Raw genomic sequence first — 56037 nt, forward strand, 5'->3', positions numbered from 1 at the left:
GCTCCGGCGGCAACATGAAGTCCAAGGCGTGGCGCGACATCTGGGGCTCGGGCCAGGGTATCGGCCAGATCGCAGACGCGCCGCCGGTCGCCGAGCTCGTCGACCGGATGAAACAGGAATTCGATCAGGCGCGACAGGATTTCCTGATGCGCGCCAGCGCCTGACGGCTCGAACCGACAATAAAACGGGAGGACACCATGAAGCTGGCAGCCGCACTGATCGGCATGTCGTTGCTGACGCTCGCTGGCGGCAGCGCCTATGCCGAAGGCAGCGACGAGATTCGCATTGGGCAGACCCTGCCCTACAGCGGTCCGGCCTCCGGCTTCGGCGCGATCGGACGGACGCAGGAAGCGTTCTTCGAGAAGGTCAATGCCGAAGGCGGCATCAACGGCCGCAAGGTCAAGCTCATCACGCTGGACGACGCCTACTCGCCGCCGAAGACCGTCGAGCAGACCCGCAAACTGGTGGAGCAAGACGAGGTGTTGATGATGTTCGGCTCACTCGGCACCGCCACCAACAGCGCCGTGCAGCGCTATCTCAACGCCAAGAAAGTGCCGCAGCTATTCGTGCTCTCCGGCGCCACCAAATGGGCCGAACCACAGAAGAACCCGTGGACGATGCCGGGCATGGCGGCCTACGAATCCGAAGGCGTGGTCTATGCCAAATACATTTTGCAGGCCAAGCCCGACGCCAGGATTGCGATCCTGTCGCAGAACGATGATTTCGGCCGCGATTATGTGGCGGGGTTCAAGCGTGCGCTCGGGACCAAGGCGGCCGGCATGATCGTCGCGGAAGCAAGCTACGAGACCAGCGCGCCGACGATTAGCTCGCAACTCTCGACGCTGAAGGCGTCAGGCGCCAACGTGCTGTTCGGCGTCGTGCTCGGCAAGTTCACCTCGCAGATGGTCAAGGGCGTGGCCGAGATCGGCTGGAAACCGGAGCTGTTCTTCGTGCCGACCTCCGCGTCGTCGATCTCTTTCCTGGAACCGGCAGGGCTCGACAACGCGGTCGGCCTGATCTCGTCGAGCAACCAGAAGGACACGATGGACCCGCAATGGGCCGACGATCCCGGCGTGAAGGAATATTTCGCCTTTATGAAGCGTTACATGCCGACCGCGGACCTCTCCAACTCCAACTACGCCGCGGGCTATCACTATGCCACGCTGCTGATGACGGTGCTGAAGGCGTGCAAGGATGATATCAGCCGCGACAACATCATGCGCCAGGCGGCCTCGCTGAAGGATGTGAAGCTGCCGCTGCTGCTGCCGGGAATGGCGGTTACGACCGGCCCCGACGACTATCTGCCGTTCCAGCAGCTTCAGCTCCGGCGTTTCAACGGCAAGAGCTGGGTCGGCTTCGGCGACGTGCTGGATGACCGCTAGACGAGCGGGATGAGGAGACGCCATGATCATCAGCGGCGAACGCCAGATCAGCTATGACGACCTCCGGGCCCGGATCAGGCGGGCGATGAGCGGCTTCCGCGCCCTCGGGCTTGCCGAGGCCGCGCCGGTCGCGATGATGCTGCGCAACGATTTCGCCCTGTTCGAGGTGGTTGCGGCCTCGGCCGCGCTGGGAAGTCCGGTGGTGCCGATCAACTGGCATTTGAAAGCCGAGGAGGTCCGTTACATCCTGGCCGACAGCGGGGCGAAGATCCTGGTCTGCCATGCCGATTTGCTGCCGCAGATCCGCGACGGCATACCGGCGGATGTTCTTCTCCTGGTCGTTGCGACGCCGCCCGAACTCGCGGCGACCTTCTCGATCCCTCGGGAGCTGACCGAGATCCCTGTGGGACTGACCGATTGGGACCGCTGGCGCGACGACCATCCGCAAGCGCAGGAGCCACCGCGCCGGGCGGCAGCGATGATCTACACATCAGGGACTACGGGCATGCCGAAGGGCGTACGGCGTATGCCGATGCAGCCCGAACAGGCGGCCGCCTCGGAACGCGTGGGCGGGATCGCCTATGGCATCAAGCCGCGGGAAGACCAAATCGTGCTGATCAACGGCCCGATGTATCACTCGGCGCCGCATTCCTACGGCATGCTGGCGTTCCGCAGCGCTTGCACCATCATCCTCCAGGCGCGGTTCGATGCCGAGGAGCTGCTTGCGCTGATCGAGCGCCACCGCGTCACGCACATTCACATGGTACCGACCATGTTCGTCCGGCTGCTGCGGTTGCCCGAAGCGGTCAGACAGCGTTACGACCTGTCGTCGCTGCGTTTCGTCGTGCACGGCGCTGCGCCCTGCCCGCCGGACGTCAAGCGCGCCATGATCGACTGGTGGGGACCGGTCATCAACGAATATTTCGGCTCCACGGAGACCGGGATCCCGGTGTGGCACTCGGCCGAGGAAGCACTGAAGAAGCCCGGGACGGTCGGCCGCGCCATCGAAGGCGGCATCGTCAGGATCTTCCGCGACGATGGCAGCCCGTGCGGTGCCAACGAAGTCGGCGAAATCTACATGCGCCAGACGGCGGTGCCCGATTTCGACTATCACGGCAGGTCGCAGGCAAGGGCCGAGGCCGGACGTGACGGGTTGGTCAGCGTCGGCGACGTCGGTTACCTCGACGCGGACGGCTATCTGTTCCTGTGCGACCGCAAGCGCGACATGGTGATCTCCGGCGGCGTCAACATCTATCCCGCCGAGATTGAGAACGCGCTGATCGGAATGCCCGGCGTGCGCGACTGTGCCGTGTTCGGGATCCCGGACGCGGAATTCGGCGAACGGCTGTGCGCCTTTGTCGAGCCTGAATCGGACTCCGAGCTCTCGGCCGACGCTGTTCGATCGTTCCTGCGCGAGCGGCTTGCCAATTTCAAGGTGCCAAAGGACGTCGAATTCCGCGACGCGCTGCCGCGCGAGGCGATCGGAAAGATCTTCAAGCGCAAGCTGCGGGAGCCCTATTGGGCGACGTGAGCCGGGAGCTCACTTTCAGCTCACGACAAGAGCCAGTCTTCTCGGGCGAAGTGCAGACTGCATAAACGGGAAAGAGCGGCAATCGTTCCTGGATTCTTGAGAATTCTAGAACGTTGAAGCCACGCGCTTCGATTTCCGAGCTGCCGCAACCAATTCGAATCTCGTCTGTTGTCGACGGGCACAATCACTGCCGGAGGATAAACTATGTCACGTCTCATTTCGCTCGCTGCGGCTGTCCTGCTGCTCGGATCAATGCCCGTAAGCGCACAGTCGCAAAAGGCACAAAGCGGCCCGGGCAACAACGCCGTCAACAGCTCTGATCACAACAACTCCAACGCACCGGTTGCAGGCCGCAACAGCTTCACCGAGGGACAGGCGAAGTCGAAGATCGAGGGCGCGGGCTATTCCAATGTTTCTGGCCTGCAAAAGGACGACAACGGCGTCTGGCGCGGCAAGGCCGACAAGGCTGGGACCAAGGCGGACGTGAGCGTCGATTTCCAGGGCAACGTGAACCCCGCCAAGTAAGGAGGATAAAACATGACCACCACCATTTCTCGACTTTATGACACCTATTCGGATGCGGAACGTGCGGTCAGGCGTCTGGAGGCCGCGGGCGTGCCGCACTCCGACATCAGCATCGTCGCGAACAACTCCGATAATTGGTACGGCTCCTCCACCGGCAAGGTCGACCGCGACCGCGACGGCGTCGACGATCGCGCCGAAGGTGCCGGCACGGGCGCCGGCATCGGCGCAGGCCTCGGAAGCGCGGCGGGCCTGCTTGCAGGACTTGGCTTGTTAGCTATTCCGGGACTCGGCCCGGTGGTTGCTGCCGGATGGCTGGCTTCGACCGCAGTTGGTGCCGCAGCCGGCGCCGCGACAGGCGGCATCGTCGGCGCGCTGACCGAAGCCGGCGTCTCCAACGACGATGCGTCGCGCTACGCGGAGGGCGTCCGGCGCGGCGGAACGCTGGTATCGGCGCGGGTACCCGACCAGGACCGCACGCGTCTCGATGCCCTTCTGCACGAGAAGGCCGTGAACCTGCAGGAACGGAGCGCCGCCTGGCAAAAGTCCGGCTGGAACGGCTTCGATGCCGCAAGTCCGCCGTTGTCGCCCGACGATGTCGGCCGTGAGCGTGAGTTGTACGGCGCCGGCACGCGGGTGAGATAGGGATGTTCCGCTCGCCCCACGCGAGCGGCTGTGAAACCTAAGCGCGAGGGAGGCTCCACCAAGGTGGAGCCTTTTTCGTGTGCCCCTCCTCGAACACCACGAGGGTGCCGCAGGTCTCTCTCAGGGCGCATTCCGCTGAAGCAGGGGCACATGTTCTTACTGCTCGGGTAATCGGCTATTGGCCGTCTGCGAAACAGTATAGCTTTCGACCCTAGAGGAAACGCCGCGAAGACGGCACGAGGTCGCGCATGCTGGACAGGACGAAGGATATTGCGGCATCCGCGCAAGCCTGGCTCGACGAATTTGAGCGCACGCTTGACGCACCCCATGACGCTGGACTGGATCGTCTGCTCCTCGCCGACAGCTATTGGCGCGACGCGCTGGCACTCAGCTGGAACCTGCAAACCATCGCCGGCGGCGACTCGATCAAGCGGGAGCTGACAACGCTCGCGGCAAAGGTCGCGCCGGGCAGCTTCAAGATCGCGCCGAACCGAGCGCCACCGCGCTGGGTGACGCGTGCCGGGACCAACACGATCGAAGCGATCTTCCATTTCGAAACCGCACTGGGGCGCGGCAGCGGCATCGTCCGGCTTGTGCCCGACGCCACCGACGGCGACCGCCTGAAAGCGTGGACGCTCCTCACCGCGCTCGACGAGCTTAAGGGCTTCGAGGAGCAGCTCGGCACCTCGCGGCCGCGCGGCCAGGCCTATTCGCGCGACTTCCGTGGACCGAACTGGCTCGACCTGCGCAACGCCGCGCGCGACTACGCCGATCGCGATCCCGCCGTGCTGGTCGTCGGCGGCGGCCAGGCCGGGCTCGCGATTGCGGCGCGGCTGAAGCAGTTGAACATCGACACCCTGATCGTCGATCGCGAGGCCCGGATCGGGGACAATTGGCGCAAGCGCTATCACGCGCTGACCCTGCACAACCAGGTGCAGGTCAATCATTTGCCCTACATGCCGTTTCCGCCGAGCTGGCCGACCTATATCCCCAAGGACAAGCTCGCCAACTGGTTCGAAGCTTACGTCGACGCGATGGAGCTGAACTTCTGGACCGGCACCGAATTCGAAGGCGGCGCCTACGACCATGCCAAGGGCAATTGGACCGTCACGTTGCGACGCGCCGACGGCAGCAAACGGACCGTGCACCCGCGCCATGTGGTGATGGCAACCGGCGTCAGCGGCATCGCCAATGTGCCTGTCATTCCGACCCTCGATAACTTCAAGGGCACGCTGCTGCATTCGAGCCGCTACGAGGACGGCGAGACCTGGACAGGCAAACGCGCCATCGTCATCGGCACCGGCAACAGCGGCCACGACATCGCGCAGGATCTTCACTCCAGCGGCGCCGAAGTGACGCTGGTGCAGCGTTCACCCACGCTCGTCACCAATATCGAGCCGTCGGCCCAACTCGCTTATGCCACCTACAACGAGGGCACGCTCGAGGACAATGATCTGATCGCCACCTCGATGCCGACGCCGCTGGCGAAGAAGACCCATGTGATGCTGACGGAGCAGTCGAAGCAGCTTGATAAGGAGCTGCTTGACGGCCTCTCCAGCGTCGGCTTCAAGCTCGATTTCGGCGAGGCCGGCACCGGTTGGCAGTTCAAATACCTCACCCGCGGCGGCGGCTATTATTTCAACGTCGGCTGCTCCAACCTCATCGTGGAGGGCGCGATCAAGCTCAGGCAGTTTTCTGAGATCGAGGGCTTCGTCGCCGAGGGCGTCCGGATGAAGGGCACGACCGTTCCGGCTGACCTGATCGTGCTTTCGACCGGTTACAAGACGCAGGAATATCTGGTGCGGAAACTGTTCGGCGAGGCCGTCGCCGACCGGGTCGGCCCGATCTGGGGCTTTGGCGACGGCCTCGAACTGCGCAACATGTATGTGCGCACTGGGCAGCCCGGCCTCTGGTTCATCGCCGGCAGCCTCGCGCAATGCCGGATCAACTCGAAATATCTAGCGCTGCAGATCAAGGCGATCGAGGAAGGGATTTTTGGGGCGTGAGGCGGGCGCAATTTGAGCCTCCTCGTCATTGCGAGCGCAGCAAAGCAATCCAGTGTCTTTCCGCGGAGACAGCCTGGATTGCTTCGCTGCGCTCGCAATGACAGTGTGGAGACGATCGCGCATCGCCGACACGAATAGGAGGAGAACACCCATGCCAGCCATTCTCGGCACCGGCGAGCATTGCTACCGCGTCGTTGAAAACTTCGCAAAGCTGCCGGACGGATGGCAGCTCACCGATGTCGCTTCGGTCGCGGTCGACAGCAAGGACCGCGTCTACGTCTTCAACCGCGGGGCCCATCCGATGGTCGTGCTGGACCGCGAGGGCAATTTTCTCCGGAGTTGGGGCGAAGGCCTGTTCTCGCGCGCCCACGGCCTGCACATCGATTGCGACGACAATCTCTATTGCACCGATGACGGCGACCACACCGTGCGCAAGTGCACCACCGACGGCAAGGTGCTGTTGACGATCGGCATCCCCGAGAAACCGTCGTCATTCATGAGCGGCGATCCCTTCCACCGCTGTACCCACACCGCGTTGTCGCCGAAGGGCGAAATCTACGTCTCCGACGGCTATGGCAATGCGCGCGTGCACAAGTTCACGCCGGACGGCAAGCTCCTCAAGAGCTGGGGCGAGCCCGGCACCGATCCCGGCCAGTTCAACATCGTGCACAACATCGCCACCGACGCTGACGGCTTTGTTTATGTCGCCGACCGCGAGAACCACCGCGTGCAAGTGTTCGACGGCAACGGGAAGTACGAGACGCAGTGGAACAATCTGCACCGCCCCTGTGCGCTGTGCTGTTGCGGTGGCGGCAAAAGCCCGACCTTCATTATCGGGGAACTCGGCCCCGGCCTCGCGGTCAACCGCAAGGTGCCCAATCTCGGCCCCCGGCTGTCGATTGTGGATGCAAAAGGCAACCGCATCGCGCGGCTCGGCGGCGAGGCAGGCCCGGGCGTTGCGAGCGGAAAATTCCTGGCGCCGCACGGCATCGCGCTGGATTCCAGGGGCGACATCTATGTCGGCGAGGTCGGCGTCACCGACTGGAAGACCAGCTTTCCGGACGAGGAGATGCCGGCCGCGGTGCGCGCGACGCGATGTTTGCAGAAGCTGGAGCGGGTGCGGGAGTAGCTGCCTCGGCACACTCCACGTCGCGCTGTCGGGATGACGCCGCCTCCACCGCCTCAGACCTGGAAATGACGGCGTTTTGCGCGCTTTGCCACCCCCCGGGCCGCATCGCTTGGGCCGGAATAAGTCGCTCAACGGGCTTCACAATCCCGTCACGCTGCATGTAGTATGTCAGTTACGTGCTGCTTCGCAGCGTACATTGGAGGCCAGGAGCGTTACTTGAACGCACATGTCTCGCAAGGCCATTGGCCGGTGTTGGTGCTGAATGCGGACTTCCGGCCGCTGAGTTACTACCCACTGTCTTTGTGGTCGTGGCAGGACGCGATCAAGGCGGTATTCCTCGACCGCGTCAACATCGTCGCGCATTACGATCAGGCGGTCCACAGCCCCACGCTGCAAATGCAGCTGCCGAGCGTCGTCTCGCTCAAATCCTTCGTCAAGCCGACCACGCACCCTGCCTTCACCCGATTCAACGTCTTCTTGCGCGATCGTTTCGCCTGCCAATATTGCGGCTCGCCCGAAGACCTTACCTTCGACCACATCATCCCGCGCAGCAAAGGCGGCCAGACCACCTGGGAGAATGTGGTTGCGGCCTGCTCGCCCTGCAATCTGCGCAAGGGCAATCTGACGCCCGTGCAGGCCAAGATGTTTCCACGTCAGCACGCGTTCGCGCCGACCGTGCACCAGCTCCACCGCAATGGCCGCCTGTTCCCACCGAACTATCTGCACGACAGCTGGCTGGATTATCTCTACTGGGATACGGAGCTGGATCCGTAGCGGCGCGAACTGCGCGCCAACTTCACCGCCTCTGCTCCGCCCATCCCGCCTCAGCCGCGGAATCGCGCCGCTACCCTGCTCAACTGAACGCCGTCACCGAGAACCAGAGAGAGCTGAACGTTCTGTCGCGTCGTGCCCATCCATGGGTAGCGCTTAGCGGGCCGGCGTCGGCCGCTCCACCCAGCCTGACGCAGGCGGGACATCACAAGCGGCGGAACCTGAAGTGACGGCGTCCGTTTGCAGAGAAGGCCGCATGTCGCGGGCCCGCCGACTGTCCCGCGAGAGACAGTCCACCAAGCACACAGGAGAGACTTGCGATGCCCCCAGCCGAGCACGATCACGTCTACAAGATCCTGGAACTGGTCGGATCGTCCGAGACCTCGATCGAGGATGCGATCAAGAACGCGGTCAGCCGGGCTGCCAAGACCGTTCGCGAGATGAAATGGTTCGAGGTGGTGCAAACGCGCGGCCATATCGAGAACGGTGCCGTGCGCCACTACCAGGTGACGCTCCGCGTCGGCTTCACGCTGGATGAGTAAGGCAGAAAACGCCGCGCGAAGCCGAGGCCCGAGGCCAGCCTGGTTAGCTCGACAATAGCCCGTCAATTGTCGAGGACTGTTCCGACCGGAAGCGCACAATCCGCGCGGATGTTGCAACAGCCCGTTAAGTCCAAAGTGAGAGGTTTGCGCCGAAATGGAGCAAGCCTGATGACCACAGGCCGCGAACTCGGAAAGACGCGCCTTCCGCTCTGGGCAGCGGGTTTCGTCATCCTGACCTGCTTCGCCATCCTCGGCCTGAGCGCCTGGCGCGAATGGGAAACACGCAATGCCGATCTCAAGAACGCCGAGATCGACGTCGCCAATCTGGCGCATTCGCTGATCCAGCACGCGGACGACACGTTCGAACTCGTTGATACGATCCTTGTAGGCCTGGTCCATCGGCTCGAACTCGACGGGACGGGTCCGGACACGATTACAAAGCTTCAGGCCTATCTGCCGACACGGAAATCATCGAACCGGATCCGCGGCATCTTCGTTTATGACGCGACCGGACAGTGGCTTGCCACGACCGAGCGACTCGACTTCTCCAAGCTCAACAACAGCGACCGCGAATATTTCCAGCGTCATCGCGACTCGCCGAAGATGGGCACGTTGATCGGATCGCCCGTGAAGAGTCGAGCCGGGGGCCAATGGGTCGTCACCGCGTCCCGCCGGATCAACGATGCCGACGGCGGCTTCGCCGGCGTTGCCCTGCTCACGATCGACGTCAGCTATTTCGTCAAGTTCTACGAGCGGTTTGACATCGGTACGAACGGCTCGGCATCGCTGCTCAACGATAGCGGCATCATGCTGGCGCGCAGCCGCGATGACAGCGGCGCCTTTGTCGGACGCGACCTGTCCAATGCGCCCCTGTTCAAGGGATGGGAAAGTCGTCCCGCCGCAGCAGTCTACTATTTCAAGTCGCCGCTCGATGGCATCCAGCGGCTGAGCTACTACCAACGTAGCAGCCGCTATCCCCTGATGGTACTGGCGAGCAAGTCGCGGGACGACGTGCTGGCGCCCTGGCGGCAAGCCGCGGCTGCGCGCACCACCTTCGTCCTCGGCCTCGTGCTGCTAATCGCGGTGATCGGGTTCTACCTGGTCCGTCAGCTCGTGCAGCGGCAGCGCATGGCCCAGGCCCTCGTCGTCAACGAAGCAAACTTCCGCCTGTTAGCCGAGCAATCCAGCGACATGGTGACCCGGATCGGGCTGGACAACCGGCTGCTCTACGTTTCTCCCTCGTGCGTGCGCATCACGGGCTGGTCCTCCAACGAACTGCTGGCCACCTCGGCCCTGGCCGGCATTCACGCCGACGACATCGAGCGGGTCGAGCAGGCTATCGCCGCGCTGAGGAATGGCGAGGCCGAGGAGGCGCGATTCGTCTATCGCCAGCGTCATCGCGACAAGGGCGAGATCTGGGCGGAGGCGGCGTTGCACGTGACCCTGGCATCGGACAGCGGCGAGATCGACGGCGTCGTCGCGGTGGTGCGGGACATGACGGAGCAGAAGGATCTTCAGGACAAGCTCGCCTCGCTTGCAACAACCGACGGCCTCACCGGCCTCGCCAACCGGCGCGCATTCGACGAGCGTCTCGCCGACGAATGGGCCCGCGCCCGGCGCGACGGCTCGCAGCTCTCGCTCCTGCTGATCGATGTCGATCATTTCAAGAAATTCAACGACCATTACGGCCATCCGGCGGGCGACGGGTGCCTGCGCGCGCTGGGCCGGATGCTATCAGCCCACACCAAGCGCCCGGCCGACCTCGCGGCGCGGTACGGTGGCGAAGAATTCGCCGTGCTGTTGCCGAACACCGGTCCCGAGGGCTGCGCCGAGGTCGGCGAAGGGATTCGCAAGGGGCTGCACGATCTCGCGATTCTGCATGCGCAAAGTCCCCCCCCCGCTTGGTGACTGCAAGCGTTGGCGGCGCGACGAGTCTGCCGTCCCAAACCACGGCGGACTGCGGCACGCTGGTCGCCGCCGCCGACCGCGCGCTCTACGCCGCCAAGGACAACGGCCGTGACCGGCTTGTGATGTCGGGACAGGTCGTTCCCTGGCCCGCCAGGAGCGCGTGACGGGATCGACCGTTGCCCCGGATTTGTCGCCTGCGCTTCAGCGCGGTATGGCTTGGTCACGGCCGGATGTTCGGCCAATCCGAGAGTGCTGCTGTGACTGATCAAATCAAACTCGTCCTCTTCGACATGGACAATGTCCTCTGCGACTACGACAGGGCAAAGCGTGTCGCATGGCTGGCGAAGCTTGCGGGGACGACGAGCGAATCCGTCCACAAGGCGATCTGGGACAGCGGCTTCGAGCTGCTCGGCGATTCCGGCACTCTCGATGCCGCGGACTATTTGCGCGGTTTCGGCGAGCGCATCGGCTATCCGCTGTCACTGAACGAGTGGATCGAGGCGCGACGCCGTTCAATGCAGGCCGATCGTGCGATGCTGGAGATTGCCGGCAGCTTGCGTCAAACCATCGACATTGCCGTCCTGACCAACAACACCACGCTGGTCGCCGACCATATCGCCGCGCTGCTGCCGGAACTGCCGCAGCTGTTCGGCGCGCGAATCTACGCCTCGGCCCGGTTCAAGACGGCGAAGCCGGACCCGCGCTGCTACCGTCTCTGTCTGTCGGAGCTCGACGTCAGACCGGAGAGCGTCCTGTTCGTCGACGATCTCATGGCCAATGTCGCCGGCGCGCGAGAGGCGGGCCTCTTCGCGCATCACCACACCTCGGTTGAGGCTTTCAGGCGGGCCCTTTCGGAGCACGGCCTGCTCCACGCATGAATGCGCGCTCCGCTTTTCCCGGCGTCAGGCGAGATGGCACGCCACAAAGTGCCCGCCCGCGCCCTCCTTCAGCTCCGGTGCGCTTTCGGCGCAACGCGGCTGGGCGATAGGACAGCGGGTGTGGAAGTGGCAGCCCGACGGCGGCTTCATCGGGCTCGGAACGTCGCCCTTGAGGCGGATGCGCTCGCGCTTGAGCTTGGGATCGGGCACCGGCACCGCCGATAACAGCGCCCTCGTGTAGGGATGCTGCGGATTGCGGTAGAGGTCGCTGGCCTTGGCGAGTTCGACGATACGGCCAAGATACATCACCGCAACGCGGTCGGAGATGTGCTCGACCACCGACAAATCGTGCGCGACGAAGAGATAGGTGAGGTTCAGTTCGGCCTGGAGATCCTCCAGCAGGTTGATGACCTGCGCCTGGATCGAGACGTCGAGCGCGGACACAGGTTCGTCGCAGACGATCAGTTTCGGCTCGACCGCGAGCGCGCGCGCGATCACGATGCGCTGGCGCTGGCCGCCGGAAAACTCATGCGGATAGCGGCGCATGTGCTCGGCCTTGAGCCCGACCTTCACCAGCAGGCTCGCGACGCGATCCTCGCGCTCCTTGGCGGATGAGCCGAGCTTATGGATGACGAGGGCTTCGCCGAGGATGGCGCCGACCGTCATGCGCGGATTGAGGGAGGCGAACGGGTCCTGGAACACGAGCTGCATGTTCCGCCGCATCGCGCGCAAATCGGTGCCGCTGAGCTGGCCGACATCCTGACCGTCGAACACGACCTCGCCGTCGGTCGGCTCGATCAGGCGCAGCACGCAGCGTCCCGTCGTCGACTTCCCGCAGCCGGATTCGCCGACGAGGCCGAGCGTCTCGCCGCGGTTGACCGAGAACGAGACCCCGTCGACCGCATAAACGCTGCCGACCTGGCGCGACAGCAGGCCGCCATGCACGGGGAAATATTTCTTCAGGCCGCTGACGCGGAGCAAGGGCTCGGTCATGCTGCGCCTCCCAACTGCGTATCTCCCAGATGACAGGCCATGCGGTGGCCGGGCGCGATCTCGCGCAGCAGCGGCTCCCTCTCGGTGCAAACGCTCATGGCGTGGCGGCAGCGCGGAGCGAAGCGGCAGCCGACCGGCGGACTGATCAGGATCGGCACCGAGCCGCCGATCGCCTCCAGCCGCACCTTGTGCTCGCTGGCAAGATCGATGCGCGGGATCGAGCGGATCAGTCCCTGGGTATAGGGATGGCCGGGATTGCCGAAGAGTTCGTCGACAGACGCCTCCTCCACCACCTTGCCGGCATACATCACGACGACGCGCTGCGCGGTCTCGGCGACGACGCCCATGGCATGGGTGATCAGCATCACCGCCATGCCGAAACGTTCTTTCATGTCCTGGAGCAAGTCGAGGATCTGCGCTTGAATGGTAACATCGAGGGCCGTGGTGGGCTCGTCCGCGATAATCAGCTTCGGCTTGCAGGCGAGCGCCATCGCGATCATCACGCGCTGGCGCATGCCGCCGGAGAACTGATGCGGATAGTTGTGCACCCGGCCTTCGGCGTTCGGTATCTGCACCAGCTTGAGCATTTCGATAGTGCGCTCGAGCGCCTGTTTCCTGGTGACGTTCTCATGGCGGCGCAGGCTTTCGGCGATCTGCTCGCCGATGGTCAGCACCGGATTGAGCGAGGTCATCGGCTCCTGGAAGATGAAGCCGATCTCCTTGGCGCGGATCTCGTCGAGCTGACTGCTCGTCAGCGGCACCAGATCGCGGCCCTCGAAGATGATCTCGCCTGCCGCGATGCGGCCCGGCGGCATCGCGATCAGCTTCAGGATCGACATCGCGGTGACGGTCTTGCCGCAGCCGGATTCGCCGACGACGCAGAGCGTCTCGCCGCGGTTGATGGAGATGTCGACACCGTCGACGGCCTGAAGGATGCCGTCGTCGGTGGAGAAGTGGGTTTTCAGTCCCTTGATCTCGAGCAGCGGCGCCATCAGATCACCCGCCGCGCATCGAGCGCGTCACGCAGGCCATCGCCGATGAAGTTGATGGCGACCACCGCGATGAAGATCGCGCCGCCCGGAAACAGCGCCCAGTGCGGGCCGATGTCGAGAAAGTCCTTGGCATCATAGAGCAGCCGGCCCCAGGTCGGCGTATCCGGAGGGAAGCCGAGGCCGAGGAAGGACAGCGTCGATTCCGCGATGATGGCTGCGGCCACGTCGATGGTACCGGCGATGATCACCGGACCCAGCGCATTGGGCAGGATATGGCGCACCACCTGCCGCACCGGGCTTGCCCCGAGCGCGCGCGCGGCTTCGACGAATTCCTTCTCGCGGATCGACAGGAACTGGGCGCGAACGAGGCGGGCGACGGGCATCCAGCGCAAGCCGCCGATCACGAGCACTATCAGGATGAAAATGCCGCCCTCGGGACCGAAAGCGGCCTTCAGCCCGTCGCGGAAGAGATAGATCAGCAGCAGCAGCAGGGGCAATTGCGGCAGCGACAAAAAGAGATCGGTGAGCCACATCAGCCCATGACCGAGCGCACCGCGCGACATGCCGGCGAGCGCGCCGATCAGCACCCCGACAAAGACCGAGACCAGCATCGCGGCGAGGCCGACCGCGAGCGAGATGCGCCCGCCATAGATCATGCGGGCGAGGATATCCTGCCCGAGATCGTCGGTGCCGAAGGGATGAGCCAGCGACGGCCCCTGCATGCCCGCCACGATATCGATGTCGTCGATCTTGACCCGCCAGACGAAGGGGCCGACCACCACCGCCAAGATCAGAACGAGGAGCAGGAACGCACTGACCACGGCAAGCTTGTGCCGGCTATAGCGACGCCACGTCTCGCGCCAGGGCGAGTAGACGCGCCGCTCAGCGGAGGGAGATGCGAGGGTCAAGCCAGCCATAAAGAACGTCCGCGATGAGATTGAACAGCACGACCAGGCACGCAAAGACGAAGGTGACGGCCATCACCACCGGCGTGTCGTTGGAAAGGATGGAGGAGATCAGCAGCGAGCCGATGCCGGGGATGCGGAAAATCTGCTCGGTGACGATGGCGCCGCCGAACACCGCCGGGATTTGCAACGCAATCAGCGTGACGACCGGGATCATCGCGTTGCGCATCACGTGCTTGATGATCACCCGCCGCTGGCCGATGCCCTTGGCGCGCGCGGTGGTGACGTAGTCCAGCCGGATGACGTCGAGCATCGCCGAGCGCACGAAACGCGTCATCGACGCAGCCTGGAACAGGCCGAGCACCGCCACCGGCATGATCGCCTGACGGATCATCTCCAGCACCCAGTGAATACCCGTGCCCTTGATGTCGGTCGTGTAGACGAAAGGCAGCCAGTCCAGCGTGACCGAGAAGATCAGGATGAACAGGATGCCGGTGAAGAAGGTCGGCAGCGAGAAGCCGACAAAGGCGAGCGTGTTGGCGACCTGGTCGAACAGCGAATAAGGTTTCGTCGCGGCATAGACCCCGACCGGGATCGCGATCAGGAGCGCCAGAATCTGCGCCGAGCCGATCACGTAGAGCGTCGTCGGCAGTCGTTGGAGAATGAGCGTGTCGACGTTCATCCGGCTGACGAAGGAGAAGCCCCAGTCGCCGTGCAGCATGGCGTTGAGCCAGTGCAGGTAACGAAGGTAGATCGGATCGTCGAGGCCGAACTTCGCCCGAAGCGCGAGAGCGACTTCGGGCGGCACGTTCGGATTGGTCGCCAGCTCCGAGAAGGGATCGCCCGGGGCGAGTGCGAGCACGACGAACAGCACGAGCGAAATTCCGAGCAGGCTCGGAATCGCGATCAGGAGGCGACGCAGGACATACTGGCTCATGAAGAAGGACCGCTCTAGGCGTGCGTGATCATTCTTCGCGGTACCAGTCGAACAAATTGTCGGTCTCGTTGGCCCAGCCGGAAACGACCGGGCGCAGATTGTTGGCGGCCGCCTCGACCTTCAGGCGGTGCTGCACCGGGATGAACACGATGTCCTGGTACATGAGGTCATTGGCCTTGATGTAGAGCGCCGCGCGCTTGACCGGATCCATCTCGCCGTCCGCGGCCAGGATGGTCGCGTCGTACTCCTTGTTGACCCAGCGCGGGAAGTTGGTGCCCTGCCACTTGTTCTCCTTGGTGGCGACGAGGTTCGAAAGGTAGCGACGCATGTGCTGCGACGGATCGGGCTGGCTCAGCGGGATCTGGAACATCTCCATGTCGGCGTAGAACTTGGAATAGGTGTCGGGATTGCCGACGTCGGACGAGAAGAACACGGAGGCCACGACCGATTTCAGCTCGACGTCGATGCCCGCCTTCTGGCAGGCCTGCTTGACGATAGCCTGCGTCTTCTGGCGCGGCCCGTTGATCGCGGTCTGGTAGAGCAGCTTCAGCTTCTTGCCGTCCTTCTCGCGGATGCCGTCGGCGCCCGGCTTCCAGCCGGCGTCGTCGAGAATCTTGGAGGCCTTCTCGACGCTGAACTCCCACGAGGTGTTCTTGGACACGAATTTTTCGGGCCCGTTGAGGAAGTTGGCGGTGGTGCGGCCGGCGCGGCCGTAGATCGCCTTCTTGACTGACTCGCGATCGATCAGCAGCGACAGCGCCTTGCGCACCGCCGGATCAGAAAACAGCGGGTGCTTGGTCTTCATCGAGGAGCGTTCGCCATCGACCTCGGTGTTGGGATCGGTGAAGTTCAGCGCGATGAATTCGGTGTCGCCGCCGACGGCGTAGACGGTCTTTCCCTTGCCGCCCTTCTCCAGGCGCAGCAGCACGTCGTCCTCGACCTGAATGTTCCAGCCGAAATCATATTCGCCGGTCTGGATCACCGCGCGCGCGGCAGAGACGGCGTCGCCGCCGCCCTTCATCTCGATCGAATCGAAATAGGGCCGGTTCGCCATGTGATAATCGGGATTGATCACGCCGCGGACGAGATCGCCCGGCTTGAACTCGACGAACTTGTAGGGGCCGGTGCCAACCGGCGAGAGGTTGGTCGGCGCCTCCCGCGACTTGGACCCCATGTAGTCCTTAAACAGATGTTTCGGGATGATGGTATTGGGAGCCCCGACAAAAGCGTCGGCCCAGAACGGCGTTGGCTTGTTGAACAGGATTCGGACCGTGAGGTCGTCCACCTTCTCGACCGTGATGTCGCGGAGCGTCGCGATGGTCAGTGCGGAGGTCGCCGGATCCTTGGCATATTCCCAGTTGAAGACGACGTCGTCGGCCGTGAACGGCGTGCCGTCATGCCATTTGACGCCGGGCTTGAGCTTCCAGGTCACCGACTTGCCGTCGGCGGCGAGGCCGCCGTTCTGGATCGAGGGAATTTCGGCGGCCAGAACCAGCTTCATGTTGCCGTCGGGATCCCAACAGGCGAGCGGCTCGTAAAACAGGCGAGCGCCGTCCTGGTCCTTGGTGCCGGTGGCGAAATGCGGATTGAGCAGGGTCGGGCCCTGCCACCACAGCAGCTTGAGCGCACCACCACCGCCGCGCTTGGTCGGCTTGTAGGTCGAGGCGCCCTCAGCCATGGCGACCCCGCCAAGGGCGAGGATCTGATTGGCCAAAGGCGCGGTGAGACCCACGGCAGCAAGGCGCTGAATGAAGCCGCGGCGATCCATCCGCCCGTCCTTCACGTCACCGATCATCGAACGCAGTTCTTTATCCAGCATGGTTGTCCCCGTCTGGTTCCCGAATGGATGCAGGCGGTCGCGCGAGGCGACCACCGGGCTTGGCTGGCGGTAGATGGCACACCGAATGGGGTGCGCGTCAACTGCGACCGTGTGTATGCAAACGGTCTTCTGACTGTCTGTTGGGCAAAACCATATTCCGCAGCCCATCCCTTCGGCAATCCAGCATCAAAACACGCTGAATTCCGCGCTGCACTGCAGAAAATTTGATCGCCGCATCAGACGAAGTATCGAGGCGAAATTCTACGCCACGGACATGTCGAGCGGCGGCGCGACATGGTCCGGCAGCGGACAGACGTAAGGCGTCTTGGCCGTCCGCTTCTCAAGGTCAGCCTTGGCAGCCTTGATCAGCTCCGGGTCCGTCAGCGCCTTGATGCCGATGCCGGCCATCGCCTTGGCGGCCTGCACCATGGCCTTGTGCGCATGGGCGCTCTTGCCCTGCGCGACCACCTGCCAGGTGTGGAAGGGTGTGCCGATTGCAACCGTGGGTGCGTGGACCTGCACGGTCGGCACCACCCAGCTCACGTCGCCGACGTCGGTCGAGCCGACCAGCGGATTGCGCTTCGCATCGAGTGGCACCAGGAAGTCAGCCAGCGGCCGGTCGGTCGGCTCCATGCCGATCGCGTAATAGACCGACTCGATGTCCTTGTCGCTCAGCGTCGCGCGGATCTCCGTGGCAAAGCCCTTGTCCGCGTCGTCGAAATGCGGCGGGCCGAGCTCTTCCATGACCCGGTGCAGCGCCTGCTCCAGCGGCGTGTTCGGCAGGATATTGGAGACCGCGGAGATGATCTTCATCTCGACCTTGGTCTCGGTCATCAGCGCCGCGCCCTCCGCGATCTTGCTCACGCGTCCGACCAGCTCGTTCATGCCGGGCAGATCACGGGCGCGGATCGAATAGCGCACGCGCGCATGCGCCTGCACCACGTTCGGGGCGATGCCGCCGGTGTCGAGCAGCGCGTAGTGCACGCGCGCGTCGCTCGGCATGTGCTCGCGCATATAGTTCACGCCGACATTCATCAGCTCCACGGCGTCGAGCGCGGAACGGCCGAGATGGGGCGAGGCCGCCGCATGCGAGGTGCGGCCGGTGAAGATGAAATCGGCGCGGGTGTTGGCGAGTGACGGCGTCACCGCCACTTCCCAGAAGCTGTGTGGATGCCAGGTGATGGCGATGTCGGCGTCTTCGAATGCGCCGGAGCGCACCATGAAGGCTTTCGCCGCGCCGCCCTCCTCCGCGGGGCAGCCGTAGTAGCGCACGCGGCCCGGCACCTTGTTCTCGGCAAGCCAGTCCTTCACCGCCGTCGCGGCGAGGAGAGCTGCGGAACCGAGCAGATTGTGACCGCAGCCATGGCCGTGGCCGCCGGTCTCGACCGGACGATGCTCCGCGACGCCCGCCTCCTGGCTGAGGCCCGGCAGCGCATCATATTCCCCCATGAAGGCAATGACCGGTCCGCCCTCGCCCCATTCGCCCATCACCGCGGTCGGAATGCCCGCGACCTGCTCGGTGATGCGAAAACCCTGATGACGCAACTCGGCGAGATGTTCTGCGGCGGACCGCGCCTCGGTGTAGCAGACTTCGGGCATGCCCCAGACCTTGTCACTGAGGTCGATGAAACGTGCCTTGATCGTGTCGATGCCACGCCAGATGTCGCTGCGGTTGTCCATGCTTCGGTCCGTGATCCCTGGGTCAAACGAAGCGGCAATGGTTAGCAGCTTCATTGTACGGCGCCTAGCACCTCGCCGGACAGCAGCCATGCGGTCAATGCCGGAGAGCCGCCCGACCGACCGTGCATAACCGGTCCTGTGCCTTTCAAAGATTTCACACGGCGTTCTCTGGAATAGTTAGGAACGAGGCTTTCAAGACGGCCTCCTCCGGCCTAAATTATGCGTGCTTCGTGCGTCGTTCCGCTAGCCACGGCGGAGCGATGCTCTCAGCCAGGAGAACTCCATGCCCGCCCTGACCGAATGGAGAGTGCCGCCGGCCAATCAGCCGCGTGCGAGCGATTACGCTTTCGATCTCGACCACGCGCTCGCCTCCGTCGTCGGCCTGCACGCCATCATCCCGCCGGACGCCTTCAGTGCCGAGACACTGGGCACCGAACGCGCCGGCAACGGCGTTGTGATCGACGACGGGCTGGTGCTCACCATCGGTTACCTCATCACCGAAGCGGAGTCCGTGTGGCTGCATGTCGGAGACGGGCGCGTGGTGGAGGGACATGTGCTCGGCTTCGATGCCGTTACTGGCTTTGGCCTGGTGCAGGCGCTCGGCCAGCTCGACGTCGCCCCCTTGCCGCTCGGTGTCTCGGCCGAGACCCGGCTCGGCGACCGCGTCGTGGTCGGCGGCGCCGGGGGACGCACGCGTTCGGTCGCGAGCCAGATCGTGGCCAAGCAGGAATTCGCCGGCTACTGGGAATATCTGCTGGACGAGGCCATCTTCACCCATCCCGCGCACCCGAATTGGGGCGGCACGGCGCTCCTCAACGAGCGTGGCGAGCTGATCGGCATCGGCTCGCTCCAGCTCGAACGCGAGCGCGACGGCAAGGCCGAGCACGTCAACATGATCGTGCCGATCGACCTGTTGAAGCCGATCCTCGACGATCTGCGCAAGTTCGGCCGCGTCAACAAGCCGGCACGGCCATGGCTCGGACTCTTTTCGACCGAGATCGACAACCGCGTGGTGGTGATCGGAATCTCCGCCAATGGTCCCGCCGCCCGCGCCGAGCTCAAGACCGGCGACGTCATCCTCGCGGTCGACGGCGAGAAGGTCACAAGCCAGACCGGCTTCTACAAGAAGCTGTGGGGCCTCGGCGCCGCCGGCGTCGACGTACCGCTGACGGTACATCATGAAGGCGTCACCTTCGACGTCACGGTGACCTCGACCGATCGCTTCAAGCTCTTGAAGGCGCCGAAGCTGCACTGACAAGGCGAACTGACGCAGGGAAACGACGATGAGCGAGGCCGTCGTTGACGACATCGTGGCCGTGATGCCGCCGCTGCTCAATGCGCTGGAAGCGCTCGCCTTCTTTCAGCGCAACCTGCACCCGCCGGCCTTCGGCTCCGTGATGAACGCGATCGGCGCTCCCGACGAGGCGCTGCAAACGGCGCGCGCGGCAATCGGAGAATGGCCGGAGCAGTTCACCGGACTGCGCGAGCGGCTCGATCGTGCCTGCGACGAAACGCTCGCCGCCTTTGCCAGCCTGCGCGAGGTCGAGCGTGGCAATGGCGACCTCGTCGCGGTCTTCCGCGCGCTACGTCATGTGCCGCGCGCGCAGGAGGCGCTCTATCCGCTGGCCGTGCAGTTTCCGCCGGTCAGCAGCTTCTTCCTCAACGCCGCCATGCGCGAGAATGCCGACCTGTTGTCGCGGCTCGAAGTCGGCGCGGACGCGCACACCGGCATCATCCACGATCACAACGAGCCCGGCAGCCGCGGCGGCTTTTCGGTCTACGTGCCCGAATATCATACGCCCGATCGCGCCATGCCGCTGGTGGTGGCGCTGCATGGCGGCAGCGGCAACGGCCGCGGTTTTCTGTGGAGCTGGCTACGCGACGCCCGCAGTCTTGGTGCGATCTTGGTGGCGCCGACCGCGACCGGCCCGACCTGGGCCCTGATGGGTGACGATTCCGACACGCCCAATCTCATGCGCATTCTCGAAACCGTGCGCAGCCGCTGGACCATCGACGCCTCGCGCATGCTGCTGACAGGCATGAGCGACGGCGGCACCTTCTGCTATGTCACCGGGCTCGACGGCGCCTCGCCATTCACGCATCTCGCGCCGGTCTCGGCGACCTTCCATCCGCTGATGGCAGAGATGGCCGACGCCACGCGCCTGCAGGGCCTGCCGATCTTCGTCACGCACGGCAAGCTCGACTGGATGTTTCCGGTGCAGACCGCGCGGCAGACGCAGGCAGCCCTCGCCGCCGCCGGCGCGAATGTCACCTATCGCGAGATCGACGACCTCAGCCACACCTATCCGCGCGAGATCAACGCGGAGCTGGTGCAGTGGCTGAATGGAGAATGAACAACCTCTCCTTACCTGCGCCGCACTGTCGCGGAACAATCGATCCGGGTCGACGTTATCGCCCGTCATTGGAGGTTTCGCGATGCGGATGTTTCTTGGAATGATTTTGGGCGCGCTGCTGCTCGGCTGCGGCGTGTATGTCTATGACTCCATGCAGACGTCGTCGGTTGCTAATGGCGAGGTCGCGACGACCAATCGCACCATCGTGAACTGGGATGTCGCGAAAGCCGACTGGGACGCGCTGCGCGATCGCGCGCACAAGGACTGGGTCCGCATCTCCTCGAAGTAACGACGTGGTATCATGAATGAAATGAGGCGCCGTCGCGGGTCCGCGGCGGCGCCTTCGTATTGCGCGGTGAATATCGCTCGGCTCAGTTCATCTTGGCCTTGCGGGCGTCGGCGATGACCTGCTCGAACTCGTTCATGCTGAGCACGCCCGGCACGCGGTACTTGCCGACGATGAAGGACGGCGTGCCGCGGAAACCGAAGGCTTCGGCCTGCTCGTTGTTGCGCTTGAGCAGGGCGTCGATGTCCTTGGCGTGGTCGGCGAGATCGCGCTTCAACCGATCCATGTCGACGCCGGCGGCCGCGAGCAACTCGTTGATGCGTGGCTCGGTCAGGCGCGAGCTGACGCCCATCATGGCGTCATGGGCCTGGTGGTACTTGTCCTGGAATTTCGCCGCGAGCGCGGTCCGCGCCGCCGTGACTGAGACCGGCCCGAGTATCGGCCAGTCCTTCATCACCAGCCTGACCTTGCCGTCGTCCTGGACGACCTGACGCAACTCGGGCTCGAGCTTGCGGCAATAGGGGCAGTTATAGTCGGACCATTCGATAATACTGATATTCCCGTCGGGATTACCGGCGACGGGAATATCCGGGTCGCGCAGCACCTTGGCTTCGGTCAGCACTTCGTCATCGTCGGCCGCCGCGCGCGCCGCGGTGATCCCACCCGCGACAAGGGCGCCCGCTCCAATCAGCGTCAGCGCCGCGCGCCGCGTCGGCACAAGGGCTTTATTCCTGAATCCAGCCATATCTCGTTCCATTTCGGTCCCATCTCCGTCGATACGGTTCGAGAATGGGAATTGCTACAGCTCATATAGAGTGTCGCGGCGCCGATGTCATCGCACCAGCAGCGTGACCGCCAAGGGTACCAGGAAGGAGGTCACCAAGGCGTTCAGGCTCATGGCGATCCCGGAGAAGACGCCGGCGATCTCGTCGACCTGGAACGCTCGCGCGGTACCGATCCCGTGCGCGGCAAGGCCGGCGGCAAAGCCGCGGGCGCGGAAATCGCTGATGCCGGTGCGGTTCATCAGCGGCGTCACGATGATCGCGCCCATAATGCCCGTAAGGATGACCGCAACCGCAGCCAGCGAGGGATCGGCGTGCAGCGATTCGGCGATGCCCATGGCAACGCCGGCCGTGACGGATTTCGGCGCGAGCGACAAAACCACTTCGCGCGGCAGACTGGCAAGCTGGGCCAACAACACCACGGACACCACGGCCGTGACCGATCCCGCGACCAGCGCCACCAGCATCGGCACGATCGAGGCGACGACGCGCTTGCGGTTCTCGTAGAGGGGAACAGCCAGCGCGACCGTCGCGGGCCCCAAAAGGAAATGCACGAACTGCGCGCCGGCGAAATAGGTCGTGTAGGAGGTGCCGGTTAGCAGCAGGAACGCGCCGACGATCCACATCGCATGCAGCACGGGATTGGCGAGAGGATGACGCCGCGTCGCCAGCGACACCGCGTCCGTGCTCGCATAGACCAGCAGCGTCACCGTCAGCCAAAGCAATGGCGACTGCGAGAGATAGACCCAGAGCGAGAACGGATTGTCCTTCATCGCGCGTCCTGTTGCCTCAACAGGCGGCTGACCAGGCGGAAGGTGAGTACGGTTGCGAGCAGGGTGACGACCACCGACAGCGCGAGCACGAGGATGATGGCGATGCCGTGGGACGCGAGCAGATCGAGCTTCTGCACGACACCGACCCCGGCCGGCACGAACAGCAGCGACAGATGCGCCAACAGACCCTTGCTCGCCGTCTCGACGCCATCATCACACAGCGGCCCGCGCGCGAGAAGCGCAAAGCGGTCGCGCGCGAGCAGCAGGATGAGGAGCAGCAAGAGGCCAAGCACCGGGCCCGGCATCGGCAGGCTGAGGCTGCGCACGACGGCTTCGCCGATCAACTGGCAGAGAAGAATTAGACCAAGGCTTGCAAGCATGACCGGAGTATCAGGGGATGCGTCGGCGGTCTTGTCAATCGCCGCTATGCAGCGCTCGTGCGCGGCTCCTGCGCAGCCGCAACGCGCGGCAGCATCGCCATCATCGTTCCGGTCATCGTGGCGATCAAGGTGACCTTGCCCTCGTGCTCGGCAAACGCCCTGGCCTCGCAAAAGGTCAGCGTGCGGCCGGGCTTGACCACTCGGGCCTTGAAGACGAAACGCTCGCCCCGTGCCGGCGCGAGCAGCGTGGTCTTGAACTCGACGGTGAGGATATCGGCCTCGCGGGGCATCAGGGTGAAGGCGGCGACACCACAGGCATTGTCGAGGCCCGCGGTAATGATGCCGGCGTGGACAAAGCCGTTCTGCTGTGTGAGGGCCGGCGAATGCAGCATGGCCAGTTCAGCCTCGCCCGGCGCAAGGCGGACGATCACGATGCCGAGCGTGTGCATTGCCGGCTGGCGATCGAACATGGCGACGGCAGCCGCGCGATAGCCCGGGTTCTTCGGCTCGTATGCGGCCATGACTCAGGCCTCCGCCGGCTCGGCGAGATGCCTCAAGGCGATCTCGCGAATGGCATCCGTGAACGGCACCGATTTGCGCTGGCTACGGTCCATGTGCACGCCCGTGATCTCGCAGAACGCGGCGATCTCGCCGGTCTCAGCATTGGTCATGTCGTGCCGGAAGCGGATCGATTTGTCGCGGATCTCGAGCAGGCGACTGCGGATCTCGACGATGTCGCCGGCGAGCAGCTCGCGCTTGTAGGTGATGTTCTGCTGCACGGCGGCCATGCCGCAGCCGGAGCCGCGCAGATAGCTCGGCGTCAGCCCGAGGCGGGCGAACAGATTCCAGTTGGCCTCGTCGAATTTGCCGACATACCACATGATGTTCATGTGACCGACGTGATCGCACTGCCACGGATAGACAGTGCCGCGATAGGTCGCCTCCTGCTCCATCGCAATTCTCCCTGGCCTTTTCTGGCTTTGATTGCTGATACGGTAGCGTATCAACCTCCTCCCGCGTTAGCAATACGGCACCGTATCAACAATCGGCGAGGCTGCCTGCATGAGTGACGGCAAAGGCGATGTCTGGGTCGAGGCGGGGTTCACCGAGCTCGCCCGATCGGGGGTCGAGGGGGTGCGGGTCGAGGTGCTCGCCAAGAATTTGGGCGTCACCAAGGGCGGGTTCTACCGCCGCTTCGCCGACCGTGCCGCGCTGCTCGGTGCCATGCTGGAACGCTGGCGCGAGGGGCGCTCAACGGCGATCGCACAGCAGACGAGTCTCGATGGCCAAGAGCCCCGTGAACGGCTGAGGGCAGTGATCCAGCTCTATTCGGAGCGGCTCAATCCGGACGGGATGGCAATCGAGCTTGCGATCCGGCAATGGGCCCGCTCGGACGATGGCGCCGCGGCAGCGGTGGCGAACGTGGACGCGGCGCGGTTGAAGCACGTCGCCGAACTCTATCGCGCGACCGGCCTCGAGACCGAGGCAGCCGAAGCGCAGGCCTTCCTGTTCTACTGCTTCATCTTCGGCCAGAGCCTGCTGTTCGTCGAGCGCGGCCCGCGCAAGCGATCGCAGCTCGTGGCGAAATCGGCCGAGAAGCTACTGGATTAAAGCAAGAGGCCGGAGCTTGGCTCCGGCCTCTGCGTCGTCTTGAAGCGTCAGGCGGCGCCCTTCAGCTTCTTGTTGCATTCGCTGTAATAGCCGCCGCCCTTCTCAATCCACTTCATGCCGCCATTGCCGTTGGTGGTCTTGTTGGCGTTGTACTGGTCGACGCAGGTGTGCAGGCGCCCCTTGCCGGGGGTCTCCTTGGCGTATTTCGGATTGACCGCGTTCGGATAGATCGCGGGGCCGGCCGGCAGGGTCGGCGCAGCAGCCGGGGCGGCCTCCTTCTTCGCCTGCTTCGGCTCGGCGGGAGCGGCGGGCGCAGCAGGAGCGGCCGCGGTCGGCGCAGCCGCTGGTGTCGCATCCGCGCCGCATTGGGCCTTGCGGAAGTCATTCCACTTCGTGGTACCGAGCGAGCCGTCCTTCTTGGCGGCCTGGTATTTCGCGCTGCACTCCTGCGAGGTCAGCGCCTGCACCGGCGCACTCACCACCAGCGCGGCAAAACCCGACAGCGCAACTGCACACAGCAACTTTGATTGCATCGTCATCCTTGGTCTCCTCCTTGATCTTCCCCCGAGGGAAGTGAACCGAGGATTGCTATCCTAGCGTGCCGCGCGCTCGCGACAAGGAAGCGATGGCTGCTGCCGCCAAAATATAGTGATCCTCCACGTTCGAATTATTCATGTCGCGTTCAGCAACGCCATCCGACTTTCGCGCCCTTCGCAATTCCCGCAAGAAGAGTGCAGCACCATGATCTTCACATCCCGCCTCGCCGTCGTCGCTCTCGCCTCCCTGCTCGCCACCGGCACTGCCTTCGCGCAGACCGCCGCGCCGGCAGCAAAGACCGACACCAAGACCACAACCGCCGCCCCCATGGACAAGAAGGCACCGAAGGAGCACTCGGCCGAGTCGCTCGAATGCTCCAAGCAGGCCGACGCCAAGGGCCTGCACGGCAAGGAGCGCAAGAAATTCCGCTCCGAATGCATCAAGACCGCCAAGGCCGGCATGGCCGCGCCGGCTGCGGACAAGAAGTAAATCCTTCCCCTGCTCGCGGCTTCGGCGAGAGGCGCGCATTGCGGCATGACGTGGCCGCAATTGTGCGCCTCTCGCCGATTTGCGATAAGGCGGTGTGAAGCAAATCACCGCCTCCCTGCCGTTCGAATGGCCGAGCCGTGCCAAGATCTTGAGCACGGCGGAAACGCTTGTCATCGGCACTGCCGGCGGCCTCGTGTTTCTGCTCGTGAGCCTTCCCGGAGGATTGATCTCGGGCTCCATGATCGCGGTCGGGATCGCCGCGATCGCCGGTCGCCAGCTGACGCTGCCGCCGATCCTGACCCAGACCGTGCTGGTGCTGCTCGGCATTTCGTTAGGGTCGGTCGTCTCGCGCCACTTGCTTCAGCAGGTCAGTGCCTATCCGCTCACCATCGGGCTGCTCGCGCTCGCGACCTTCTGCTCGACCTTCGGCTCCAGCTATTACCTCCAGCGCATCCACGGCTGGGACCGCACCTCGGCCTTCCTCGCCGGCAGCCCCGGCGCGCTGTCGCAGATCACGATTTTGGCGGTCGAGCGCGGCGCCGACCTGGCGGGCATCGCGGTGGTGCAGACCATGCGCGTCATCATCCTCACCGCGGCGCTGCCGATGGTGCTGGCGTTCGCCGGCGTCGCCCCCTCCGTCGCGCCGTCGCTGACGACGACCATCGCCTCGCCGCTCGACCTGATCGAACTGGTCGCGGCCTCGCTGGCCGCGGCACTCCTCCTGCGGCTGATCAAGTTTCCGGCGAGCTGGATGTTCGGTGCGATGATCGGCTCGAGCGTGCTGCACGGCGCAGGCTGGGTCGAGGGCGGCCTGCCGGACTGGGTACGCGGCGTGGCGCTGATCGGCATCGGCGCCCTGATCGGCAGCCGCTTCGCGCGGATGCGGATCAAGACGCTCGCCGGCCACATCAACGCGGCGCTGGGCTCGTTTGCCGTCGCCATCGCCGTCTCCGCGATCTTCGTCGGCATCGTGGCGCTCACCACGCAGGTGAAATTCTCCGACGTCGTGGTCGCCTACGCACCGGGCGCGATGGATGCCATGCTGGCGCTGGCCCTGACGCTGCACATCGATCCGATCTTCGTCGGCGCCCATCACCTCTCGCGTTTCGTCTTCGTGACGATTGCGACGCCGGGCATCGTGCACCTGTTCGGCCGGACGCAGGACGATGTGGATGATTGAGCCTCAGCGCTTCGCCGTCGCGACGATTCCCCATGCGGCGATCGCAGCCATCAGGAGCGAGATCAGCACGTTATACCCGGCAAGCGAGAGGCCGAGAAAGCGCCACTGCACCTCGTCGCAGCGGACCACTTTCACGGTGTCGAGCCGCGACAGCAGGTCGGTGGCGCTGCCGAGATTGACGACGGGACCGGAGCAGTCGGTCGGTCCCCTCCAAAAGCCCCATTCGACGCCGGCGTGATAGGTGCCGAGCCCGGCATTGGCGACGCTCGCCAGCACAAGGATCGCGAGGCCTGCGAACAGCAGCTGCCTCGGCGCACCGCCCCGCGCCGCGAGTGCGATGAGCAGGCCCAGCGGGATCGCGAGGTAATAGGCGTAGCGCTGCTCCAGGCAGAGCGGACAGGGCACGATCCCGAGCACCAGCTGGAAGAACCAGGCGCCCGCGATGGTCGCGGCTGCAATCAGCGTGACCGCGAGCGAAGCGACCAGCGCGGGGCTCGTGGCCGCCGGATTGAATGCAGGTATTGCGGCACTCTGACTGGTCACGGCGGCCTCTTCCGGATGGATGCGGACTAAGCCTCTAGCCCCGCCCCATGCGGCTGTCGAGAACGGGCGGGATCACTTTGGCGCGGGTTGACCCCGTCCGGTCCATGGCTATAGTCCGCCGGCTTCGCGACGCCCTGTTTAGGGCTGACCGAGGGCCCCTGTGGCGGAACTGGTAGACGCGCTCGACTCAAAATCGAGTTCCGCAAGGAGTGCTGGTTCGATTCCGGCCAGGGGCACCACGCTTCGCCCTTTCGGGCTTCGCGTGGCGCAGCCCGCGCCAAGCCCGAAAGGGTGAAGCGTGTCCGGCGAAGCCTCTTGGCGAAGACGGACTGTCTCGGCTTTCCCCCTCCCTAGCAATCGTCACGTCCCACCTGTATAAACCGGTAGCTTCTTCCGCAATTCGAAGGAGCTCATATGAACGACCTGCACACGTGGCTTTCGCAACAGCACCACGGCCTGCGCACCTTCCGGATCTTTCAGCAAAAGCTCGAGATGCTCGGCCGCGACGACCCCGAACAGCGCGGCCTGTGCCGTCTATTGAGCGGTCTCATCGGCAGCTATGTCGAGACGTTCGAAGAGGCCCCGCTGCCTGTCGAGGTCGCTGACGGCGCCTATCATCGCCTGCTGACGCTGGTCGGAAGCCTCGACCTCGAGGGCGACACCAGCCGGCGGCTCGCGGACATCAACCGGGTTGCGACCTGCGAACTCTGGCAGTGACGAGAGCGGGCCGCCGAACGGCTCGCATCCGCATCCCTGGGACACTTCGCCAGGAGAGGGCCGCGTGCTTTCCGGCATGCCCTCTCTCGCCGGTTCGACTTCGCCGGGCCAGTCCCTATATCGTGAGGCAACACGTATCGATACAGCGAGCAGCTTCGATGGCCAGGAGACGCGCGACGGAAGCGGACGCCGAAGACCTCCCCCGCTTCTTCGTCTGGGTCCGAGGCCTCGAAGGCCCCGAACCGCAGAAATGGATGGCGATGGATTTCGGCGTCGGTGACTGGAAACGGCCACTCGTGCTCGCCTATCTGGAGCTGCCGCAAGGCGAGCGACACTTGCCGTTGTCGGCGCTGGCCCGGCGATATCCGCCGCCGCGGGGAGAGGCTTCGTAGACGAGCCATCCTGGGCGGACGCGAGGATCTCACCAGCCCCTCAACCCAGAGCGAGCAACCGTATCACTGGCCTGCTTCACCCATGTCGTCCTGCAGCTGCGCGTTCCTGCTTGCTACCTCAGCGGGATTGTGTGCAGAATGCACCTGCATTTTCACGACGCAACCATTGCAACCATTGATTGGCTTCGGGGAGTGTAGCCCGGCTCGGGCCTGAAGCGTCCCCGTCGAATTGCCGGAGGGCTCATGCCGCACCATGATGGCGCGCCGAATGCCGATTATGCCGGACCAGAACGCACGCATATCGACGAGATGCATTCCGACGGGACGACCACCGCCATCCCGGCAAAACGCAAGCTGGTGCTGTTCGCCGACGGCACCGGCAATGCGTTTACCACCCAGGAATCCAGCGTCTGGCGTCTCTACGAGGCGCTCGATCACACCCAGCCGGACCAGATTGCCTACTACATCAAGGGCGTCGGCACCGCCGGCTGGGCGCCGCTCGCCGCGCTCGACGGCGCCACGGGCATTGGGGTGCCCGGCAACGTCCGCAAGCTCTACCGTTTCCTGTGCTGGAACTGGCGCGAGGGCGACGAGATCTACATTTTCGGCTTCAGCCGCGGCGCCTTCACCGCGCGCACGCTGGCGTCGCTGATCGCGAGCCAAGGCCTGGTGCCGGCGGAGGTTGACAAGGTTGCGGTGTCGCATGTGGAAATGCAGCGCAACACGATGGCTGCCTGGCGGGAATATCGTAAGGAGTCGGTCGGCTATCGTAGCCTGCCGACGATCTGGATCGTCCGCTGGATCCGCGATGTCCTGAGCTATCTCTATCACCTCGTCCTTGGGCATCGCTCCTATGCCAAGGTTCGCGAGGCGATGGACGGCCGCAAACAAATCGAGATCGAATTCCTCGGGCTGTTCGACACGGTCGAGGCCTTCGGCGTCCCGGTCGAGGAGCTCCGCCTCGCGATCGACTGGGCGATTTGGCCGATCTCGTTCCGCAATCACCGGCTGTCGAAGACGGTCAAGCGCGCGTGCCATGCGCTCGCGCTCGACGACGAGCGCACCACCTTTCATCCGCTGCGGATCGACCAGCGCGATCCTCCGCAGGGACAGGTCGTCAAGGAGGTGTGGTTCACGGGAGTCCATTCTGACATCGGTGGCGGCTATCCGGACTCTACGCTGTCCTTCGTGCCCCTGGTCTGGATGACTGATCAGCTCGACGGCAGGCTCCGGTTCCAGGACGGCACGATCGAGCATTTCCGCGAGTACCAGTCGGCGATCGGGCCGATGCATGATTCACGCAGCGGCGCCGCGGTGCTCTACCGCTACGGCCCCCGGCCGATCGCGGACCGCAAGGAAGATGGCGGATCGCCAGTGGTGCACTTCGCCGTCGTCGAACGCATGCTGCACGGATGCGACAACTATGCACCGCTGATGCTTCCGGCAAATGCCCGGGTGCTGCTGCCGAGCGGAGAGGTCTTGCCGCTCACGAAGGACGAGACGCGCAAGGCCATGAAGTCGGCCTACGCCGCAAGAACAGGGGATCGGCAAAAAGCGGCAGAAGCCGACGCATTCACAGCGATGAGCCCGCCGGATGCCGAGATGGCCAGACAGGTGCTCGATACCGTCTGGTGGCGTCGCGTGGCCTACTTCTCGCTGGTTATCGCGCTTGGCCTACTTGTCGCCTGGCCCTGGATAGCGCGCGCAGTGGTAGGGTCGTCGAAGGATCACGGTCTCCAGGACACCGGCCTGCTCAAATGGATCACGTGGTTCGACAACGGCACCGGCCCCGTCGTCAAGCCGCTCGCGGATCTTCTCGCGAATGTCCTGCCATCCTATGCAGCGCCGTGGCTTGCCATCGCACTCTACTATCCCTTTCTCACTACGGTTCTTGTCATTGTGATCCTCATCGCCTGGAACAGGAACGCGGTGCTGCGCGACAGCATTCAGGAGCGCGCGCGGCTGGCTTGGTACAGGCCCGACCGGAAGACCTCCAGACGCCGGGTGAGCAAATCGGGTTGGCTGCTCGGGATCGGACGCTGGATGCGGCTGCACGCCTGGCCGGTGCGCATGGCATTTACCAACCTCCTGCTGCCGGGTATTTTCCTCGCCGCCATTTTCGGCTCCGCGTTGCTGTTGACGTCCCGCGGTTATCTCAACTGGCGCGCAGGCATCGGCGACATTTGCACGAGCAGCGCATCGACGCGTGCGGTTGGCGACACGCCGGTTACCGCCCGTGACGGCGACTTGTTCGACGTCAGCGATTTTTGCTGGGCGAGCCGCCTCGCGGTCGAAAAGGGACGCAAATACCGCGTTTGGATTCAAATGGCCGATCCGTGGTTTGATCGCACCATCATGACCGGCTTGAACGGATTCAAGACCCCACCGGATTGGAACCACCGCTCGGCTGTCCCGATCCTGCGGCTCTACAGCGCAGACTGGTTCCAGCCGATCGTGCGGGTGGGCGCCAGAGGATCGAACAATCTGCCGCTGCAAGCCATCAATGGAATCCCGGCGGACGAGCTGCCGCGTCGGGTCAACGCGACGGTGCCGGCATACGAGGACAACACCAAGGACAATTACCCCAGTCGTGTCGAGGACTCCGTGGAGTTCGATAAGCCAGACAGCGAATTGAAGCGTGTCTGGCGCCCATTCGGAGATTTCGAGCCGATCCCGACCGAGGCGCTGCCAGCGGCACGCGCGCTATGGCGCGGGCAGGGATTGTCCGATCTGCTCGTCGCGGAATTCGTGGCACCAGAGTCTGGCGAGCTGTTCTTCTACGTCAATGACGCCGTCCAGTTCTTTCCGCAGGTCGTTCCATTGCGGTTTGCACCGTGGTGGCTAGTTCCGCTCCAGGGACCGCGTGTCCAGTTCTACAACAACAACAGCGGCACGGCGACAATCAGGGTCCAGCGGATTCCTGCTCCGCCTCCGGCCGACTAGCGAAGCCCCCGGGGCTGATTGCATGGAGGAGCCAATTGCGCCCCCATGATTATGGGTGTCGCGGCGCCCGCACCGCGGCTAAACTTGGCTCTGCGCCGCGGGGGACACGCGGTGCAGGACGATGATCATGACCGAACAGGGCGAGATGGGTGAAGCCATCACCATCCTCCTCGTCGAGGACGACGCGCCGACCTGCTGGCGGCTCCACGACGCGCTGGTCAAGGCCGGCTACGAGGTGCGCAGCGCCGGCACGCTCGCAGAGGCCCGCTCCGGGCTCGGCGAGCGTGCGCCGCGCGTGCTGCTCACCGATCTGCGGTTGCCCGACGGCCACGGCGTCGAGCTGATCCGCGAGACAAGGCAACGCTTTCCCGACACCGAGATCATGGTGATCTCGGCGCTCGGCGACGAAGAGAGTGTGATCTCCGCGATCACGGTCGGCGCCACCGGCTATCTCCTGAAGGACGCGTTCCCCACGGATATCGCCACCACCGTGCGCGATCTCGTCGCCGGCCATTCGCCGATCTCGGCCTCGATCGCCCGTTTCATCGTGCGCAGAACGCAAGGTGCCGCGCAGAATGTGGCCGAGCCTCCGCCGGGTCCCGCCCTCAACACCGCAAGGCTCACCCCACGCGAGATCGACATCCTCTGGGGCATCGCCAAAGGTTTCAGCTACGCCGAAATCGCGAGCCATCTCGGCCTGTCCAGGCAGACTGTGCCCGGCCACATCAAGAACATCTATCGCAAGCTCGAGGTGCACACCCGCAGCGAAGCGGTGTTCGAAGCGGTGCAGCAGGGCCTGATCAAGCTGTGAGCGAAATCGCGGCGAAGGCACCCGTCAAACCCGCGCGGCGCCGGCTGCTGGTCTCGCGCCTCGTCCCCTATCTGCTGCTCCAGGCGCTGATATTGGTCGCGACCGTCCTCGGGCTGCGGCTGCTCCAGCCCAGCGACCCCGACGACTTTGCCCTGAGCGAATTCTCGCTGCGCGAGGACGGCGTGGCGCGTCCCGTGACGTTGCCGCATTTCACGTCATCACGCTATTCCCTGGCCGACCCGCCGCTCTACACCGGCGCCTTCACGTTCCGCCGCGGCGATGTGGCGTCGGGATGGTCGGTATTCCTGCCGCGTTTCAGCAACGCGGTGGAAGTCGCAATCAACGGCGTGGTCATCCTGGATTCCCGACGCGATGCCAACGCCAACCGGCCCGACCGCAACACTCCGCAGATCGGGTCGATCCCGTCCTCGCTGCTGCATGAGGGTGCGAACGAGATCACGGTGCGGCTGCTGGTTTGGGGACCGCTCAAGGGCTTTCTCGATACCGTCTATGTCGGGCCGGATGCGGCCTTGCGGCCGGCCTACGAGACACGCACGCTGATGTTCGTCACGTTGCCCGTGGTGTTCTCCGCCTGGCAATCGATCCTCGCCGTCATCCTGGCGATCATGTGGCTGATGCGCCGCCGCGAGCCGGTTTACGGCGTCCTGGCCGTGGCGATGGTGCTCGGGGTGGTGCAGGCCTTCGCGCCGCCACCGGTGCCCCCCGTCAGCACCTCCCGGCTCGCCGCAGTGTTGCTCGCGTCCGCACCGATCGAAAGCGCCCTGGTCGTCGTCTTCGGCGTGCTGTTCTTCGGCTGGCGTTGGCCGCGTTACGGCATGCTGCTGTTCGCGCCGGGGCTCGTCGTGTTCGGTGTCGGGCTGATCGCCGGCCCGCCGCTGCCGCGCATTCTGTTTCTCCTGTTGGGGATTCCGACCGTCGGGCTCTGCCTGTTGCTGATGGCCTGCGTCACAGCTGCCGCAGTGGTGCGGCGGCAGGACGCGGCAAGCTTCACGCTCGGCTGCGCGGTGACCATCGTGCTGATCTGCTGGGTCCACGACATGCTGTCGGTGTTCGAGATCGTGACCGACGAGCGCATCTTCCTCTCGCGCCTGTCCTATTCGGCGATGCTGGTCGCGATCGGCGCCGGCTTGACCTGGCGGTTCGCGCGCGCGCTGAACCAGGTCGACAGCTTTGCCGACCAACTCGTGACGCGCGTTCGTGAGGCCGAGGAGCGGCTGAAGGCGAGCTTTGCCCGCGAGGAGGAGCGTGCACGGGCCGCCGCACTCGCCAATGAGCGCACGCGGCTGATGCGCGACCTGCATGACGGCCTCGGCGGCCAGCTCATCAGCATCGTGGCACTGTCCGAGCGCGGGCACGAGGGCGCGACCATCACCGACGCCGCCCGTGCGGCGCTGAAGGACCTCCGCCTCGTCATCGACTCCATGGACGACATCGGCGGCGATCTGATGCTCGCACTCGGCTCCTGGCGCGAGCGCGCGACCGCGCAATTGCGACCGCACGACATCGCGCTCGACTGGCACGTGGCCACGCCGCAGGGGTTGCCGCTGCATCCCGAGCTCAGGCCATGGCATGTCATCCAAATCGTGCGCATCCTCGACGAGGCCGTGACCAATGCGGTCAAGCACGCAGAGGCCCGCCGCATCGCGGTCACCATCGAGACGGTCGACGGAGGTCAGGGGCCGTACGGTGTGATCAGGGTCGCGGATGATGGCAAGGGCTTTTCGAACGGTTGTGCGCCGGCCGGCAGCGGAGGGGCCGCCGACGCGAGCCAGACCGCGCGGGGCCTTCGCAACATGAGGAGCCGTGCCGCGCGCTGCGGGGCGACGCTCGATCTGAGCTCGGATTCCTCAGGCACGCGCGTGCGACTGCAATTGCCGCAGGTTTTCCCCGACAGCGATGCCGCCGTCCGCTGAAAAGCCCCCTCTCCGAACGTATGGGACGCGCGGAGAGAGGGACGGGCCGGATCATTTGCCTGCGGAGGACGGGGGGATTCGTCCGCAAGGCTCCTTCGCCCGAACTCTTTCGTCGTTGTTCTCAGCGCACGCCGACGCGATTGACCGGACCACCGCGATTCATCGGCGTGCCCGCGCGCACGCCGACGCCAGGTGCGCCGACACCGGGTGTCGCGACCGCGACCGCAGCGGCCGGCGCAACCACCACTGCCGCGGTCGGCCGCACCACGCAACCCTTGGGTATCCCGACTGTCTTGCAATAGACCACCGCCTGCGCCGGGCTTGTGCCCAGCGACACCATCGCTGCACCTGCCAGCGCCAAAATCGTCAGCCCGGCGCTCAGCGCTCCCGCTCTTTTCGACATCTTGCTCTCCTGCTTCCCGTTCGGCGTCCCGATGCAATCACCGGGTCTCGCAGCCGACGTACAGCCTGAATGACAAAAGACGGCGCGCTGATACATGCCATGAAAATGGGGGTACGGCGGCGGGACGGGCTGGCCGATGCCATGAACATGGCATGGACCTGCGCCCGGCGCTCGCGAGATGGTCCGGCCCGCTTGATCCCATGCGGGACCAACGACATCCCAAGGAGGTGTTTTATGAAGATTTCGGTTCTTGCCGTGCTGCTGCTCGCCGCGACCGCCCAGACCGCCGCTGCGCAATCCGGTCCGACGCCGCAGGAGCAGATGACCTGCCGAAGCGACGCGAGCAAATTCTGCGCCGAACACATCGGCAAGCCGCCGCAGATGAATGCCTGCCTGCGCGAGAACAAGTCGAAGCTTTCGGACGGCTGCCGGAAGGTCGTGGAGTCACACGGCGGGTGAGTGGTCGCCGTCCACAGCGCAAATCTCGCCGGTGTTGCGTCAGATCATAGCCGTCGATGCGCCCGTCATAGATCGCGCGCGACGGCGAGGACGGACCTAATCGTCGTCGCCGAATAGCCTGATCTGCGGAAAGCCGCCGCGCGGTCGGCTCGGGACCTCGCGCGCATCGGCATCTTCGCGGATGTTGCGCGCGACGTCGTCCCAATCGGTCCGGTCGCGCATCCCGCGCGGCTCGCGGGAATCGTAGTGACGGCGCTCGGCCCAGCGCTCACGGCGCTCGGTCCGGCGCCGTTCAGACGTGGCCCGCTTGACGTCCGAATCCCTGGCCTTGGCATAGGCGTTGTCGGGTGGGGATGACGGCTCTGTCGAGGCCTGCTGTGCAGCAGGCTTCGCGAGTTGCGGAGGCGATGCCGGCGCTGGCTTGGGCGGCTCTACCGCAGCCGCTTGCGAGGGCTGTTCAGCGTTGGCCTGAGTGGTCTGCGTGCCGGGCTTCGCAGCTTCGGATTTTGCTTCAGGCGTGGATTCGGGTTTAGCGTCGGATTTGGCTTCGGCCTGCGCCGGCGCGGCGACCATGGCGCCAAATGCTTGCGAGCCGGTGAGATATTGCAAGCGCTCGGATGGCGCGTCCGTCGTGGCGGGCTTGGCGTCAGCGCGTTGCGCCATCTTGCTGGTATCAGGCCCCTGCTTGGGCGAGACCGGATTCATGATATTGCCGGCGACAATGCCGCCGCCGAGACCAATGGCGATGGCTGCGACGATGGTTCCTGCACCGACGAAATAGGCTGTCGAGGCGCGCATTGGTCCACTCCCTCTTTGGAGCGGGCAACGCTTGTCAATTGCCGGATGTTCCCGATATAGCCGCAATTCCGGAAGGAACTTGCGGGTTAGATCTGCTGCGCGACCTTCTCGAGCCCGATGATGCGGGCGAGCTTGCGCACTTCCTCTTTCTGGTCGTCACGCAGCTGGAACAGCAGCGGCATCGCCGCCGACTTCAACTGCTGGACCTCGTCGCAATTGGGATCGATGGGAACACCCTGCACGTTCGGATTGGACAGCTTGTTTGCCGAGATCTTGCGGACAACATTGCGCAGCGCGGTTTCAACCGAGGGCCAGTAATATTCTTGCGACGACGACAATTTCAGACGGTCCCTGATGCCCGCGATCTGCACGTCGGAGAGCAGCGAATAGGATTTCTGCGGCTGCGGCTTGGCGACGACCTTCGGCTTGGCCGGGACTTCGACGGCAGGAATCTCTGCAGCGGCCGGAGCCTCGTTCACGCTCGCCTTGGGCATCGGGAAATCGGATGGCGTGGCGGCGGCAAACGCCTGGCGCAGCGGCTCGGTCAGCACGGGCATTTGCGAGAGCTTGTCGGCAGGAACCTGGACCGGGTCGAACGCGGCCGAGGCCAGTGCCAGCGTCGGAACCAGACGATCCGCCTTGGCGGCCCGATTGGTTGCAAGCGGCTTGGGTGCCGGCGCCTGCGTGATCATTTCGGCGCTGACGCTGGGCACGCTGTCGCGGCCGAGAATGGCGGTGGTGGCGGCGCCGAGGACAAGGAAGCAGGTCAGCACGACGATGGTGATGGCTTTCGACAAACGTCTCTCCGCAACCGGCTTCAAGTCCACGTGATCACTGCCCGGAAACTGGGCGAAAATTAAGGCTTAACCGTGCCATTGCGACGGCAATCGCGCGGACTGCGGCGACATCGCCTAGAAAGCTCAACAAAATCAGGCAGCTATCGCCAGATCGTAGGCGTCCTGGATGTCGGCCACGATCTCCGAGGCCTCCCAGACTCCGCGCGGCTCGACCGATTGCAGCGCCACCGTCCAATTGCCGCCCCGGCGGGTGCGGGGGACGCTGACGATGTCGAAGCGCACATTGCGGCACAGCGGGTGGCGGGCCAGCGCATGGGCTACGCGAACACGAATCTCGTCCAGCGAAGCCGCCGTCTTGGCGTTCAGAAAGTCGAAGTCCATCGCCTGTCCCTCTCGGTCCTGATTGGCGGCCGTGAGAGGGAGTCTTGCCGGGCGTTGGTTAATCTGCCGTTAAGTGGGGGCCTCTAAGGAGCGCTCGATTAACCGTGAAGGGGGCGATGGGCCCTGTCGATCTCCGCATTTTTACGGGGAGAGGCGGCCACCCGCCTCCCGATACTCCGCGACCGTCCGCGCGACGAGACCGTTGACCTCCATCACTTCGGTCACACCCGATATCGAATGCCCGCCGCTCCAGATATCGCGCCAGCGCTTGGGGCGGCTCTCGCGTGCGTTGACATCGATGTCCTTGCCGATGTCGATCGCGCCGCGCGCCGGCAGATCATCGGGGTCGAGACCGGCCGCGACGATCGACGGTTTGAGCATGCTGGTCTGCAGGCCAGTGAACGCGGTGGTCAGCAAAATGTCGTCCGCGCTGCCGTCGACCAGCATGCGCTTGTGACGCTCGTCCGCCATGCTCTCGTGGGTCGCAATGAACTTCGTGCCCATGTAGCCGAGATCGCAGCCGAGCACTTCGGCGGCGCGCAATGCGTGCCCGTCGCTGATGCCCCCCGCGAGCACGATGATGCCATCGTAGAACGCGCGCACCGCGCGGACGAAGGCGAACGGATTGAGCCAGCCGGTTTGCCCGCCCGCGCCGGCGGTAAGCAGCACGAGCCCGTCGGCACCTGCTTCCGCCGCGCGTTCGGCGTGGCGGATCGAGGCAACGTCCGCAAGCACCAATGCACCGGCTTCATGCAGCGGCTTCAACACCGGCGCGGGCGATCCAACGGAGGTAATGACGAGCTCCGGCTTGTGGCGCAGCAGCACGGCGAGATCCTGCTCCAGCCGTGCATTGGAGCGGTGCACGATCAGGTTTGGGCAGAGTGGCGCGGCTTGGCGGCCGGTTTGATCTTCGTGCCGCAGCAGCCGCGTTTCGACGTCTGTGAGCCACGCCTCAAGCTGCTCGGCGCTGCGGCAATTCACGGTAGGGAAGCTACCGATCACGCCGTTGCGGCAGGCCGCGACCATAAGCTCGACGCCCGACACCAGAAACATCGGCGCGGCAATCAGTGGCAGGGCGAGGCGACCGTGGAAACGTTGCAGCCGATCCGACGTCACGCATGCCTCCCCTCGCGCGGGCTTTGTCGTTCCATCCCGCATTCCCTATGCTAGCGTTGCGGCAAACATTGGCACGCCAGAAGCCGATGACAAAGCAGCGAGGAAACATATGTCCGATCCGCTCCACGCATCGTCTCCGACTTGCGCGCAGGCGCTGCGGGCACTGTCGCGCTATCCGAGCCGCACTGCTTTCGCCTGGCCCGGCGGATCGCTGAGCTATCAGGGCACCATCGACCTGATCGGACGCATCCAGGGCGTATTCATGCGGCTTGGATTGCAGCCCGGCGCGCGGGTCGCATTCCTCACCGCCAATCGCGCCGACACCTGGTGCGCCGGCGTCGCCGCGCAGCTGTCGCGGCTCTGCGTCACCTGGCTGCATCCTTTGGGATCGCGGGGAGACCAGCTGTTTCAGCTCGAGGATTCCGGGGCCGAAATGCTGGTGGTCGATGCGGCCACCTTCCGCGAGCGCGGCGGCGAGCTCGCAGCGCAGGCGGCCTGGCTCAAGGCGGTGTTCACCACGGGACCGGCCGACTATGGCGTCGACCTGTTGCAGGCGATCGAGAGCGAAGGCCATGCCAGCGCGCATTGCCTCGCCGTCGCCGACGATCTCTCGACGCTGAATTACACCGGTGGCACGACCGGCAAATCCAAGGGCGCGTTGCGCTACCACCGCGAAAATGCCGGGGCCGCGGCCGCGATCCTCGCCGATTTCGAGATCCCCGATGGCGCGCGCTATCTCGCCGTCGCCCCGATCAGCCATGTCGCCGGCACGAAGGTGCTGCCGACCCTGATGCGTGGCGGCACCGTGCACATGCTGAAGGGTTTTGATCCCGAGGCCGTGCTGGCGACGATCGCACGCGAGCGCATCAACTTCACGCTGTTCGTGCCGACCATGATCTATGTGCTGCTCGATCATCCCGCGTTGAGCAGGACCGACCTCTCCTCGCTCGAACTGGTGCTCTACGGCGCCTCCGCGATGTCGCCGAGCCGGCTGATCGAGGGCATCGAGCGGATCGGGCCGGTGTTCTCGCAGCTCTACGGCCAGACCGAATGCTATCCAATCTCGGTGCTGCGCAAGGCGGATCACGATCCCAACAGGCCGGAGCTGTTCCTGTCATGCGGTTTCCCGATCGCGGCATGCGAGGTCAAGATCCTCGACGACAACGACCAGGAAGTGAAGACGGGCGAAGCCGGCGAAATCTGCGTGCGCGCTCCACACGTCATGGCGGAATACTGGAAGCGGCCGGACATCACCGCCGAGACGCTGAAGAACGGCTGGGTGCACACCGGCGACATCGCTCGCAAGGACGATCGCGGCTACATGTTCATCCTCGACCGCAAGAAGGACATGATCGTCTCCGGCGGCTTCAACATCTTTCCGCGCGAGGTCGAGGACGTGCTGTCGCAGCATGCGGACGTGGCCATGGTGGCGGTCGTGGGCATCCCCGACGAGAAATGGGGCGAATCCGTCACGGCTGTCGTCGTCCTGCGCGAAGGCGCAAAACCTGACGCCGATGAACTGATCAATCTGGTGAAGACGCGAAAAGGCTCGGCCCATGCGCCGAAGCAGATCCAGTTCGTCAAGCAACTGCCGATGACCGGCGTCGGCAAGGTCGACAAGAAGGTGCTGCGCGCGAGCTTTTGGAGCGGGCGGGGCCGAATGGTGGGATAGATAAGGAGCCTTACCGCTTCTCGATCACAAGGCTTTGCACGGCGCGACCGAAATAGCCCTGCCGGTCGGCGAGCCGCGACATCGCAAGCCCGGCGCCGTCGGGACCGATCCAGGAATCGCCGTCGAGCAGGATCCATTCGCCGATCGGCTGGCGCGAAAAGCTCACGGTGAGGTCGGCGTTGATATAGGTCCAGGCGCGGAAATCGAGCGACGAGGCGGTGCCGTTGGAAAAATCGGCCGCGACCACGGCGCGCATCGCCTGCGAGAGCGCTTCGCCTGCGATCAGGGGATGGTCGACGCGAAACCAGATCGCGCCGGCACCGGCTTGCCCGAAGCGGCCGCGCGCGGCGCGCATCGACACCGATCGCACGAACGGACTGGTGGCGGCATGACCGTCCTCGAGCAGCGAGTCCTCCGGCGACGGCAGCGTAACCGGCAGCGCCTTGACGTCCTCGGGCAGCGTCAGCGCCTGGCGCTTGATCTTGAGCACGGTGGCGCCAACCACCTGGACGCCGTCGGCGAGCAGCTTGACCCCGCAGAGCTGGATCTTGCGGCCCTCGCGCAAGATCTCGGTCGCGATCGTGAGCGGCGCCACCGGCACCGGGCGCATCAGGTCGATGGTGACGCGCGCGATGTCCATTGCAACTGGCGTCGGAATGCGCTCAGCCGCCCACGTCACCAGCGAGGCCGGCGCCGAACCGTGCTGCATACGCCGGTCCCACGGGCCCGCGGCATCCGGGCTGGTAATGACGCTGTCGCCGTCGACGCGGTAGATGGGGGTCATTCTTCACTCGATCTTGCTGGCGTTCCCCGGACGCGGCGCAGCACGCAGCGGTGCGCCGCAGATCCGGGGTCCATGTTGGGCGATGGGTCCCGGCTCTGCGCAGCAGCGTTGCACGCTGCAGCGCGTCCGGGAGACGAGACCGATCACAACGGCGGATCGACCGCCTCGTCGTACTCCTTCTTGAAACGCGCGATCATATCGGCGGCGGGGACGATGCCGTCGATGCTGCCGACGCCCTGGCCTGAACCCCAGATTTCCTTCCAGGCTTTCGGCTTGGCGCGCTCGCCGGAGGCGTCGGTGCCGAAGTTCATCTTGGAAGGGTCGGACGTCGGCAGGTTCTCCGGATCCATACCGGCGGCGAGAATCGAAGGCTTCAGATAGTTGCCGTGCACGCCGGTGAAGAGGTTGGAATAGACGATGTCGTCGGCCGTCGCGCCCGCGATCATCTCCTTGTACTTCTCGACCGCATTGGCTTCCTTGGTGGCGATGAAGGCCGAGCCGATATAGGCAAAGTCGGCGCCGAGAATGCGCGCGGCGCGGATCGCCTTACCGTTGCCGATCGCGCCCGACAGCGCGATCGGGCCGTCGAACCATTTTCGTGTTTCGGCGACGAACGCCAACGGCGAGATCGTGCCGGCATGGCCGCCCGCGCCCGCCGCGACCAGGATCAGGCCGTCGGCACCCTTCTCGATCGCCTTGTGCGCAAATTTCTGGTTGATCACATCGTGGAAAACGATGCCGCCCCAGCCGTGCACGGCCTGATTGAGCTCCTCGCGCGCGCCGAGCGACGAGATGATCATCGGCACCTTGTACTTGGCGCAGAGCTGCATGTCATGGTCGAGCCGGTTGTTCGACTTGTGCACGATCTGGTTGACCGCAAACGGCGCCGACGGCTTGTCGGGATGCGCGCGGTCATAGGCCGCGAGCTCTTCGGTGATCCGCGCCAGCCACTCGTCGAGCAGCTCCGGCGGCCGCGCGTTCAGCGAGGGAAACGAGCCGACCACGCCCGCCTTGCACTGCGCGATCACGAGATCGGGGACCGAGATGATGAAGAGCGGCGAACCGATCACGGGGATCGACAGGCGCCCCTTGAACAAGGCAGGCATGGACATTGCGAGACGATCCTCTGTTGGCGGTCAAATCGAAGCTGGGAGCCATACCAACAAGGCAATCTTTCCACTGTCAAGTATTGCGTTTTGGTGCCGTGGAGGACGGCGTTACCGCAATTCCAAGCCGCGGAATTCAGCGCGGGACGACGCCATCACGCAAGCAAATCCGGATTGATCAGCCGCTCGAACGAGAACATCTCGTCCCATTTCTCCTGGGTCAGCAGCTTGCGTTCGACCACGACGATCTGGTGCAGCGACTTGCCGCTCTTGTAGCCCTCGCGCGCGATCTCGGCGCATTGCTTGTAGCCGAGCAGCGGCTTCAGCACCGTGACGATACCCAGTGAGTTCAGCACCATGTTGCGGGTGTGCTCCGCATTGGCAGTGATGCCCACGACGCAATTCTCGCGCAGGCTGTTGACCGCGCGCTCCATGGTACGAATCGAGAAGAACAGCGCGAACGAGATCACCGGCTCCATCACGTTGAGCTGGAGCTGACCCGCGGATGCCGCGAGCGTCACGGTGGTGTCGAGCCCGATGACGAGGAAGCTGGTCTGGTTGACGACCTCGGGGATGACAGGATTGACCTTGCCCGGCATGATAGAGGAGCCCGGCTGAAGCTGCGGCAGGTTGATCTCGTTGAAGCCGGCACGCGGGCCCGAGGCGAGCAGGCGGATGTCGTTGCAGATTTTGGTCAGCTTGCTCGCGGTGCGCTTGAGGACGCCGGAGAGCTGCACATAAGCGCCGGTATCCGACGTCGCCTCGACGAGATCGCCTGCAAGGATGAAGTCGACGCCGGTGAGCGCGCTCAGATGCCGGACCGCGAGCTTGGGATAGCCGTGCGCCGCGGTGACGGAGGTGCCGATCGCGGTGGCGCCGAGATTGATCTCGCGCAGCAGCGCGCGCGCCTCGGAGATGCGATCGACCTCCTCGCCCATGGTGGTGCCCCAACCGCGGAATTCGGCGCCGAGTGACATCGGCACCGCGTCCTGCAAATGGGTGCGGCCCATCTTGAGCACGCGATCGAACTCCCTGCCTTTGGCGAAGAACGCCTCCTGGAGCTGACGCAGCGCCGTCATGTAGCTCTCGAGCCGCAGGATCAGCGCCAGCCGAAAGGCGGTCGGATAGGTATCGTTGGTTGACTGGCCGTAATTGACGTGATCGTTGGGGCTGACGTGCTGGTAGTCGCCCTTCGCAAAGCCGAGCGATTCCAGCGCGAGATTGGCGATCACCTCGTTGGCGTTCATGTTGGTGGAGGTGCCGGCCCCGCCCTGGATGAAGTCGGTGACGAACTGGTCCATCATATCGCCGGCGATGACGCGATCGCAGCCGACGATGATGGCTTCCGCGACCTTGGTGTCCACCGCGCCGAGATCGCGGTTGGCCATGGCGGCGGCCTTCTTGACGTAACCGAGCGCCTTCACGAAGTAAGGCTCCTGGTTCATCGGAATGCCGGTGATGTGGAAGTTCTCCTTCCCGCGGATGGTCTGGACGCCGTAATAGATGTCGTCGGCGATCTCACGCTGTCCGAGAAAGTCCTGCTCCGTGCGGCTCATGGGCGCTCCTTGCTTGCTCGCGCGACGTCCTCAGTTCTGGCACAGCGCGCTGGTGACGAAGGTGTCGGTGCGGCAGTCATCCGGTTTGCGTTGCCTACCCGGGATCAGAACCTTGGCCGAGCACTTTTCGGCGGAGTCGGCATTCAGGCTCTTTCCTTCCGTGTAGCCCTTGCTCTGGCAAAGTTTGTCGGCGGCGAGCTTGCAGTCGGGCGCGCCGTTCGACGAGGCCGGACAGGCTACGCGTCCCGACACCATGGTCGACGGCTTGGCCAGGCGCGACAAGTCGTTCATGGTCTCGCTCGGGCTTTTGATCGGCGGCAGGATCGAGGGCAGCTTGTCGAAGAGCTTGCCCATTTCGTTGATCAGCCCGGGATTTTCCTCATGCGCCGGCGGCGACGAAGGGGCTGTCGAGGGCGCCGGTGCGACCTGCGGTCCTTGCTCCTGCAAGCCGAGCGCCGGCGGTGCGGATTGCGGCCATCCGGTCCCGCCGGCAACGAGCAGGACGGAAAGCACCGCAAATGTCAGCGTGCCCAGTCGCAGGACCGGATTGCCGGATCGAAGCATCATGACGCCAACCGTAGCCGAACGAGGCGCGGGGGCAAAGCGCCTTCGGGTTAGATCAATTTGACTGCGACGACAAAGCCGAGCACGAGCACCGCGGCGCCGATTGCCACCACCAATCCGAGATGCTTCTCGATCTTGACCCGGATCCAGTCGCCGTAGCGGTTGAGCAGGATCGCCACGATAAAGAAGCGCCCGCCACGCGCCACGATCGAGCACAGGATGAAGAGCCCGATATTGTAGCCGGCAAAGCCGGACGTGATGGTCACGAGCTTATAGGGGATCGGTGTCAGGCCCTTGAGCAGGATGATCACGGCACCCCATTCGGCATAGGAGGCGCGGAAGGCGTCGACCTTGCCGCCGAGGCCATAGACCTCGATCAGCCAATGGCCGACCGAGTCGAAGAGCAGCGCACCGATGGCGTAGCCCAACAGGCCACCCAGCACCGACGTCGCAGTGCAGATCGCCGCATAGACCCAGGCGCGTTGCGGGCGCGCCAGTGACATGGGGATCAGCATCACGTCCGGCGGGACGGGAAAGAAGGAGCTTTCAGCGAAAGCCACGGCGCCCATGATCCAGAGCGCGTAAGGCTTGTGAGCGGCGTCGATGCACCAGTCGTAGATACGTTTCAGCATGGCGCCGCGATGAAGCACCATGGGACGGATTTGTCCATGCCGAGATGGGACCGATTTGTACCAATACTAGTGGCGCTTGCGCGTGGTGCGGCCTTCGAGCGCGACGATAGGCCGCCTTGCGGCGACGCGGGGTGACGCAACTTTGGGCAGTTTCATCGCCGACTTCGGCAGCTTCTCGGCGATGCCGAGCATGTCTTCACGCCGCGTCATCTCGCGCCAGACGTCCTCAGGGCGCACGCCGGCAGAGGCCCAGAGCACGGTGAGATTGTAGAGCAGATCGGCGCTTTCCCGGATCACGGCTTCGCTATCGCCGTTGACCGCGTCGATGACGACCTCGATAGCCTCTTCAGCCAGCTTCTTCGCCATTTTGGACGGGCCGCGCTGAAACAGCCGCGCGGTGCGCGATGTTGCCGGATCAAGGTCCCTGGCCGCGAGCACAGCCAGATATAGCCGCTCAAGCGAATCACTCATGTACGCGAAGCTACTCTAAACCCATGGCGGGGACGTTAACGCACGGCAGCAAAAGCAAAAAGCCGGCCGTAGCGGCAAGAGCGACGGCCGGCTAGTCGACACTTGCTAGCCAAAGCTAGTAGCAAGTCGAAAGGTTACCTTGGCCGCCCTGCGCGGACTGGTATGGGCCGCCGCAACGGTGATACGGGCGCGGACCGATATACGAGTCGCCGCCGTAATAGACCGGACCGTCGTCGTAGTAGACCGGGCCGCCGCCGTAATAAGCAGGAGCATCATAAGCGTAGGCGTCACGGGTCGCTGCGATTGCGAGGCCGGTGCCGATAGCACCGGCAATGGCCGCGCCGGCAAGGGCCGCACCGCCGCCGCCACCATGCCAATGACGGCCGCCCGCGTATGAAGCGGTCGGAGCCATTGCGGTCAGCGCCAGCACCGCGGCGGTAGCGAGAACGGCCTTACGGCCGACAAATCCCGAAAATCTATCAAACATGTCCTGGACCCTCCTTGGGACCTCGAATGGTGCCTGATGACAGGCTCGTGTCTCTCAAACACCCGCATCCCATGTTGGGTTCCCCTACCCCAACACAAGCTGAACGGGGTTGCGTGATCGTGACGCAACCGCCGCTCATCCGCCGTTCATATTGGCGCGGACAAGCTTGTCGCCAGCCGGCGCTCCGAGCGTCACCAAATCATAACACCGGACCGGCGCGACTGATGTTCGAATTCACGACAATCGCTCTTCGCGGTCTGCTGGCCGCTGCAATCTCGCTTGCGGTGCTGACTGCGCGCGACGTCACGGCGGCCGAGACCGCTGTGCCTTCCATTGCGATCCACTTCACCTTCGACCGCCCTATCGATGCGAGCATGGCGCCGTTCTTTCTTGCCGCAAAGGACGGCAGCTTCAGCGCCGAACGTCTCAACGTCTCCTTCAGCAGCGCGGCCGGATCGCCGGAGGCGCTTGCGCGCGTCGCCAAGGGCGACAGCGAACTCGGGCTCGTCGACATCAACGAGCTGATCCGCTTCCGCGACAAGGATGCGACACCGGTCAAGGCGGTGTTCGTGCTGTTCAATCGCGCGCCCTACGCGATCATCGCCCGCAGGAGCCGCGGTATCCACCTCCTGCCCGACCTGGACGGCAAGACCGTCGGCATTGCCGATAGCGATCTGTCGATGCGGCTGTGGCCGGCACTGGCGCAGCAGAACGGCATCGACACGGCTCACGTGAAATTCCACAAGATCAGCGCCGCGGTGCGCGAGCCGATCCTCTCCGCAGGACAGGTCGATGCCGTCGCCGGCTTCAGCTATCTCTCGGCAGTAAATCTGCGCGACCGCGGCGTGCCAGGCGACGATCTCGTCGCGCTTCGCTATGCCGATTATGGTTGCGAGGCCTATGGCTTTGCCGTCGTGGTCAACCCGGCTTTCGCCGCGGCCAAGCCGGACGCCGTGAAGGGATTCGTCCGCGCATTGATCGCCGGCATCAACGCGACCGTCAAGGAGCCGGCGCGCGCGGCGGACGAGGCCGCGAGCCGCATCGAGGACGGCGACCGCCATCTCGAGCTGGAGCGCCTGCGCACCGTCCTCGCCGACAACATCCTGACCGACGAGGTCAGGCGCAACGGCCTCGGCGACATCGACCCCGCGCGCATGGACCGCGCGATCGACCAGATCGCGCAGGACTTCAAATTCCGCAAACGGCCGGCGGCGGGCGATATCTTCGACGGCGGGTTCTTGCCGCCAGTCGCAGGGCGGTTGATCAACTGAGCAAAACCGACAGCTTCCGCTATATCTCGCCGCCGATCCCTGATTAGAGTATGGGCTCACTCCGTTCGATCCGCCCGAGCTCCTCGCCCATGCCCATTCTCCGCCTCTACACCCGCGTTCTCGAGCTGCTCGGCAAGGAGGCACGGCTGGGCTGGCTGCTCGCGATCGTCAATCTCCTGCTTGCGGGCTCGCAATTCGCCGAGCCGGTGCTGTTCGGCCGAATCGTCGATGTGCTCTCCGGCAAGACGGTCGCAGGCTCCAACTCGGCCTGGCCGTTCCTGGTTGCATGGGTCGCGTTCGGGCTGTTCACCATCGCCTGCAGCGCGGTCGTAGCGTTGCAGGCCGACCGGCTCTCCCACCGCCAGCGGCAGGCGGTCCTGACGGACTATTTCGAGCACATCATGCAGCTGCCGCTGACCTTCCATTCGGGCACCCATTCGGGCCGGTTGATGAAGGTGATGCTGAACGGCACAGATGCGCTGTGGCGATTATGGGTCGGCTTCTTTCGAGAGCATTTTGCCGCGATCCTCTCGGTCGTGGTGCTGCTGCCGCTGTCGCTCTACCTGAACTGGCGGCTTGCAATCCTGCTGTTCGTGCTCTGCATCGTCTTCACCGCGCTGACCACCTTCGTGGTGCGCAGAACCTTCGGCATGCAGATGGAGGTGGAGGAGCACTACAGCGAGCTCTCCGCGCGCGCTTCCGACGCCCTTGGCAATGTCGCGCTGGTGCAGAGTTTCGTGCGCATCGATTCCGAGGTGAAGGGCCTGCGCTCCGTCGCCGACGAGTTGCTAGCGGCGCAAATGCCGGTGCTGTCGTGGTGGGCGCTCGTCACCGTCATCACGCGCGCCTCCACCACGATCACGGTGCTCGCGATCTTCACTTTCGGCATCGCGCTGCACGACCAGGGGCTGACCTCGGTCGGCGAGATCGTGATGTTCGTGAGCTTCGCGACGCTGCTGATCCAGAAACTGGAGCAGGTCGTGAGTTTCATCAACAACGTGTTCATGGAAGCCCCGCGGCTGCGCGAGTTCTTCAACGTGCTCGATGCGGTGCCTGCGGTGCACGACCGGCACGACGCGATCGATGCGGGTCGGCTCTCCGGCCTCGTCGAATTCAACGACGTCACCTTCTCCTATGACGGCAAGCGGCCGGCGGTGGAGGACCTCTCCTTCACCGCGCTTCCCGGCCAGACCATCGCGCTGGTCGGCGCGACCGGCGCTGGAAAATCCACTGCGATTGCGCTGCTGCATCGCGCCTTCGATCCGCAGTCCGGCTTCATCAGGATCGACGGCATGGACGTGCGCGGGGTGACGCTGACATCGCTGCGGCGGAACATCGGCGTAGTCTTTCAGGAGGCGCTGCTGTTCAACCGCTCGATCGCGGAGAATTTGCGCGTCGGCAAACCGGACGCCACCGAGGCCGAGATGCGCAAGGCGGCGGAGCGCGCTCAGGCGCTCGAATTCATCGAGCGCAGCGGCGGCTTCGAGACCAATGCCGGCGAGCGCGGCCGCATGCTGTCGGGCGGTGAGCGCCAGCGGCTGTCGATCGCACGTGCACTGCTGAAGGATCCGCCGATCCTGATCCTGGACGAGGCGACCAGCGCACTCGACGCCGTCACCGAGGCCAAGGTGAATACCGCTCTCGACGAAGTGATGAAGGGCCGCACCACCTTCGTGATCGCCCATCGCCTCTCCACCATCCGCAATGCCACGCGCATCCTGGTGTTCGAGAACGGGCGTGTGATCGAAAGCGGAACTTTCGATGAACTCGTGTCCAAAGGCGACCATTTCGCCGACCTCGCCAGGGCTCAGTTCATGGTTCAGGAGAACGCACGGGCCAGCGTGACAGCGGCTGAGGCTGCCGCGACTGCAGCCAAGTCGCCTTAGTAAGTCGCCTTGGCAAGCCGCTTTGGCAAGTTCTCATGGTATCGTCGAAATTCGGCCTATTTCATTGCGGAATACCCCGCTGATGCCCCTATTCCCGACGCACCAGCCGGTATAGGTTTGCGGCGCCGCAAGCGGCGGCGCTGGATTTCAGAACCGAACATCAGATCACGAGAGCCGACCGGAACCGGCGGGTCTCCAAGGACCGGAATCGGATAGTGCACGCTCTTCGCCCGCTGCTTCGTCAATCTCTGTTCAACCTGCTCGCCGCGGCCCTCGCATGCGGCGCATTGCTCGCGCCGCGCGCGGCGAGCGCCGAAGCGCTGCTCCTGATTGAGGCCGACAGCGGCAAGGTGCTGCAGGCGGAAAACGCGACCATTCCCTGGTATCCGGCTTCCGTCACCAAGATCATGACCGCCTATGTGACGCTGAAGGCGGTCAAGGACGGCAAGCTCACTCTCGACACACTTCTCACGGTGTCGCCGACGGCAGCCTCGCAGTCGCCGTCGAAGATGGGGTTTCGCCCGGGAACGCAGCTTACCGTCGACAACGCACTCAAGATGATGATGGTGAAGTCGGCGAACGACATGGCCGTCGTGCTCGCCGAAGGCGTCGGCGGTTCGATCGACGGCTTCTCGGTGCTGATGAACGACACCGCGCAGAAGCTCGGCATGACGCAGACGAGCTACGTCAATCCGAACGGCCTGCCCGCCGACGGACAGATCACCTCCGCGCGGGATCTCGGCATTCTCGCGCGCTCGTTCCTGCGCGACCTGCCCGAGTACGAGTATTTCGTGCATATTCCAGCAATCCGCTTCGGCAAGCGCGTCACCGGCAATTTCAACAAGCTGATCGGCCGCTATCCCGGCGCCGACGGTTTCAAGACTGGCTTCATCTGCGCCTCCGGCTACAACCTCGTCGCATCGGCCACCCGCAACGGCCGCCGGCTGATCGCCGTCGTGCTGGGCGCCAACTCCGGCACCGCGCGCGCGGTGAAGGCGGCGCAGCTGCTGGAGCGCGGCTTCTCGCAAGACAATCTCACCTGGCTCCGGCCCTCGCTCGGCACCGTGGACAAGCTGGTGCCGGTCGACGCGTCGCCGCCGAACCTGCGTGACGACATGTGCGGCGGCCATCGCAAGCGGCCGGCCAGCGACGATGACGACGCGCTGATCGCGACCAATGGCGGCACATCCGGATCGGCTTCGGCCACGGGCGGCGAAGCCCAGGTCACCTTCTTCACGGCCGGGCTTCAGCCGCCCCTGATGAAGGCCTCCGAGCTGATGGCCTCGGCCCCGGCGGCGACCGAGCCCGTGCTGGTGTATACCGGCCCGACCCGCACCGGGACTGCGCTGATCGCGGCGGTCGCGGCCGATGCCGACCAGCAGGCCACGCCAAAGCCGCGTGGCAAGAAGTCGCGCGTCGCCAAAAAGCCCGACGCGGCAGACAAGCCGAAGGATGCCAAGACGGCGGCGGCGAAGCCCGACAGCAAGCCGATGGCGGCCGCCAAGCCGGCCGACGGCAAATCCGCAGCCAAGCCGGCCGGTACCAAGCATGCCGCAGCCAAGCCCGATGCGGCGGCAAAGCCTGCGGCAAGCGGTGAGCAGGCGGCCAAGCCCGCCAAGCCCAAGGCCGCGACCAAGCCCGCCAAGCCGGCCAACAACAGTTAACGGCCGACGCGAGCCGAGACCGCGCAGCATTTCGCACTTGCGGCAGCGCCATTTGCGAGGATTCCGATAGCCACTCCCTGACGTTTGTCTTAAGCCTCGACCGCTTGCCACCCGTTCCGGCAGGCTCGATACTGACGGCAATGAGGCAAGCCCGAGACACAACGGGCTCTGGTCAATGAGGGGAGTTTCCATGGAGCGCATCTGGCTTAAGCAATATCCGCCCGGCGTCCCCGCCGATATCGAGCCGACGCAATATTCATCGCTGGTCGACCTTCTGGAGGAGAGCTTCGCCAAGTTCGCCGACCGCAAGGCGTTCATCTGCATGGACAAGTCGATCAGCTATCGCGACCTCGACCAGATGTCGCTGGCGATGGCGTCCTACCTGCAAGGGCGAGGCCTGCAACGCGGCGCCCGCGTCGCGATCATGATGCCGAACGTGCTGCAATATCCGGTCGCGACCGCGGCCGTGCTGCGCGCCGGTTTCGCGGTGGTCAATGTCAATCCGCTCTACACGCCACGCGAGCTCGAGCACCAACTCAAGGATTCCGGCGCCGAAGCCATCATCGTGCTGGAGAACTTCGCCCACACCGTCGAGCAGGTGATCGCGAAGACGCAAGTCAAGCACGTCATCGTCGGCAGCATGGGCGACCTGCTCGGCTTCAAGGGCGTGATCGTCAATCTGGTCGTTCGCCGCGTCAAGAAGATGGTGCCGGCCTGGTCGCTGCCGGGCGCGGTGTCCTTCAACGACGCGATCTCCGCCGGCCGCTCTCTGGCCTTCAACAAGCCGAAGCTGTCGCCCGGCGACGTCGCCTTCCTGCAATATACCGGCGGCACCACCGGCGTGTCCAAGGGTGCCACCCTGCTTCATCGCAACATCGTCGCCAACGTCCTGCAGAACGACGCCTGGCTGCAGCCGGCGATGGCCGCGCCGCCGCACGTCGATCAACTCATGGTCGTCTGCGCGCTGCCGCTCTATCACATCTTCGCCCTGACGGCTTGCTACCTGCTCGCGGTGCGCGCCGGCGGCTGCAATCTCCTGATCCCCAATCCGCGCGACATCCCGGGCTTCATCAAGGAATTGGCGAAGTACCAGGTCAACAACTTCCCCGCCGTGAACACGCTCTACAACGGCCTGATGCACCATCCCGACTTCAAGAAGCTCGACTTCTCCAAGCTAAAGATCTCGAACGGTGGCGGCATGGCGGTGCAGCGCCCGGTCGCCGAGCAGTGGAAGGCGATCACGGGCTGCTCCATCGCCGAAGGCTACGGCCTGTCGGAGACATCTCCGACGCTGACCTGCAACACCACGACCGATCCCGAGTTCAACGGCACCATCGGCATCCCCGTGCCCTCGACCTGGATCTCCATCCGCGACGACGACGGCAACGAGATGCCGCTTGGCCAGCCCGGCGAGATCTGCGCCAAGGGCCCGCAGGTGATGTCGGGCTACTGGAACAGGCCGGAGGAGACCGCCAAGGTGATGACCGCGGACGGCTATTTCCGCACCGGCGACATCGGCATCATGGACGAGAGGGGCTACACCAAGATCGTCGATCGCAAGAAGGACATGATCCTGGTCTCCGGCTTCAATGTCTATCCGAACGAGATCGAAGAAGTGATCGCGAGCAACCCCGGAGTGCTCGAATGCGCCGTCATCGGCATTCCCGATTCCAAGTCGGGAGAGGCGGTGAAGGCGTTCGTGGTCAAGAAGGACCCGAACCTTACGGCGGAGGCCCTGGTCAAGTTCTGCCAGGAGCAGTTGACGGGCTACAAGGTGCCCAAGCACATCGAATTCCGCACCGACCTGCCGAAGACCAATGTCGGCAAGATCCTGCGCCGGCAGCTGCGCGACGAGAAGAAGGCGGAGGCGGCGTAAGCGCCTCTTTCGTTCATGACCGACGACAGCAACATCAGTCCGGCCGGCATCCTCGCCTTCTGGCGCGAGGCCGGCCGCGATGCATGGTACGAGCGCAACGACGCATTCGACACGGAGGTCAGGCGCCGCTTTCTCGCGCTGTGGCAGAAGGCGGTCGCCGGCGAGCTTTCGTCATGGGAGGCGACCGACGGGGGCGCACTCGCGCTCGTCATCGTGCTCGACCAGTTTCCGCGCAACATGTTTCGGGGCACGTCGCAGGCCTTTGCCAGCGACGCGTTGGCGCGCGACGTCGCCCGCCGCGCCATTGCACGGGGTGCAGATCAAAGGATCGACCCGGTCCTGCTCGAATTCCTCTATCTGCCCTTCATGCATTCCGAGCACCTGCCCGACCAATTGCACTGCGTCGCGCTGTTTCAAAACACCGAGAATGCCGAAAACCTGAAATACGCGCGGGAGCACGCCGACATCATCCGGCGGTTTGGCCGCTTCCCCCACCGCAACCGTCTGCTCGGCCGCGACACCACGCCGGACGAGCAGGCCTTCCTCGACGGCGGCGGTTTCGCCGGCTGATGACATAACGGTGAAGGGTCCCGCCCTCACCGCCTCCGGGTCACTATCCGTGCCGGCAACATTGTGCAGCGCCGCCGCACGGTCTAAAAAGCGGGACCGATTTTCAGGGAGACTGACGATGGCGATCCAGACTGGCGACAAGCTGCCCGAGGCGAAATTCCGAGTGATGACGGCCGAAGGCCCGCAGGTGAAGACCACCGACGACATCTTCAAGGGCAAGAAAGTAGCGCTGTTCGCGGTGCCCGGCGCCTATACCGGGACCTGCCACAAGATGCATCTGCCGAGCATCTTCCTTAACGCCTACGCCCTGAAGGACAAGGGCGTCGACACCATCGCAATCGTCTCCGTCAACGACGCCTTCGTCATGAACGCCTGGAAGCGCGACACCGACCAGCGCGACGAGGCCATCTTCCTGGCCGACGGCAATGCCGACTTCACCAAGGCGATCGGCATGGAGCTCGACGCCTCCGGCAACGGTCTCGGCATCCGCTCCAAGCGCTATTCGATGCTGGTCGAGGACGGCGTGGTCAAGAAGCTGAACCTCGAGGCGATGCCGGGCAAGGTCGAAGTGTCCGGCGGCGATACGCTGCTCGGGCAGCTGTAAGCGGCCGCCGCTTTCAGCCACAAACGACACTGTCATGCCCCGCGAAAGCGGGGCATCCAGTATTCCAGAGACAGTTGTTGTTAAATCGAGAGCCGCGGCGTACTGGATCGCCCGGTCAAGCCGGACGATGACGGCGGAGCATGAGGAAGGAGCGCGGATCCGCGCTACTCCGCCACCCGCGCCTGCAACCGCGCCTTCACAATCCCGTCGCGCGCGAGCTGATCGGCGCGTTCGTTCTCGGGATGGCCTGCGTGGCCCTTGACCCAGTGCCAGCGCACGTCATGAGCCTTCAGCGCGGCATCGAGGCGCTGCCATAGCTCGACATTCTTCACCGGCTTCTTATCGGCGGTGCGCCAGCCGTTGCGTTTCCAGCCGTGGATCCAGCCGGTGATGCCCTGACGGACATACTGGCTGTCGGTATAGAGATCGACGGTGCACGGCTTCTTCAGCGCTTCCAACGCGGAGATCGCCGCCATCAATTCCATCTGGTTGTTGGTGGTGTGGCGCTCACCACCGTTCAGTTCCTTTTCCTTGTCGCCGAACTTCAGGATCGCGCCCCAGCCGCCGGGCCCCGGATTTCCCGAGCAGGCGCCGTCGGTGTAGATCGTGACAATCGGGAGCTCGCTCACGCCACCAGCCCCGACGGCATCAGCCCGTAGTCGCGCACGCTGGAAACACTCTGGTGGAAGCGCAGCTTGCGGACATATTCCAGCGGATCCTTCGGCCGAACCAGCGCGCCCGGCGGAACGTTGAGCCAGTCGACCAGCCGCGTCAGCAGGAAGCGCATCGCGGCGCCGCGCGCGAGCAGCGGCAGCGCGGCCTCTTCCGCCTCGGACAGCTTTCGCACGCGGCCATAGGCATTGAGGAAGGCCCGCGCCTTGGTAACGTTGAAGGAATGATCCGGCTCGAAGCACCAGGCGTTGAGGCAGATCGCAACATCATAAGCCAGCATATCATTGCAGGCGAAAGTGAAGTCGATGATCCCGGAGAGCTTGTCGCCCAGGAAGAAGACGTTGTCGTTGAAGAGATCGGCGTGGATCACGCCTTCGGGCAGCTGCGTCGGCCAGACGCCGCTCTCGAGGTAGTCGAGCTCGTGGCTCAGGAACGCGCGCAGGCCGGGCTGCACCTCGTCCGCCCGCTGTGACGCCGCATCGAACAGCGGCCGCCAGCCCGGGACCGATAGCGCGTTCGCACGCCTGATCGCGAAATTCGCGCCAGCCAGATGCATCCTGGCGAGCCCCTCGCCGACACCGGCGCAATGGGCCGCGTTCGGCTTGCGCGGCCAGACGCCTTCGAGAAAGGTGATGATCGCGGCCGGCCGGCCCGACAGCTCGCGCAACGCCTCGCCGTCCGTTCCCTTCACCGGCAGCGGGCAGTTGACGCCGTGCTCGGCCAGATGCGTCATCAGCGCGAGGAAGAACGGCAGATCGTTCTTCGCCACGCGCTTCTCATAGAGCGTGAGGATGAACGACCCCTTGGTCGTATGCAGCAGGAAGTTGGAATTTTCGACGCCCTCGGCGATGCCCTTATAGGAGAGCAACTCGCCGAGATCGTATTGGTTGAGGAAGTCCGCAAGCTCGTCGGCGGCAACGTCGGTGTAGACCGCCATGAAGGTCTACTCGGCGGCGGCTTCGGGGCGCACCTGACGCGGCAGCGGGAAGAATTCGTTTTCTTCCGCGGCCGAGACCGTCTCCACATGCAGCGTGAAGCGCTCGGCGAACGCGTCCATGATCTCCTCGACGATCACTTCCGGGGCCGAGGCGCCCGCGGTGATGCCGAGGCTGGTGATGTTCTCGAACCGCTTCCAGTCGATTTCGGTGGCGCGCTGCGCCAGCACGGCGATCGGGCAGCCCTCGCGCTCGGCGACCTCACGCAGGCGCTGCGAGTTCGACGAGTTCGGCGCACCGACCACGATCAGGGCGTCAACCACCGGCGCCACCTTCTTCACCGCGAGCTGGCGGTTGGTGGTGGCGTAGCAGATGTCTTCCTTGTGCGGCCCGTTGATGTTCGGGAAGCGTTCCTTCAGGAGCGCCACGATCTCCGCGGTGTCGTCGATCGACAGCGTGGTCTGGGTCACGAAGGCGAGGTTGTTCGGGTCCTTCGGGGCGATGGTCTTGGCGTCCTCGGCGGTCTCGATCAGGGTCACGGCGCCGGTCGGAAGCTGGCCGAGCGTGCCCACCACCTCCGGATGATGGGAATGGCCGATCAGGAAGATCTCGCGGCCGCGCTTGAAATGGATTGCGGCCTCGCGGTGCACCTTGGTGACCAGGGGGCAGGTCGCATCGAGCGAGAACAAATTGCGGGACGTGGCGTCGGCCGGAACCGATTTCGGCACGCCGTGGGCCGAGAACACCACCGGCGCGGTGGTGTTTTCCGGGATCTCGGCGAGTTCCTCGACGAAGATCGCGCCCTTCTTCTTCAACCCATCGACGACGTACTTATTGTGCACAATCTCGTGGCGAACATAGACGGGGGCGCCGTATTTATCGAGCGCCCGTTCCACGGTGTCGATCGCCCGGACCACCCCGGCGCAGAAGCCACGGGGAGAACAAAGCACGATCTTGAGGT

General features: G+C 64.6%; 57 protein-coding genes, 1 tRNA gene and 1 pseudogene (2 of these 59 only partly in view). 31 read left to right on the forward strand and 28 right to left on the reverse strand.

Going from position 1 to position 56037, the window contains the following annotated elements; all coding sequences use genetic code 11:
• The 11 genes and pseudogenes from BRA1417_RS0100775 to BRA1417_RS0100825 all read left to right on the forward strand — a co-directional run.
• Positions 1–164: the 3' end of a nitronate monooxygenase family protein gene (locus BRA1417_RS0100775; RefSeq protein ID WP_027514168.1), read on the forward strand. The gene continues 811 nt to the left of window position 1, outside the view; only the last 164 of its 975 coding nucleotides appear in the window; the start codon falls outside the window, past its left edge; its stop codon occupies positions 162–164.
• A gap of 33 nt (positions 165–197) precedes the next feature.
• Entirely contained in the window at positions 198–1382 is a 1185-nt protein-coding gene (locus BRA1417_RS0100780) for an ABC transporter substrate-binding protein (RefSeq protein WP_027514169.1), read from the forward strand.
• Between the two features lie 22 nt (positions 1383–1404).
• Positions 1405–2913: an acyl-CoA synthetase gene (locus BRA1417_RS0100785; RefSeq protein ID WP_027514170.1), complete on the forward strand. Its 1509-nt coding sequence runs from the start codon at positions 1405–1407 to the stop codon at positions 2911–2913.
• Positions 2914–3117: 204 nt separating this feature from the next.
• Positions 3118–3438 carry a PepSY domain-containing protein gene (locus BRA1417_RS0100790; protein WP_027514171.1) on the forward strand — a complete coding sequence of 107 codons (321 nt, stop codon included), beginning with the start codon at positions 3118–3120 and terminating at the stop codon, positions 3436–3438.
• A gap of 12 nt (positions 3439–3450) precedes the next feature.
• Complete coding sequence (locus BRA1417_RS0100795; protein WP_027514172.1) at positions 3451–4080, forward strand: general stress protein; 630 nt, start codon at positions 3451–3453, stop codon at positions 4078–4080.
• A gap of 248 nt (positions 4081–4328) precedes the next feature.
• Positions 4329–6086 carry an NAD(P)/FAD-dependent oxidoreductase gene (locus tag BRA1417_RS0100800; RefSeq protein ID WP_027514173.1) on the forward strand — a complete coding sequence of 586 codons (1758 nt, stop codon included), beginning with the start codon at positions 4329–4331 and terminating at the stop codon, positions 6084–6086.
• Positions 6087–6237: 151 nt separating this feature from the next.
• Entirely contained in the window at positions 6238–7215 is a 978-nt protein-coding gene (locus BRA1417_RS0100805; RefSeq protein WP_027514174.1) for a peptidyl-alpha-hydroxyglycine alpha-amidating lyase family protein, read from the forward strand.
• A 216-nt stretch (positions 7216–7431) separates the two neighbouring features.
• Positions 7432–7989, forward strand: coding sequence for an HNH endonuclease (locus tag BRA1417_RS0100810; RefSeq protein WP_007597381.1), 558 nt, complete (start codon positions 7432–7434; stop codon positions 7987–7989).
• A 317-nt stretch (positions 7990–8306) separates the two neighbouring features.
• Positions 8307–8528: a dodecin gene (locus tag BRA1417_RS0100815; RefSeq protein WP_027514175.1), complete on the forward strand. Its 222-nt coding sequence runs from the start codon at positions 8307–8309 to the stop codon at positions 8526–8528.
• A 168-nt stretch (positions 8529–8696) separates the two neighbouring features.
• A pseudogene (locus tag BRA1417_RS39440) lies at positions 8697–10600 on the forward strand (diguanylate cyclase domain-containing protein).
• Between the two features lie 66 nt (positions 10601–10666).
• Entirely contained in the window at positions 10667–11314 is a 648-nt protein-coding gene (locus BRA1417_RS0100825; RefSeq protein ID WP_027514176.1) for an HAD family phosphatase, read from the forward strand.
• Between the two features lie 24 nt (positions 11315–11338).
• Here BRA1417_RS0100825 and BRA1417_RS0100830 read toward each other — a convergent pair whose 3' ends face one another.
• The 6 genes from BRA1417_RS0100830 to BRA1417_RS0100855 all read right to left on the reverse strand — a co-directional run bounded on the left by BRA1417_RS0100830 (position 11339) and on the right by BRA1417_RS0100855 (position 18640).
• Positions 11339–12307: an ABC transporter ATP-binding protein gene (locus BRA1417_RS0100830; RefSeq protein ID WP_027514177.1), complete on the reverse strand. Its 969-nt coding sequence runs from the start codon at positions 12305–12307 to the stop codon at positions 11339–11341.
• Positions 12304–13299, reverse strand: a complete 996-nt coding sequence (locus tag BRA1417_RS0100835) for an ABC transporter ATP-binding protein (protein WP_027514178.1) — start codon at positions 13297–13299, stop codon at positions 12304–12306. The genes BRA1417_RS0100830 and BRA1417_RS0100835 overlap by 4 nt, the downstream gene beginning before the upstream one ends.
• Positions 13299–14216, reverse strand: a complete 918-nt coding sequence (locus BRA1417_RS0100840; RefSeq protein ID WP_007615333.1) for an ABC transporter permease — start codon at positions 14214–14216, stop codon at positions 13299–13301. The genes BRA1417_RS0100835 and BRA1417_RS0100840 overlap by 1 nt, the downstream gene beginning before the upstream one ends.
• The gene (locus BRA1417_RS0100845) at positions 14182–15141 is read right to left on the reverse strand and encodes an ABC transporter permease (protein WP_007597394.1); all 960 of its coding nucleotides are present in this window, start codon (positions 15139–15141) and stop codon (positions 14182–14184) included. Before BRA1417_RS0100845 ends, BRA1417_RS0100840 begins: the two co-directional genes overlap by 35 nt.
• A gap of 28 nt (positions 15142–15169) precedes the next feature.
• On the reverse strand, positions 15170–16960 hold the full coding sequence (locus tag BRA1417_RS0100850; RefSeq protein WP_027514179.1) for a peptide ABC transporter substrate-binding protein: 1791 nt from the start codon (positions 16958–16960) through the stop codon (positions 15170–15172).
• A 261-nt stretch (positions 16961–17221) separates the two neighbouring features.
• Entirely contained in the window at positions 17222–18640 is a 1419-nt protein-coding gene (locus tag BRA1417_RS0100855; RefSeq protein ID WP_027514180.1) for a M20 family metallopeptidase, read from the reverse strand.
• A gap of 283 nt (positions 18641–18923) precedes the next feature.
• On the opposite strand from BRA1417_RS0100855, the gene BRA1417_RS0100860 reads away from it, so the two are divergent.
• The 3 genes from BRA1417_RS0100860 to BRA1417_RS0100870 all read left to right on the forward strand — a co-directional run bounded on the left by BRA1417_RS0100860 (position 18924) and on the right by BRA1417_RS0100870 (position 21283).
• Entirely contained in the window at positions 18924–19895 is a 972-nt protein-coding gene (locus tag BRA1417_RS0100860) for a S1C family serine protease (protein ID WP_027514181.1), read from the forward strand.
• A gap of 28 nt (positions 19896–19923) precedes the next feature.
• Positions 19924–20994: a phospholipase gene (locus BRA1417_RS0100865; RefSeq protein WP_027514182.1), complete on the forward strand. Its 1071-nt coding sequence runs from the start codon at positions 19924–19926 to the stop codon at positions 20992–20994.
• An 82-nt stretch (positions 20995–21076) separates the two neighbouring features.
• Complete coding sequence (locus tag BRA1417_RS0100870; protein ID WP_027514183.1) at positions 21077–21283, forward strand: hypothetical protein; 207 nt, start codon at positions 21077–21079, stop codon at positions 21281–21283.
• Positions 21284–21365: 82 nt separating this feature from the next.
• Here the strand turns inward: BRA1417_RS0100870 and BRA1417_RS0100875 are convergent, their stop codons facing one another.
• From BRA1417_RS0100875 to BRA1417_RS0100895, 5 genes are all read right to left on the reverse strand, one after another.
• Positions 21366–22025, reverse strand: a complete 660-nt coding sequence (locus tag BRA1417_RS0100875) for a DsbA family protein (RefSeq protein ID WP_027514184.1) — start codon at positions 22023–22025, stop codon at positions 21366–21368.
• A gap of 87 nt (positions 22026–22112) precedes the next feature.
• The gene (locus BRA1417_RS0100880; protein ID WP_027514185.1) at positions 22113–22835 is read right to left on the reverse strand and encodes an LrgB family protein; all 723 of its coding nucleotides are present in this window, start codon (positions 22833–22835) and stop codon (positions 22113–22115) included.
• Positions 22832–23215 carry a CidA/LrgA family protein gene (locus BRA1417_RS0100885; protein WP_027514186.1) on the reverse strand — a complete coding sequence of 128 codons (384 nt, stop codon included), beginning with the start codon at positions 23213–23215 and terminating at the stop codon, positions 22832–22834. The genes BRA1417_RS0100880 and BRA1417_RS0100885 overlap by 4 nt, the downstream gene beginning before the upstream one ends.
• Positions 23216–23259: 44 nt before the next feature.
• A complete protein-coding gene (locus tag BRA1417_RS0100890) occupies positions 23260–23736 on the reverse strand; it encodes a PaaI family thioesterase (protein ID WP_027514187.1) in 477 nt (158 codons plus the stop codon).
• A 3-nt stretch (positions 23737–23739) separates the two neighbouring features.
• Positions 23740–24168, reverse strand: coding sequence for a thioesterase family protein (locus BRA1417_RS0100895; protein ID WP_027514188.1), 429 nt, complete (start codon positions 24166–24168; stop codon positions 23740–23742).
• 109 nt (positions 24169–24277) lie between these two features.
• Here BRA1417_RS0100895 and BRA1417_RS0100900 point away from each other — a divergent pair, with 109 nt between their 5' ends.
• Positions 24278–24826, forward strand: coding sequence for a TetR/AcrR family transcriptional regulator (locus BRA1417_RS0100900; protein WP_027514189.1), 549 nt, complete (start codon positions 24278–24280; stop codon positions 24824–24826).
• Positions 24827–24873: 47 nt separating this feature from the next.
• On the opposite strand, the gene BRA1417_RS0100905 is transcribed toward BRA1417_RS0100900, so the two are convergent.
• Positions 24874–25365, reverse strand: a complete 492-nt coding sequence (locus BRA1417_RS0100905; protein ID WP_027514190.1) for a hypothetical protein — start codon at positions 25363–25365, stop codon at positions 24874–24876.
• Positions 25366–25567: 202 nt separating this feature from the next.
• Here BRA1417_RS0100905 and BRA1417_RS0100910 point away from each other — a divergent pair, with 202 nt between their 5' ends.
• Together BRA1417_RS0100910 and BRA1417_RS0100915 are read left to right on the forward strand one after the other, a co-directional pair.
• The gene (locus BRA1417_RS0100910) at positions 25568–25852 is read left to right on the forward strand and encodes a PsiF family protein (protein ID WP_027514191.1); all 285 of its coding nucleotides are present in this window, start codon (positions 25568–25570) and stop codon (positions 25850–25852) included.
• A gap of 94 nt (positions 25853–25946) precedes the next feature.
• On the forward strand, positions 25947–27032 hold the full coding sequence (locus BRA1417_RS0100915; protein ID WP_027514192.1) for an AbrB family transcriptional regulator: 1086 nt from the start codon (positions 25947–25949) through the stop codon (positions 27030–27032).
• Between the two features lie 3 nt (positions 27033–27035).
• Here the strand turns inward: BRA1417_RS0100915 and BRA1417_RS0100920 are convergent, their stop codons facing one another.
• The gene (locus BRA1417_RS0100920; protein WP_027514193.1) at positions 27036–27575 is read right to left on the reverse strand and encodes a disulfide bond formation protein B; all 540 of its coding nucleotides are present in this window, start codon (positions 27573–27575) and stop codon (positions 27036–27038) included.
• Between the two features lie 154 nt (positions 27576–27729).
• Between BRA1417_RS0100920 and BRA1417_RS0100925 the strand changes: the two genes are divergently transcribed.
• The 6 genes from BRA1417_RS0100925 (at position 27730) to BRA1417_RS0100950 (ending at position 34372) form a co-directional block, all read left to right on the forward strand.
• Positions 27730–27814 (forward strand) — tRNA-Leu (locus tag BRA1417_RS0100925).
• Positions 27815–27989: 175 nt separating this feature from the next.
• Complete coding sequence (locus tag BRA1417_RS0100930) at positions 27990–28292, forward strand: hypothetical protein (protein WP_027514194.1); 303 nt, start codon at positions 27990–27992, stop codon at positions 28290–28292.
• Positions 28293–28450: 158 nt separating this feature from the next.
• A complete protein-coding gene (locus BRA1417_RS0100935; protein ID WP_027514195.1) occupies positions 28451–28684 on the forward strand; it encodes a hypothetical protein in 234 nt (77 codons plus the stop codon).
• Positions 28685–28927: 243 nt separating this feature from the next.
• Entirely contained in the window at positions 28928–31627 is a 2700-nt protein-coding gene (locus tag BRA1417_RS0100940; protein ID WP_027514196.1) for a DUF2235 domain-containing protein, read from the forward strand.
• Between the two features lie 127 nt (positions 31628–31754).
• On the forward strand, positions 31755–32438 hold the full coding sequence (locus BRA1417_RS0100945; protein WP_027514197.1) for a response regulator transcription factor: 684 nt from the start codon (positions 31755–31757) through the stop codon (positions 32436–32438).
• Entirely contained in the window at positions 32435–34372 is a 1938-nt protein-coding gene (locus BRA1417_RS0100950; RefSeq protein WP_027514198.1) for an ATP-binding protein, read from the forward strand. The genes BRA1417_RS0100945 and BRA1417_RS0100950 overlap by 4 nt, the downstream gene beginning before the upstream one ends.
• A gap of 121 nt (positions 34373–34493) precedes the next feature.
• Here the strand turns inward: BRA1417_RS0100950 and BRA1417_RS0100955 are convergent, their stop codons facing one another.
• A complete protein-coding gene (locus BRA1417_RS0100955; protein WP_007597469.1) occupies positions 34494–34775 on the reverse strand; it encodes a hypothetical protein in 282 nt (93 codons plus the stop codon).
• Between the two features lie 69 nt (positions 34776–34844).
• On the opposite strand from BRA1417_RS0100955, the gene BRA1417_RS45235 reads away from it, so the two are divergent.
• Complete coding sequence (locus BRA1417_RS45235; RefSeq protein ID WP_245286127.1) at positions 34845–35234, forward strand: cysteine rich repeat-containing protein; 390 nt, start codon at positions 34845–34847, stop codon at positions 35232–35234.
• A gap of 96 nt (positions 35235–35330) precedes the next feature.
• On the opposite strand, the gene BRA1417_RS0100965 is transcribed toward BRA1417_RS45235, so the two are convergent.
• The 4 genes from BRA1417_RS0100965 to BRA1417_RS0100980 form a co-directional block, all read right to left on the reverse strand.
• On the reverse strand, positions 35331–36032 hold the full coding sequence (locus BRA1417_RS0100965) for a hypothetical protein (RefSeq protein WP_027514199.1): 702 nt from the start codon (positions 36030–36032) through the stop codon (positions 35331–35333).
• Positions 36033–36118: 86 nt separating this feature from the next.
• The gene (locus BRA1417_RS0100970; RefSeq protein ID WP_027514200.1) at positions 36119–36829 is read right to left on the reverse strand and encodes a hypothetical protein; all 711 of its coding nucleotides are present in this window, start codon (positions 36827–36829) and stop codon (positions 36119–36121) included.
• Between the two features lie 132 nt (positions 36830–36961).
• Positions 36962–37210, reverse strand: a complete 249-nt coding sequence (locus BRA1417_RS0100975; RefSeq protein WP_027514201.1) for a hypothetical protein — start codon at positions 37208–37210, stop codon at positions 36962–36964.
• A 141-nt stretch (positions 37211–37351) separates the two neighbouring features.
• The gene (locus BRA1417_RS0100980) at positions 37352–38326 is read right to left on the reverse strand and encodes a nitronate monooxygenase family protein (protein WP_027514202.1); all 975 of its coding nucleotides are present in this window, start codon (positions 38324–38326) and stop codon (positions 37352–37354) included.
• 109 nt (positions 38327–38435) lie between these two features.
• Here BRA1417_RS0100980 and BRA1417_RS0100985 point away from each other — a divergent pair, with 109 nt between their 5' ends.
• Positions 38436–39998 (forward strand): AMP-binding protein, encoded by a 1563-nt coding sequence (locus BRA1417_RS0100985; RefSeq protein WP_027514203.1) that lies wholly within the window; start codon positions 38436–38438, stop codon positions 39996–39998.
• A 10-nt stretch (positions 39999–40008) separates the two neighbouring features.
• Here the strand turns inward: BRA1417_RS0100985 and BRA1417_RS0100990 are convergent, their stop codons facing one another.
• From BRA1417_RS0100990 to BRA1417_RS0101020, 7 genes are all read right to left on the reverse strand, one after another.
• Positions 40009–40782, reverse strand: a complete 774-nt coding sequence (locus tag BRA1417_RS0100990; RefSeq protein WP_027514204.1) for a thioesterase family protein — start codon at positions 40780–40782, stop codon at positions 40009–40011.
• A gap of 143 nt (positions 40783–40925) precedes the next feature.
• Positions 40926–41894 carry a nitronate monooxygenase family protein gene (locus BRA1417_RS0100995; RefSeq protein WP_027514205.1) on the reverse strand — a complete coding sequence of 323 codons (969 nt, stop codon included), beginning with the start codon at positions 41892–41894 and terminating at the stop codon, positions 40926–40928.
• Between the two features lie 149 nt (positions 41895–42043).
• Entirely contained in the window at positions 42044–43444 is a 1401-nt protein-coding gene (locus BRA1417_RS0101000; protein WP_027514206.1) for an aspartate ammonia-lyase, read from the reverse strand.
• 30 nt (positions 43445–43474) lie between these two features.
• Complete coding sequence (locus BRA1417_RS0101005; protein ID WP_027514207.1) at positions 43475–44011, reverse strand: hypothetical protein; 537 nt, start codon at positions 44009–44011, stop codon at positions 43475–43477.
• A 47-nt stretch (positions 44012–44058) separates the two neighbouring features.
• Positions 44059–44661: a YqaA family protein gene (locus tag BRA1417_RS0101010; protein ID WP_081747784.1), complete on the reverse strand. Its 603-nt coding sequence runs from the start codon at positions 44659–44661 to the stop codon at positions 44059–44061.
• 45 nt (positions 44662–44706) lie between these two features.
• Positions 44707–45111 (reverse strand): phosphoribosyl-ATP diphosphatase, encoded by a 405-nt coding sequence (hisE, locus tag BRA1417_RS0101015; protein ID WP_027514209.1) that lies wholly within the window; start codon positions 45109–45111, stop codon positions 44707–44709.
• 115 nt (positions 45112–45226) lie between these two features.
• Positions 45227–45598 carry a hypothetical protein gene (locus BRA1417_RS0101020; RefSeq protein WP_027514210.1) on the reverse strand — a complete coding sequence of 124 codons (372 nt, stop codon included), beginning with the start codon at positions 45596–45598 and terminating at the stop codon, positions 45227–45229.
• Between the two features lie 224 nt (positions 45599–45822).
• On the opposite strand from BRA1417_RS0101020, the gene BRA1417_RS0101025 reads away from it, so the two are divergent.
• From BRA1417_RS0101025 to BRA1417_RS0101050, 6 genes are all read left to right on the forward strand, one after another.
• Positions 45823–46869, forward strand: coding sequence for an ABC transporter substrate-binding protein (locus BRA1417_RS0101025; protein WP_027514211.1), 1047 nt, complete (start codon positions 45823–45825; stop codon positions 46867–46869).
• 89 nt (positions 46870–46958) lie between these two features.
• Positions 46959–48755, forward strand: a complete 1797-nt coding sequence (locus tag BRA1417_RS0101030; RefSeq protein ID WP_027514212.1) for a glucan ABC transporter ATP-binding protein/ permease — start codon at positions 46959–46961, stop codon at positions 48753–48755.
• Positions 48756–48970: 215 nt separating this feature from the next.
• A complete protein-coding gene (locus BRA1417_RS0101035; RefSeq protein ID WP_027514213.1) occupies positions 48971–50419 on the forward strand; it encodes a D-alanyl-D-alanine carboxypeptidase family protein in 1449 nt (482 codons plus the stop codon).
• Positions 50420–50609: 190 nt separating this feature from the next.
• Positions 50610–52295, forward strand: coding sequence for a long-chain fatty acid--CoA ligase (locus tag BRA1417_RS0101040; protein WP_027514214.1), 1686 nt, complete (start codon positions 50610–50612; stop codon positions 52293–52295).
• Positions 52296–52310: 15 nt separating this feature from the next.
• Complete coding sequence (locus tag BRA1417_RS0101045; RefSeq protein ID WP_027514215.1) at positions 52311–52865, forward strand: DUF924 family protein; 555 nt, start codon at positions 52311–52313, stop codon at positions 52863–52865.
• Positions 52866–52983: 118 nt separating this feature from the next.
• The gene (locus tag BRA1417_RS0101050; RefSeq protein WP_018453139.1) at positions 52984–53469 is read left to right on the forward strand and encodes a peroxiredoxin; all 486 of its coding nucleotides are present in this window, start codon (positions 52984–52986) and stop codon (positions 53467–53469) included.
• A 164-nt stretch (positions 53470–53633) separates the two neighbouring features.
• Here BRA1417_RS0101050 and rnhA read toward each other — a convergent pair whose 3' ends face one another.
• The 3 genes in view from rnhA to ispH are tightly spaced (at most 6 nt apart) and all read right to left on the reverse strand, a layout consistent with a single transcriptional unit that may run on beyond the window.
• Positions 53634–54098, reverse strand: coding sequence for a ribonuclease HI (gene rnhA, locus BRA1417_RS0101055; protein WP_007597503.1), 465 nt, complete (start codon positions 54096–54098; stop codon positions 53634–53636).
• The gene (locus BRA1417_RS0101060) at positions 54095–55078 is read right to left on the reverse strand and encodes a homoserine kinase (RefSeq protein ID WP_027514216.1); all 984 of its coding nucleotides are present in this window, start codon (positions 55076–55078) and stop codon (positions 54095–54097) included. Before BRA1417_RS0101060 ends, rnhA begins: the two co-directional genes overlap by 4 nt.
• A 6-nt stretch (positions 55079–55084) precedes the next feature.
• On the reverse strand, positions 55085–56037 hold the 3' portion of the coding sequence (gene ispH, locus BRA1417_RS0101065; protein WP_007597506.1) for a 4-hydroxy-3-methylbut-2-enyl diphosphate reductase. Its footprint extends 16 nt past the window's final position; only the last 953 of its 969 coding nucleotides appear in the window; its start codon lies off the right edge, out of view — the gene reads right to left on this strand; it ends in the stop codon at positions 55085–55087.

The sequence above is a fragment of the Bradyrhizobium sp. WSM1417 genome (genome assembly GCF_000515415.1).
Classification (GTDB): domain Bacteria; phylum Pseudomonadota; class Alphaproteobacteria; order Rhizobiales; family Xanthobacteraceae; genus Bradyrhizobium.

Excerpts from the sequence above, each read along its gene's own strand:
- BRA1417_RS0100780 (WP_027514169.1), top strand. The coding sequence starts at position 198 with ATGAAGCTGGCAGCCGCACTGATCGGCATGTCGTTGCTGACGCTCGCT.
- BRA1417_RS0100785 (WP_027514170.1), top strand. The coding sequence starts at position 1,405 with ATGATCATCAGCGGCGAACGCCAGATCAGCTATGACGACCTCCGGGCC.
- BRA1417_RS0100790 (WP_027514171.1), top strand. The coding sequence starts at position 3,118 with ATGTCACGTCTCATTTCGCTCGCTGCGGCTGTCCTGCTGCTCGGATCA.
- BRA1417_RS0100795 (WP_027514172.1), top strand. The coding sequence starts at position 3,451 with ATGACCACCACCATTTCTCGACTTTATGACACCTATTCGGATGCGGAA.
- BRA1417_RS0100800 (WP_027514173.1), top strand. The coding sequence starts at position 4,329 with ATGCTGGACAGGACGAAGGATATTGCGGCATCCGCGCAAGCCTGGCTC.
- BRA1417_RS0100805 (WP_027514174.1), top strand. The coding sequence starts at position 6,238 with ATGCCAGCCATTCTCGGCACCGGCGAGCATTGCTACCGCGTCGTTGAA.
- BRA1417_RS0100815 (WP_027514175.1), top strand. The coding sequence starts at position 8,307 with ATGCCCCCAGCCGAGCACGATCACGTCTACAAGATCCTGGAACTGGTC.
- BRA1417_RS0100825 (WP_027514176.1), top strand. The coding sequence starts at position 10,667 with ATGTTCGGCCAATCCGAGAGTGCTGCTGTGACTGATCAAATCAAACTC.
- BRA1417_RS0100830 (WP_027514177.1), bottom strand. The coding sequence starts at position 12,307 with ATGACCGAGCCCTTGCTCCGCGTCAGCGGCCTGAAGAAATATTTCCCC.
- BRA1417_RS0100835 (WP_027514178.1), bottom strand. The coding sequence starts at position 13,299 with ATGGCGCCGCTGCTCGAGATCAAGGGACTGAAAACCCACTTCTCCACC.
- BRA1417_RS0100840 (WP_007615333.1), bottom strand. The coding sequence starts at position 14,216 with ATGGCTGGCTTGACCCTCGCATCTCCCTCCGCTGAGCGGCGCGTCTAC.
- BRA1417_RS0100845 (WP_007597394.1), bottom strand. The coding sequence starts at position 15,141 with ATGAGCCAGTATGTCCTGCGTCGCCTCCTGATCGCGATTCCGAGCCTG.
- BRA1417_RS0100850 (WP_027514179.1), bottom strand. The coding sequence starts at position 16,960 with ATGCTGGATAAAGAACTGCGTTCGATGATCGGTGACGTGAAGGACGGG.
- BRA1417_RS0100855 (WP_027514180.1), bottom strand. The coding sequence starts at position 18,640 with ATGGACAACCGCAGCGACATCTGGCGTGGCATCGACACGATCAAGGCA.
- BRA1417_RS0100860 (WP_027514181.1), top strand. The coding sequence starts at position 18,924 with ATGCCCGCCCTGACCGAATGGAGAGTGCCGCCGGCCAATCAGCCGCGT.
- BRA1417_RS0100865 (WP_027514182.1), top strand. The coding sequence starts at position 19,924 with ATGAGCGAGGCCGTCGTTGACGACATCGTGGCCGTGATGCCGCCGCTG.
- BRA1417_RS0100870 (WP_027514183.1), top strand. The coding sequence starts at position 21,077 with ATGCGGATGTTTCTTGGAATGATTTTGGGCGCGCTGCTGCTCGGCTGC.
- BRA1417_RS0100875 (WP_027514184.1), bottom strand. The coding sequence starts at position 22,025 with ATGGCTGGATTCAGGAATAAAGCCCTTGTGCCGACGCGGCGCGCGGCG.
- BRA1417_RS0100880 (WP_027514185.1), bottom strand. The coding sequence starts at position 22,835 with ATGAAGGACAATCCGTTCTCGCTCTGGGTCTATCTCTCGCAGTCGCCA.
- BRA1417_RS0100885 (WP_027514186.1), bottom strand. The coding sequence starts at position 23,215 with ATGCTTGCAAGCCTTGGTCTAATTCTTCTCTGCCAGTTGATCGGCGAA.
- BRA1417_RS0100890 (WP_027514187.1), bottom strand. The coding sequence starts at position 23,736 with ATGGCCGCATACGAGCCGAAGAACCCGGGCTATCGCGCGGCTGCCGTC.
- BRA1417_RS0100895 (WP_027514188.1), bottom strand. The coding sequence starts at position 24,168 with ATGGAGCAGGAGGCGACCTATCGCGGCACTGTCTATCCGTGGCAGTGC.
- BRA1417_RS0100900 (WP_027514189.1), top strand. The coding sequence starts at position 24,278 with ATGAGTGACGGCAAAGGCGATGTCTGGGTCGAGGCGGGGTTCACCGAG.
- BRA1417_RS0100905 (WP_027514190.1), bottom strand. The coding sequence starts at position 25,365 with ATGACGATGCAATCAAAGTTGCTGTGTGCAGTTGCGCTGTCGGGTTTT.
- BRA1417_RS0100910 (WP_027514191.1), top strand. The coding sequence starts at position 25,568 with ATGATCTTCACATCCCGCCTCGCCGTCGTCGCTCTCGCCTCCCTGCTC.
- BRA1417_RS0100930 (WP_027514194.1), top strand. The coding sequence starts at position 27,990 with ATGAACGACCTGCACACGTGGCTTTCGCAACAGCACCACGGCCTGCGC.
- BRA1417_RS0100935 (WP_027514195.1), top strand. The coding sequence starts at position 28,451 with ATGGCCAGGAGACGCGCGACGGAAGCGGACGCCGAAGACCTCCCCCGC.
- BRA1417_RS0100940 (WP_027514196.1), top strand. The coding sequence starts at position 28,928 with ATGCCGCACCATGATGGCGCGCCGAATGCCGATTATGCCGGACCAGAA.
- BRA1417_RS0100945 (WP_027514197.1), top strand. The coding sequence starts at position 31,755 with ATGACCGAACAGGGCGAGATGGGTGAAGCCATCACCATCCTCCTCGTC.
- BRA1417_RS0100955 (WP_007597469.1), bottom strand. The coding sequence starts at position 34,775 with ATGTCGAAAAGAGCGGGAGCGCTGAGCGCCGGGCTGACGATTTTGGCG.
- BRA1417_RS45235 (WP_245286127.1), top strand. The coding sequence starts at position 34,845 with ATGACAAAAGACGGCGCGCTGATACATGCCATGAAAATGGGGGTACGG.
- BRA1417_RS0100965 (WP_027514199.1), bottom strand. The coding sequence starts at position 36,032 with ATGCGCGCCTCGACAGCCTATTTCGTCGGTGCAGGAACCATCGTCGCA.
- BRA1417_RS0100975 (WP_027514201.1), bottom strand. The coding sequence starts at position 37,210 with ATGGACTTCGACTTTCTGAACGCCAAGACGGCGGCTTCGCTGGACGAG.
- BRA1417_RS0100985 (WP_027514203.1), top strand. The coding sequence starts at position 38,436 with ATGTCCGATCCGCTCCACGCATCGTCTCCGACTTGCGCGCAGGCGCTG.
- BRA1417_RS0100990 (WP_027514204.1), bottom strand. The coding sequence starts at position 40,782 with ATGACCCCCATCTACCGCGTCGACGGCGACAGCGTCATTACCAGCCCG.
- BRA1417_RS0100995 (WP_027514205.1), bottom strand. The coding sequence starts at position 41,894 with ATGTCCATGCCTGCCTTGTTCAAGGGGCGCCTGTCGATCCCCGTGATC.
- BRA1417_RS0101000 (WP_027514206.1), bottom strand. The coding sequence starts at position 43,444 with ATGAGCCGCACGGAGCAGGACTTTCTCGGACAGCGTGAGATCGCCGAC.
- BRA1417_RS0101005 (WP_027514207.1), bottom strand. The coding sequence starts at position 44,011 with ATGATGCTTCGATCCGGCAATCCGGTCCTGCGACTGGGCACGCTGACA.
- BRA1417_RS0101010 (WP_081747784.1), bottom strand. The coding sequence starts at position 44,661 with ATGGTGCTTCATCGCGGCGCCATGCTGAAACGTATCTACGACTGGTGC.
- hisE (WP_027514209.1), bottom strand. The coding sequence starts at position 45,111 with ATGAGTGATTCGCTTGAGCGGCTATATCTGGCTGTGCTCGCGGCCAGG.
- BRA1417_RS0101020 (WP_027514210.1), bottom strand. The coding sequence starts at position 45,598 with ATGTTTGATAGATTTTCGGGATTTGTCGGCCGTAAGGCCGTTCTCGCT.
- BRA1417_RS0101025 (WP_027514211.1), top strand. The coding sequence starts at position 45,823 with ATGTTCGAATTCACGACAATCGCTCTTCGCGGTCTGCTGGCCGCTGCA.
- BRA1417_RS0101030 (WP_027514212.1), top strand. The coding sequence starts at position 46,959 with ATGCCCATTCTCCGCCTCTACACCCGCGTTCTCGAGCTGCTCGGCAAG.
- BRA1417_RS0101040 (WP_027514214.1), top strand. The coding sequence starts at position 50,610 with ATGGAGCGCATCTGGCTTAAGCAATATCCGCCCGGCGTCCCCGCCGAT.
- BRA1417_RS0101045 (WP_027514215.1), top strand. The coding sequence starts at position 52,311 with ATGACCGACGACAGCAACATCAGTCCGGCCGGCATCCTCGCCTTCTGG.
- BRA1417_RS0101050 (WP_018453139.1), top strand. The coding sequence starts at position 52,984 with ATGGCGATCCAGACTGGCGACAAGCTGCCCGAGGCGAAATTCCGAGTG.
- BRA1417_RS0101060 (WP_027514216.1), bottom strand. The coding sequence starts at position 55,078 with ATGGCGGTCTACACCGACGTTGCCGCCGACGAGCTTGCGGACTTCCTC.